Annotated in this window: 47 protein-coding genes (1 of these 47 cut by a window edge); 22 read left to right on the top strand and 25 right to left on the bottom strand. The window is 70.9% G+C overall.

The features are described from left to right. Positions 1–121: 121 nt before the first annotated feature. Positions 122–1,177: an FUSC family protein gene (locus AP234_RS07195; protein ID WP_235558007.1), complete on the top strand. Its 1,056-nt coding sequence runs from the start codon at positions 122–124 to the stop codon at positions 1,175–1,177. A gap of 173 nt (positions 1,178–1,350) precedes the next feature. On the opposite strand, the gene AP234_RS39130 is transcribed toward AP234_RS07195, so the two are convergent. Then, a complete protein-coding gene (locus tag AP234_RS39130) occupies positions 1,351–1,482 on the bottom strand; it encodes a hypothetical protein (protein ID WP_268778019.1) in 132 nt (43 codons plus the stop codon). A 1,424-nt stretch (positions 1,483–2,906) separates the two neighbouring features. Beyond that, the gene (locus AP234_RS07190) at positions 2,907–4,304 is read right to left on the bottom strand and encodes a WD40 repeat domain-containing protein (RefSeq protein ID WP_152990275.1); all 1,398 of its coding nucleotides are present in this window, start codon (positions 4,302–4,304) and stop codon (positions 2,907–2,909) included. Here AP234_RS07190 and AP234_RS07185 point away from each other — a divergent pair. Together AP234_RS07185 and AP234_RS07180 are read left to right on the top strand one after the other, a co-directional pair. Beyond that, positions 4,303–4,725 carry a YciI family protein gene (locus tag AP234_RS07185; protein WP_235558021.1) on the top strand — a complete coding sequence of 141 codons (423 nt, stop codon included), beginning with the start codon at positions 4,303–4,305 and terminating at the stop codon, positions 4,723–4,725. The genes AP234_RS07190 and AP234_RS07185 overlap by 2 nt on opposite strands. 11 nt (positions 4,726–4,736) lie before the next feature. Next, positions 4,737–5,585 (top strand): sigma factor, encoded by an 849-nt coding sequence (locus AP234_RS07180; RefSeq protein ID WP_055478718.1) that lies wholly within the window; start codon positions 4,737–4,739, stop codon positions 5,583–5,585. 221 nt (positions 5,586–5,806) lie between these two features. Here the strand turns inward: AP234_RS07180 and AP234_RS07175 are convergent, their stop codons facing one another. Together AP234_RS07175 and AP234_RS07170 are read right to left on the bottom strand one after the other, a co-directional pair. Continuing rightward, positions 5,807–6,046, bottom strand: a complete 240-nt coding sequence (locus AP234_RS07175; protein WP_055478717.1) for a hypothetical protein — start codon at positions 6,044–6,046, stop codon at positions 5,807–5,809. 690 nt (positions 6,047–6,736) lie between these two features. Further along, positions 6,737–7,723 (bottom strand): zinc-binding dehydrogenase, encoded by a 987-nt coding sequence (locus AP234_RS07170; protein WP_200926255.1) that lies wholly within the window; start codon positions 7,721–7,723, stop codon positions 6,737–6,739. Between the two features lie 232 nt (positions 7,724–7,955). Here AP234_RS07170 and AP234_RS07165 point away from each other — a divergent pair, with 232 nt between their 5' ends. After that, positions 7,956–8,177: a hypothetical protein gene (locus AP234_RS07165; protein ID WP_055478715.1), complete on the top strand. Its 222-nt coding sequence runs from the start codon at positions 7,956–7,958 to the stop codon at positions 8,175–8,177. Positions 8,178–8,247: 70 nt separating this feature from the next. Beyond that, positions 8,248–9,258: a lactonase family protein gene (locus tag AP234_RS07160; RefSeq protein ID WP_083501847.1), complete on the top strand. Its 1,011-nt coding sequence runs from the start codon at positions 8,248–8,250 to the stop codon at positions 9,256–9,258. Between the two features lie 164 nt (positions 9,259–9,422). Here the strand turns inward: AP234_RS07160 and AP234_RS07155 are convergent, their stop codons facing one another. Both AP234_RS07155 and AP234_RS07150 read right to left on the bottom strand, forming a co-directional pair. Then, the gene (locus AP234_RS07155) at positions 9,423–10,241 is read right to left on the bottom strand and encodes a DUF4253 domain-containing protein (protein WP_055478713.1); all 819 of its coding nucleotides are present in this window, start codon (positions 10,239–10,241) and stop codon (positions 9,423–9,425) included. 60 nt (positions 10,242–10,301) lie between these two features. Further along, positions 10,302–11,273, bottom strand: a complete 972-nt coding sequence (locus tag AP234_RS07150) for a LuxR C-terminal-related transcriptional regulator (protein ID WP_055478712.1) — start codon at positions 11,271–11,273, stop codon at positions 10,302–10,304. 120 nt (positions 11,274–11,393) lie between these two features. Here AP234_RS07150 and AP234_RS07145 point away from each other — a divergent pair, with 120 nt between their 5' ends. The 3 genes from AP234_RS07145 to AP234_RS07135 are packed head-to-tail and all read left to right on the top strand — an operon-like array spanning position 11,394 to position 14,738. Next, positions 11,394–12,986: a peptide ABC transporter substrate-binding protein gene (locus tag AP234_RS07145; protein ID WP_055478711.1), complete on the top strand. Its 1,593-nt coding sequence runs from the start codon at positions 11,394–11,396 to the stop codon at positions 12,984–12,986. Then, positions 12,983–13,912: an ABC transporter permease gene (locus AP234_RS07140; RefSeq protein WP_055478710.1), complete on the top strand. Its 930-nt coding sequence runs from the start codon at positions 12,983–12,985 to the stop codon at positions 13,910–13,912. Before AP234_RS07145 ends, AP234_RS07140 begins: the two co-directional genes overlap by 4 nt. Continuing rightward, a complete protein-coding gene (locus AP234_RS07135; RefSeq protein ID WP_235558006.1) occupies positions 13,899–14,738 on the top strand; it encodes an ABC transporter permease in 840 nt (279 codons plus the stop codon). Before AP234_RS07140 ends, AP234_RS07135 begins: the two co-directional genes overlap by 14 nt. Positions 14,739–14,804: 66 nt before the next feature. Here AP234_RS07135 and AP234_RS07130 read toward each other — a convergent pair whose 3' ends face one another. From AP234_RS07130 to AP234_RS07120, 3 genes are all read right to left on the bottom strand, one after another. Beyond that, positions 14,805–16,676, bottom strand: coding sequence for a prolyl oligopeptidase family serine peptidase (locus AP234_RS07130; RefSeq protein ID WP_235558005.1), 1,872 nt, complete (start codon positions 16,674–16,676; stop codon positions 14,805–14,807). After that, positions 16,673–17,812, bottom strand: coding sequence for a C39 family peptidase (locus AP234_RS07125; protein WP_235558004.1), 1,140 nt, complete (start codon positions 17,810–17,812; stop codon positions 16,673–16,675). Before AP234_RS07125 ends, AP234_RS07130 begins: the two co-directional genes overlap by 4 nt. 70 nt (positions 17,813–17,882) lie before the next feature. Continuing rightward, entirely contained in the window at positions 17,883–19,124 is a 1,242-nt protein-coding gene (locus AP234_RS07120) for a DUF5925 domain-containing protein (protein ID WP_235558003.1), read from the bottom strand. Positions 19,125–19,641: 517 nt separating this feature from the next. On the opposite strand from AP234_RS07120, the gene AP234_RS38420 reads away from it, so the two are divergent. From AP234_RS38420 to AP234_RS07095, 5 genes are all read left to right on the top strand, one after another. Then, positions 19,642–21,504 carry a peptidoglycan-binding protein gene (locus AP234_RS38420; protein WP_235558002.1) on the top strand — a complete coding sequence of 621 codons (1,863 nt, stop codon included), beginning with the start codon at positions 19,642–19,644 and terminating at the stop codon, positions 21,502–21,504. Between the two features lie 227 nt (positions 21,505–21,731). Continuing rightward, complete coding sequence (locus AP234_RS07110) at positions 21,732–23,507, top strand: methylmalonyl-CoA mutase family protein (RefSeq protein ID WP_055478706.1); 1,776 nt, start codon at positions 21,732–21,734, stop codon at positions 23,505–23,507. Continuing rightward, a complete protein-coding gene (gene scpA, locus AP234_RS07105; RefSeq protein ID WP_055478705.1) occupies positions 23,504–25,666 on the top strand; it encodes a methylmalonyl-CoA mutase in 2,163 nt (720 codons plus the stop codon). Before AP234_RS07110 ends, scpA begins: the two co-directional genes overlap by 4 nt. Further along, positions 25,663–26,613, top strand: a complete 951-nt coding sequence (gene meaB, locus AP234_RS07100; protein ID WP_055478704.1) for a methylmalonyl Co-A mutase-associated GTPase MeaB — start codon at positions 25,663–25,665, stop codon at positions 26,611–26,613. The genes scpA and meaB overlap by 4 nt, the downstream gene beginning before the upstream one ends. 200 nt (positions 26,614–26,813) lie before the next feature. Further along, positions 26,814–28,772, top strand: coding sequence for a CehA/McbA family metallohydrolase (locus AP234_RS07095; protein WP_055478703.1), 1,959 nt, complete (start codon positions 26,814–26,816; stop codon positions 28,770–28,772). A gap of 166 nt (positions 28,773–28,938) precedes the next feature. Here AP234_RS07095 and AP234_RS07090 read toward each other — a convergent pair whose 3' ends face one another. The 4 genes from AP234_RS07090 to AP234_RS37085 all read right to left on the bottom strand — a co-directional run bounded on the left by AP234_RS07090 (position 28,939) and on the right by AP234_RS37085 (position 31,592). Then, entirely contained in the window at positions 28,939–29,175 is a 237-nt protein-coding gene (locus AP234_RS07090; RefSeq protein ID WP_200926254.1) for a hypothetical protein, read from the bottom strand. A gap of 80 nt (positions 29,176–29,255) precedes the next feature. Then, complete coding sequence (locus AP234_RS07085; protein WP_235558001.1) at positions 29,256–29,471, bottom strand: hypothetical protein; 216 nt, start codon at positions 29,469–29,471, stop codon at positions 29,256–29,258. Positions 29,472–29,701: 230 nt separating this feature from the next. Next, positions 29,702–30,880 carry a helix-turn-helix domain-containing protein gene (locus AP234_RS07080; RefSeq protein ID WP_268778018.1) on the bottom strand — a complete coding sequence of 393 codons (1,179 nt, stop codon included), beginning with the start codon at positions 30,878–30,880 and terminating at the stop codon, positions 29,702–29,704. Then, positions 30,858–31,592 carry an HAD family hydrolase gene (locus AP234_RS37085; RefSeq protein ID WP_160330387.1) on the bottom strand — a complete coding sequence of 245 codons (735 nt, stop codon included), beginning with the start codon at positions 31,590–31,592 and terminating at the stop codon, positions 30,858–30,860. Before AP234_RS37085 ends, AP234_RS07080 begins: the two co-directional genes overlap by 23 nt. Positions 31,593–32,234: 642 nt before the next feature. Between AP234_RS37085 and AP234_RS07070 the strand changes: the two genes are divergently transcribed. Together AP234_RS07070 and AP234_RS07065 are read left to right on the top strand one after the other, a co-directional pair. Beyond that, positions 32,235–33,509 (top strand): AAA family ATPase, encoded by a 1,275-nt coding sequence (locus AP234_RS07070; protein ID WP_055478699.1) that lies wholly within the window; start codon positions 32,235–32,237, stop codon positions 33,507–33,509. 83 nt (positions 33,510–33,592) lie between these two features. Continuing rightward, positions 33,593–34,273: an RloB family protein gene (locus AP234_RS07065; protein WP_055478698.1), complete on the top strand. Its 681-nt coding sequence runs from the start codon at positions 33,593–33,595 to the stop codon at positions 34,271–34,273. A 6-nt stretch (positions 34,274–34,279) separates the two neighbouring features. Here AP234_RS07065 and efeB read toward each other — a convergent pair whose 3' ends face one another. The 3 genes from efeB to efeU are packed head-to-tail and all read right to left on the bottom strand — an operon-like array spanning position 34,280 to position 37,584. Further along, the gene (gene efeB / locus AP234_RS07060; protein WP_055478697.1) at positions 34,280–35,593 is read right to left on the bottom strand and encodes an iron uptake transporter deferrochelatase/peroxidase subunit; all 1,314 of its coding nucleotides are present in this window, start codon (positions 35,591–35,593) and stop codon (positions 34,280–34,282) included. Next, complete coding sequence (efeO, locus tag AP234_RS07055; protein ID WP_055478696.1) at positions 35,590–36,720, bottom strand: iron uptake system protein EfeO; 1,131 nt, start codon at positions 36,718–36,720, stop codon at positions 35,590–35,592. Before efeO ends, efeB begins: the two co-directional genes overlap by 4 nt. Before the next feature lie 21 nt (positions 36,721–36,741). Beyond that, positions 36,742–37,584: an iron uptake transporter permease EfeU gene (efeU, locus tag AP234_RS07050; RefSeq protein ID WP_055478695.1), complete on the bottom strand. Its 843-nt coding sequence runs from the start codon at positions 37,582–37,584 to the stop codon at positions 36,742–36,744. A 386-nt stretch (positions 37,585–37,970) separates the two neighbouring features. On the opposite strand from efeU, the gene AP234_RS07045 reads away from it, so the two are divergent. Then, positions 37,971–39,560, top strand: coding sequence for an ATP-binding cassette domain-containing protein (locus AP234_RS07045; RefSeq protein WP_055478694.1), 1,590 nt, complete (start codon positions 37,971–37,973; stop codon positions 39,558–39,560). A gap of 1 nt (position 39,561) precedes the next feature. On the opposite strand, the gene AP234_RS07040 is transcribed toward AP234_RS07045, so the two are convergent. The 3 genes from AP234_RS07040 to AP234_RS07030 are packed head-to-tail and all read right to left on the bottom strand — an operon-like array spanning position 39,562 to position 41,842. Further along, positions 39,562–39,822 carry a zf-TFIIB domain-containing protein gene (locus tag AP234_RS07040; protein ID WP_055478693.1) on the bottom strand — a complete coding sequence of 87 codons (261 nt, stop codon included), beginning with the start codon at positions 39,820–39,822 and terminating at the stop codon, positions 39,562–39,564. A gap of 29 nt (positions 39,823–39,851) precedes the next feature. Continuing rightward, a complete protein-coding gene (locus AP234_RS07035; protein ID WP_063842795.1) occupies positions 39,852–40,775 on the bottom strand; it encodes a phosphotransferase family protein in 924 nt (307 codons plus the stop codon). A 23-nt stretch (positions 40,776–40,798) separates the two neighbouring features. Then, positions 40,799–41,842 carry an LLM class flavin-dependent oxidoreductase gene (locus AP234_RS07030; protein WP_055478692.1) on the bottom strand — a complete coding sequence of 348 codons (1,044 nt, stop codon included), beginning with the start codon at positions 41,840–41,842 and terminating at the stop codon, positions 40,799–40,801. A gap of 93 nt (positions 41,843–41,935) precedes the next feature. On the opposite strand from AP234_RS07030, the gene AP234_RS07025 reads away from it, so the two are divergent. Next, positions 41,936–42,715 carry an HAD-IIA family hydrolase gene (locus AP234_RS07025; RefSeq protein WP_055478691.1) on the top strand — a complete coding sequence of 260 codons (780 nt, stop codon included), beginning with the start codon at positions 41,936–41,938 and terminating at the stop codon, positions 42,713–42,715. Between the two features lie 25 nt (positions 42,716–42,740). Here AP234_RS07025 and arfB read toward each other — a convergent pair whose 3' ends face one another. Continuing rightward, positions 42,741–43,163 carry an alternative ribosome rescue aminoacyl-tRNA hydrolase ArfB gene (gene arfB / locus AP234_RS07020; protein ID WP_055478690.1) on the bottom strand — a complete coding sequence of 141 codons (423 nt, stop codon included), beginning with the start codon at positions 43,161–43,163 and terminating at the stop codon, positions 42,741–42,743. A gap of 177 nt (positions 43,164–43,340) precedes the next feature. Here arfB and AP234_RS07015 point away from each other — a divergent pair, with 177 nt between their 5' ends. The 3 genes from AP234_RS07015 to AP234_RS07005 all read left to right on the top strand — a co-directional run bounded on the left by AP234_RS07015 (position 43,341) and on the right by AP234_RS07005 (position 46,742). Further along, positions 43,341–44,177 carry a hypothetical protein gene (locus AP234_RS07015; protein ID WP_235558020.1) on the top strand — a complete coding sequence of 279 codons (837 nt, stop codon included), beginning with the start codon at positions 43,341–43,343 and terminating at the stop codon, positions 44,175–44,177. A 28-nt stretch (positions 44,178–44,205) separates the two neighbouring features. After that, positions 44,206–44,814 carry an HAD family hydrolase gene (locus AP234_RS07010; protein WP_055478688.1) on the top strand — a complete coding sequence of 203 codons (609 nt, stop codon included), beginning with the start codon at positions 44,206–44,208 and terminating at the stop codon, positions 44,812–44,814. Positions 44,815–45,068: 254 nt separating this feature from the next. Beyond that, on the top strand, positions 45,069–46,742 hold the full coding sequence (locus AP234_RS07005; protein WP_235558000.1) for an alkaline phosphatase D family protein: 1,674 nt from the start codon (positions 45,069–45,071) through the stop codon (positions 46,740–46,742). A 52-nt stretch (positions 46,743–46,794) separates the two neighbouring features. Here the strand turns inward: AP234_RS07005 and AP234_RS07000 are convergent, their stop codons facing one another. Next, on the bottom strand, positions 46,795–48,249 hold the full coding sequence (locus AP234_RS07000; RefSeq protein ID WP_055478871.1) for an FG-GAP-like repeat-containing protein: 1,455 nt from the start codon (positions 48,247–48,249) through the stop codon (positions 46,795–46,797). Between the two features lie 217 nt (positions 48,250–48,466). Here AP234_RS07000 and lon point away from each other — a divergent pair, with 217 nt between their 5' ends. Together lon and AP234_RS06990 are read left to right on the top strand one after the other, a co-directional pair. Further along, entirely contained in the window at positions 48,467–50,827 is a 2,361-nt protein-coding gene (gene lon / locus AP234_RS06995; RefSeq protein WP_055478687.1) for an endopeptidase La, read from the top strand. A gap of 258 nt (positions 50,828–51,085) precedes the next feature. Further along, a complete protein-coding gene (locus AP234_RS06990; protein ID WP_055478686.1) occupies positions 51,086–52,366 on the top strand; it encodes a trypsin-like peptidase domain-containing protein in 1,281 nt (426 codons plus the stop codon). Positions 52,367–52,455: 89 nt separating this feature from the next. Here AP234_RS06990 and cydC read toward each other — a convergent pair whose 3' ends face one another. The 4 genes in view from cydC to AP234_RS06970 are tightly spaced (at most 57 nt apart) and all read right to left on the bottom strand, a layout consistent with a single transcriptional unit that may run on beyond the window. Beyond that, on the bottom strand, positions 52,456–54,132 hold the full coding sequence (gene cydC, locus AP234_RS06985) for a thiol reductant ABC exporter subunit CydC (protein ID WP_055478685.1): 1,677 nt from the start codon (positions 54,130–54,132) through the stop codon (positions 52,456–52,458). Next, the gene (cydD, locus tag AP234_RS06980; RefSeq protein WP_083501846.1) at positions 54,129–55,901 is read right to left on the bottom strand and encodes a thiol reductant ABC exporter subunit CydD; all 1,773 of its coding nucleotides are present in this window, start codon (positions 55,899–55,901) and stop codon (positions 54,129–54,131) included. The genes cydC and cydD overlap by 4 nt, the downstream gene beginning before the upstream one ends. Positions 55,902–55,958: 57 nt before the next feature. Continuing rightward, positions 55,959–56,723: a cytochrome d ubiquinol oxidase subunit II gene (locus tag AP234_RS06975; protein ID WP_055478684.1), complete on the bottom strand. Its 765-nt coding sequence runs from the start codon at positions 56,721–56,723 to the stop codon at positions 55,959–55,961. 12 nt (positions 56,724–56,735) lie between these two features. After that, positions 56,736–57,671, bottom strand: partial view of a cytochrome ubiquinol oxidase subunit I gene (locus tag AP234_RS06970; protein WP_055478683.1) — the 3' portion only. Its footprint extends 252 nt past the window's final position; the window shows 936 of its 1,188 coding nt (coding positions 253–1,188); the start codon falls outside the window, past its right edge — the gene reads right to left on this strand; its stop codon occupies positions 56,736–56,738.

Below are 57,671 nucleotides of genomic sequence, written 5' to 3'. Positions count from 1 at the left end.
GACACCCGTCGGCCGCCCGGCTCGCCGAATGGTTCGAATCGGAATAAGTCGGGGCAAATGTGATCTCCCTGTCATAAAAATTGGCCATGGTGGAGGAGTGCGAGATTGGCTGAATGATCAAGTGAGGAATCGGCTGGGTACGTTCGGCCTGATCGTGCCCTCCATCGCGCAGTGCGCTGCGGGGGCAGCGCTGGCCTGGGTGGTCGCCGTACATCTGCTCGGCCACGCCCGCCCCCTTTTCGCGCCCATCGCGGTGATGATCTGCGTGGGTGTGGGGCTCGGGCAGCGGCTGCGCAGGCTGGTCGAGCTGGTGGTCGGCGTCAGTCTGGGCGTGGGCATCGGCGACCTGCTGGTGTCCTGGATCGGCTCGGGCCCCTGGCAGATGGCGCTCGTCATCGCGCTGGCGATGGGCGTCGCGGGGCTGTTGAACAGCGGCGAGCTGTTCATATCGCAGGTCGGATCGTCCGCGGTGCTGGTCACCATGGTGGTGCCGGGAGAGGACGCGGGCGGGCTGGACCGGATGATCGATGCGCTCACCGGCGGCGTCGTCGGCATCGCGGCGGTCGCGCTGCTGCCCGCCAGCCCGCTCACCATCGCGGGCAAGCACCTGTCCGGCGTGCTCGACGCCTTCTCCACTGTGCTGGAACAGGCGGCGGACGCGATTGAGAAAGGCGATATGGACCTGGCCGCCGAGGCCTTGGAACGCGGACGCAGAACCCAGACCTCGGTCGAGGAGCTCACGGCGGCGCTGGCGAACAGCAAGGAGATCATCAGGATCTCGCCGCTGCGCTGGCATCACCGGGCCCGACTGGCCAGGTACGAGACCGCCGCCGTACCGGTGGATCTCGCGCTGCGGAACGCACGGGTGCTGGTCCGTCGCACGCTCGCGGCGCTGGGGGAGTCCAGCCCGCCGCCGGCCGCGCTGGCCGAGTCGCTGCGCGAGGTTTCGGAGGCGGCGCTGCTGCTCCAGCTCGAACTGGCGGCCGGCCGCGAGCCGATGCTGGCCAGACAGGCGCTGCTAGCCGTCGCGGCCCGGGAGCGGCCCAAGAACCTGGGGTTCTCCGCGAACGTCACCATCGCGCAGCTGCGCTCCATCGCCGTCGATCTGCTCCAGGCCACCGGGATGGATCACGACACGGCCTCGGCCGCGCTGACCCCGCTGAACGAGCCGGCCTGAGCGCATACGCGGCTGGGGCCGGACAGTCCTTCCGGATCGCCATGTGCCGGGTGTTGGAAGTGAGGCCGGGACTACCGATGTAAGAGCCGTACCGATGTAAGAGCCGTACCGATGTAAGAGCCGTACGGATGTGAATCGGACGCCCCGGCTCCGCGCTGTTCCGTGTTGGGCGCTTAACCGGAGTCCGCGATGCGAAGGGCGGCGTACGGATCGCCGGGCCACCTGTTCCATCTCTTCCCGCCCAGGGAGAACACCACGTCGTAGGCCGCGAGGATCTCGCACATGTTCGCGAAGTACTCGTACACGAACGATGGCGTCCCAGCCTGGGTAAACGTCTCTTTTCCTTGCGCTTCGGCGGCCGAATACGCCTTGGTCGGACGTTATGGACATTCGGGGTTATTGGTATTTTCTTCTCGTAATTTTCATTGAATTAGTTGGCGGGGAGAGTTGTCATTCACCTTCTAGGCGTGAGATTATTCAGATAGATTTTCGAATGGCCGGGCTTGCTGGAGTAGCCGGTGGGCCATTCGTTGGCCATTTCGTGGCACTGGACCGAGGGGGGCGCGTGGATATCGTGACGCCGGGACGGCCGAGGCGGATGGCGCTGCGCTTGGCAGAGCTGAGGCCGATCGATCCGCTGGAGCTGGACATGCTCATGGCACCCTCCGGTCGGGATCCGTCCACTGTTTTCTCTCCCGTTCCGTCCCTGCTGGGCGAGGAACGGTGGGCCCTGATGGGGGAGGACGCGCCGGCGGAGACGGATGCAGGGGTGACGCACGCGCGGGGAGAGGCCCAGGCTCGTGCGGAGAGCACCGCGGAGAGCAAGGCGGAGGCCAGCAGGGAGACCACCGCGAAGGCCACTGCGAAGGCCACTGCGAAGGTCGCTGGGGAGACCCGTGCGGAGGCCTGCTCCGCTGGAGGTCCGCGGGTGAGTCGGCCACGGCCACACCAGTCCGCGGGCGCCGCCGGCCCTGCCGGCCCTGCCGGCCCTGCCGGGCCTGCTGACCTTGCCGGGCCCGTCTGCGCCGCTGACCTTGCCCGTCCCGCCAAGCCCGCCGGCCCCGCCAAGCCCGCGGGCCCGGCTGGGTTCGCCGGCCCTGTCGGTCCGGCCTCTATACGCGGTGATCCCCCGACCGCCGATCCTCTGGTCGCCGATCCCTTGGCCGCCCGGGCTTACGGTTTCCCGTACGGCTCGGCGACGGTGTGCAGGGAGATCGCGGGTGTGCACCATCCGCCCAGCCGTGCGAACCCGGCGAGTCGAGCAGGCGGCAAGCGCCGTACGTGTCCGGCGAGTTCAGCGGGCCGGGAGTGCCGTGCGTCTCCGGTGCACCCCGCCGGCCGGCGAACCCAGGCGCGTCGAGCGAGCTCGACGGGTCCGTCCAGCAGGGCGAGCCCGCCAAGCCGTCTGCCCCTCGTGTCAGACGTCACTCCTGGTCGGCACAGGGGGGACTCCCGGGGCGGCACAGCGGCCGCTTTCGCCTGCGAGCGTGAGCAATGGCCGGCTGAGCCCGGGGAGGGCCGCAGACACCGGCGTCGCGACACTGGATCGCAACGCCGTTGCTCCCCAGGGCCCGTGCGGAGTTGGGATCGGCATGTCGCCGATTCGCCTACGCCGAGCCCACGAACGACCGCGTTCGCCCACCCCACTGCCATCAGGAGATTCATGACCGCTGTCGCAGACAGTCCGCCGCTGATCGCCGAACGTGGAGGGCCACGGCTCTGACGGCTCTCACGACGGCGCGGGCGGGTCGCTGAGACTCCATATCCGGGCGGTGCCGTCCGAGTCCGCGGTGATGGCGACGGGTCGGTCGTCGAGGCGGCCGATCGCCACATCGAGGGCCCCTACGGTCTTTCCGTGAGGGTCGGTGAGGGGGGTGCCGAGTTGCTTGTGCGTGGTCAGGTCCCATACGCGGACATCGCCGCATTCGGTGATGGCGATGGGCCGATCGTCGAGCTCGCCGATCACCACCGTGCCCATGCCTTCGTTTTCGTGCCGGAGGGGCTCGCCGAGTTCTTCGCGTGTGGTCAGGTCCACCACGTGGGCGATGCAGGAGAGGCCTCCCGTGAGCGCGATGGGCCGGTCGCCGATCAGGCCGGCCGCGACGGCGCCGGCGGTTTCGGCGTACGCGGTGAGGGGCCGGCCGAGCTGTTCACGTGTGGTCAGGTCCCACAAGAGGACGAGACCGTTGTCCTGACCGGTGACGGCGATGGGCCGGCCGTCGATCAGGTCGACCGCCACAGAGAGGACGCCGGTTTCGTGCTCGAGGGGCGGGCCGAGTTCTTCGCGGGTGGTCAGGTCCCATATGCGGGCTGTGCCGTCCATGCTTGCGGTCACGGCGACGGGTCGGCCGTCGATCAGGCCGGTGGCCACCTCCCAGATACGGTCCTTGTGGCCGGTGAGGGGTAGGCCGAGTTGCCGGTGGGTGGTCAGGTCCCATATACGGGCGGTGCCGTCCTCGCCTCCGGTGACGGCGACGGGCCGGCCGTCGATCAGGTCGACCGCCACCGAGAGGACGCCGGTTTCGTGCTCGAGGGGCGGACCGAGTTCTTCGCGGGTGGTCAGGTCCCATACGCGGGCGGTGCCGTCCTCGCCGCCGGTGACGGCGACGGGGCGATCGTTGAGCCGGCCGAGAGCCACGGTGACGACCCGGCCCTTGTGGCCGGTGAGGGGTCGGCCGATCTGCCGCCCGAAGGAGGAAGTCCTTGCCGGGGTCTCCGGAGGCCCCGCTTGGTTCTCGGAGGTCGATCGGGGCGGCCATGAGAAGACGAGTGCGGCGAGGAGCAGGACAGCCGCGCAGACGGTGGCGATGACGACGGTACGGCGTGGGATGCGCCTGGCGGCCTCGGGGGAGGAGACCTCTTCAGCCGTCCCGTCCATGCCGTCCGTCTCATCCGTGCCGTCCGCTGGTTCGTCTCTGCCGTTCGCGCTGCCCATGCTGTCCGTTTCGTCTAGTTCATCGAACGGGGATGCTATCCGGGTCGTCTTCCTGCCGTCGACGATGGGCGTACGAAATCTTCGACTTCGGGCCCCGGATCGTGTCCGATCGGCGGGCACGGCTTCGACGTCTCTGCTGAGCGGCGCCATCGGTGCGCCGGCCAATGGACGGGAGAACGCTGTGAAATACATGATCCTCACCTACGGCTCCCAGCGGGACTACGACGCGCTGGCAGGAAAGGACACGGGGGAGGGCGCGGGCGAGGAGACGGGCCGACCGGGTTCGTCCGCTGCGGATGTGGCCGCGATCGGTGAGTTCCTGATGAAGTTCACCGCCGACCTCGCCGCGTCCGGGGAACTGGTCGACGCCCAGGGCCTCAGCGCACCGGTGCTCGCGCGCCGAGTCCAACTGCGGGACGGCGCCCAGGTCGTCACCGATGGTCCCTTCGCCGAGACGGAGGAGGTCCTGGCGGGCTACTGGATCGTCGAGTGCGCGGGCATCGACCGCGCCACCGAGATCGCCGCACGCCTGAACCAGTGTCCGGGGCCGGTGCCCGCGACCGGCACTATCATCCGGGCCATCGAGGGATCCGCTGACGACTTCGAGGCCTGACCGACCGTTCGATGAGCGATGACATGATCGAGGATCTGCTGCGTCGTCTGATGCCGCAGGTCCTCGGCGCGCTCGTCCGCCGCTACGGGCACTTCGACTCCGCCGAGGACGCCGTACAGGAGGCACTGCTCGCCGCGGCGACCCGGTGGCGGACCGATGGCATCCCGGACCGGCCGCAGTCCTGGCTGATCCAGGTCGCATCGCGCAGGCTGACCGATCTGCTGCGGTCAGAGCAGGCGCGTCGGCGGCGCGAGGACGTCGTCGCGAGCCGGGTGCTGCCGCAGGACCGGTCGAGCCCGCCCGCAGCCGCCGCCGCCCACGGCTTGGACGACGCCGACGACACGCTGATCGCGCGCGCTCCGGCCCGTACGACCGAGCACGGAGAGCTGGTGCCGCTGCGTGAGCAGGACCGGACGCTGTGGAAGGCCGAGTCGATCCGGCGTGGCATGGCCTTGCTCGCCCGGGCGCTGCCACGCGGCCCGGTCGGCCCCTACCAGTTGCAGGCGGCCATCGCCGCGGTCCACGCTCAGGCGCCGAGCGAGGCCGCCACCGACTGGGGGCGGATCGTCGCGTTGTACCGGTTGCTCCTGCGGATGGCCCCCAGCCCGATCGCTCGCCTGAACCATGCCGTTGCCATGGCGATGGCCGAGGCGCCGGCAACGGGCCTGGCATTGCTCGACGCGCTGGACGATTCTCGTCTCGCCCGCGATCATCGGCTGCACCCGGCCAGGGCACATCTCCTGGAGATGTCCGGAGATGCCATGGCGGCTCGGGAGGCGTACGCCCAAGCTGCCCGATATGCCACCAACCTGCGGCACGTACGGTACCTGACCGCCCGGACACGACGGCTGGACACGTAGTTGTCCACAACCGAATCCACACCTGTGGGTTACCGATTGATTACTCAACGCAATGCAACCCGCGGGCCGCACGTGCGGGTGCGGCTACCGCGGCGGTGACGGCCACTGACGCTGGAAGCGCGTCTCCCGGCAGGGTGTGGGGATGGCCCTTCACCGGTCGATTGCCCCTCCCCGGTCGGGGAGGGGTGTCGGACACCGACCCCGGATGGCCGGTCGTCCTTCTAGTGGAACCAGCCGTCCCGTCCGAAGCAGGTGTTGCCGCAGTTGCCGGCGACGAAGATGTCCCAGACGATGTTGTCCCAGTCCGAGCTGTCGTTGCAGAAGTTGTTGCAGGCGCCGGACCAACCCCATTCCGCGGGGGCGGTGGTCGCGCTTGCCGCCGCGGCGCTCATGGTGAGAGCGCCACCGGCAAGCGCGGTGCTGAGTGCGAGCCTGGCGATGACCTTATTGAGCTTGGGCATTATGAGTCCCCCTCGAAAGGATCATGTGCCTGATTTACCGTGAATCTGGCTCGATGGCCGTTAAGTGGCCATCGCCCCGCGATGTCATAATTGCCTGATCGTAAGGGTGACAAACGCCGATCTGCGCTGTTTTGGCCCTCCTTATTTACATAAGGGCACTTATATGCCACCTATGACGGTTTTATCCCTTAATGTCTGATTTGAGGGTTCTCTCCCGAGAGGGGCATCTGCTTTCCCCGTGACCGCCGTTTCAGCAGTCTCATAGACGGCGCCGCCAGTGGACCCGATCTCCCTGCATCGTACGGAGGCCCGCGTGTTCCAGCACGTTCAGCCACTCGTTCTCATCGATTGAGAACGCGCCGGTCTGGTCGATCTCCTGGGAGCAACGATGTGGCCGAGCCGTGTTCACGCCCATCCCAAGAATGACTAACGTTGCTGCGATTCCGCCTTCGCCGTCGTGCGGAGGATCGAGCTGTGACAGTGGCCGGTTGACCACGTACGGAGAGAAGGCGAGGGCGTCGTGGCGAGGGGCATGGTGATCGGCGGCCGCTACGAGCCGGACCCGAACTCCCGCAGGAAGGGTGGGCTGGGCGAGGTCTGGTTCGGCCGTGACAAGCGGCTGGGCCGGCGAGCCGACTGAGGAGCAGGTCCGCGAGGTCCTCGACGGCCGGTGAACCGCGGTGAATCCGCTCAGGTGCGGCTCGGTTCGACGAGGACCTTGAGGCCGCCGCGGGAGACGGCCGCGGGGAAGGCGTCGGCCACGCGGGAGAGCGGGAAGCGCTCGGTCACCAGCGACGAGACGTCGACCTTCCCGCTCTCCACGAGGCGGATCGCCCGGGGATAGGTGAGGTTCATCCGGCGGACCAGCGCGATCGTGAGGCCCTTGCGCCGCGCCAGCGACGCGGGGAAGGCCGTGCGGTCCTCGTCGGGAATGCCCGCGAGCACGACCCGGCCGCCGGGCCGCGCCGCGGTGAGTGCGATCCGCACCGCGTCGTCGGTGCCCGCCACTTCGAAGGCCGTCCGCACGCCCATTCCCTCCAGCTCGGCCCAGAAGCCCGGCTCGGCGTCCTCGGGGGCGAGCGCGTGATCGGCTCCGCTGCGCAGGGCGGCGGCCCGCCGATGGGGGAGGGGATCGACGGCCACCACCGTGGAGGCTCCGGTGAGCCGGGCGAGCTGGACGACGAGCAGGCCGATCGGGCCGCAGCCGATGACGGCGACCGGTGCGCCGAGCCGTACGTGCCCGAGATCGACCGTGTGGACGGCCACGCCCAGGGGTTCGAGCATCGCGCCGTCGGCGTCGGACAGCGTGTCGGGCAGCGGGTGCAGCAGCTCCGACGGCCAGGTCATGCGCTCGCGCAGGCCGCCATCGAGCTTCCCGTGCCCGGCGAACCGTACGTCCGGGCACAGGTTGCCGTAGCCCGTCTCGCAGACGGCACACCCGCCGCAGGGGATCGCGGGATCCACCGCGACCCGCTGCCCGTGCCGGGGGCCGCCCTCGATGACACCGGCGATCTCATGCCCGACGACGAGCGGCCCGTCCAGCACGGCGTCGCCGATCCCGCCCTCGCCGTACCAGTGGAGGTCGGAGCCGCACAGCCCCACGGCGGTGACCCGGACCACGCTCTCCCCGGGCCCCGGAACGGGCGGCGGCTCCTCATGCAGGCGGATGTCGCCCACTCCGTGGAGTCTGGCCACACTTGCTCTCAAAGTACGCATCAAGGGCGATGATAGCCCTAACAAGGTCCAGAGGGCCGAGACGTCTGCCGTCCGGTGGCCGAGGGGCCGGGCGACACCTGTGATCAGGCCGGAAAACAACCTGATCGGATTTCACGAGGCGGTCAACCTACCGCCGTCTTCGAGCGTCAGACGTAGGCACCGTTCGACCCCAAACGCGAGAGGGCACGGCCCCATGCCTACTCCTGATATCCGGAGCGAAGGATTTCCCGGCCACGGCGACCGAGAACGGCAGGCGCGGCTCGCGCTCGACGCCGTACGCCGGAACGGCCCGGAGGCGGTGCGTGAGGAGACGCTCCGGATGAAGTGCGAACTGGTCCGCCTGTACGGCTGGGAGGGGTACCAGCTGGTGATGGCGAAGATGGAGAGCGACCTGGCGCGCCTGCGCGAGCAGTGACGTCCCCGGCGGGACGTCCTCCGCGGGATGGGTAGCATGCCGAGCGGCGGCCCCGACCCGAGGAGTGACGATGTCCCGACCCATGCCCCGGCCGACGCGATCGGGGAGACTGGTGATCGGCGGATACACCCCTGACACGGACGGATCCGGTCCCGGTCTCACCGTCGCCGGGGTGGACGCCGCCGGGCGACTCGCGACGCTCGCGCAGGCCACGGCCTCCGGGCCGTCGTTCGTCATCGCCCATCCCCGGCTGCCGCTGCTCTATGCCGTGCTGGAGCGCGACGAGGGCGGCGTGGCGGTGTTCGCGGACGAGCCTGACGGCCCGCGTCCGGTGGCCGAGCTGCCGAGCGGAGGATCGTCCCCCTGCCACCTCGCGCTCGATCCGGAGGCGGCCTGGCTTGTCGTGGCCAATTACGGCGACGGCACCGTCGCCGCGTTCCGGCTCGAGCCGGACGGCCTGCCCGGGCCCGAGCCGCTGCTGTTCCGCCACGAGGGCGGCGGCCCGGACCCCGACCGGCAGGAGGGGCCACACGCCCACCAGGCCGTCTTCGGCCCCGACGGCGTGCTGCACGTCACCGATCTCGGCGCCGACCTGGTGCGCCGCTTCCTGCCCGGCATGCGGCCGCACCCCGACGGCCCGGTACGGCTCGCCCCCGGCAGCGGCCCCCGCCACCTCGTCCACCACCAGGGCCACTGGTATGTGGCGGGGGAACTGGACGGCTGCGTCGCCGTCTACGACGAGGGCTGGCGGGAGGCCGGCCGGGTGCCCGCGAGCGGCAGCGGGGAGCGCAACCACCCGTCGCACATCGCGCTCTCCCCGGACGGCCGCCACCTCTACGTCGGCAACAGGGGACCCGACACCGTGTCGGCCTTCGAGATCGACGGCCCGCGCCTCACCCTGGCGGCAGAGACGCCCGCCGGGGGAAGCTGGCCCAGGCATTTCGCAATTGACGGCGACCGCCTCTATGTGGCGAACCAGCGGTCGGACACGGTGTCCGTGCTCGCGCTGAAGGACGGCATCCCGCAGCCGACCGGCGAGACCCTCCGCGTCGGCACCCCCTCCTGCGTGCTCCCCCTTTGACGGCCACGACACTCCCCGTGATCTTGCCGTTCGCGGAGTAGTGCAAGATCACGAAGGGTGCTTTGGCCGCTCAGCGGATATGTCTGCGAGAAACTGCAAGATCACGAACGTGAAATCCCAGCTCACGGCCCGACCTGCGAGAAACTGCAAGATCACGGCTGGGGTCAGTCCCACCAGAACGACCAGAAGTTCTGGCCGATGATCTGCTCGGCGTAGTCTTCCAGCGTTCCCGGCCCCTGGAAGACGGCGTCGGGACAGAACGTCCAGTGCTCGGCGGCCACGCGCAGCGCGTGTGCCGCCGTGACGGGCGGCGCGGCCACGCTCAGCTCCATCGTGTTGAAGCCCAGGGCGACCAGCCGTACCCCGAACCTTTCCTCCCAGCTGCGCAGGACGGCCGCCAGCGGCACGGTCCATTCGTTGTGGTGCAGCGCGCCCTGCCAGCCGATGGCGACCAGCGCGTCGGCGCTGCGCGCCGCCGCGGCGAGCCCGAGCGGGGTCATCCGCTCGGCGATGACGTCGGCGTACCAGTCGGCGACCATGCCGGGGTCGGCCACCGGCGTTCCCTGCTCGGCCAGGCCGGGGCACTCGGTCCCGAACGGCGTGAGCTCCGCCTCATAGTCCCCGGCGAGATCCGCCCAGGCCTCGGCCATGAACCCCTCGGCGGTGAAGTGGTCGATCTCGGCCGGCGAGTCCGGGGCGATCTGCCCGGCCGACCAGGGCTGCATGCCGTCCTCCAGCAGCACCGGCCACAGCCCCGACCTGTGGTGCTCGGCGCGCAGACGGCTCCACAGCCCGGCCGGCACGGGGTCGTCGCTGAGCCAGAACGAGGGCCGGTGATGGGTGCGCCACCGGTCGTAGTCGGGGTCCGGCCACACGAGGGTCCCGGGCGGAAGCTCGACGGACAGTTCCCACCTGTTCCCGCCGCCGTCGCCGAAGAGCAGGCCCAGGTCCGCCGAAAGCCGCCGCTGCTCGTGAACCGACATGCGCCAATAATGTCGGACCACGGCCCGTCTCCGCTTGTAGGGATCCTGTTGAGATCGGGCTCAGGGGAGAATCAGGCGGCACAGACCCTCGGCGATGACCTTCGTGGTGAGGCGCGTACGGCTGTCGCACCCGAGTTTGGCGAAGATGTGCTCCAGGTGGGTCGTCACCGTACGGACGCTGAGGACCAGCGCGGCCGCGATCTGCGGGTTGGAGTCGCCCTGGGCGACCCGGGTGAGCACCTCGATCTCCCGGGCCGTGAGGTCGTACGGCGGCTCGCAGGGACGTTCGGCGATGACGGCGCCCTGGATCGACCCGTGGAAGCCCACCCCGGCCCGATGCAGGCGCACCTCGCGCCACCGGCCGGCGCCGTCCTGCCACAGCCCGCGCCGGGACAGCTCGCGCGAGTCGATGAACTCCCTGGCCAGCTCGGCCATCGCCGGCTCCGCCGCCAGCACCTCGGAGAGCGGCCACCCGGCCACGTCGCGGCGCCGGCCGCCGCGCTCGAACGCCACCGCGTGGAAGCCCGGTGGCAGCCCGAGCGGGTCGATCACGCATCGGGTCAGGTCGGTGAGGTGCGCCAGGGCCGGGGAGACGGCGCTGACGACCGGGCCAGTCTCCGGCGGCAGGTCGGCGCGCGAGGTGATGTGCAGCAGGCCCGTGTAGCGGCCGCCCGACAGGAACAGCGGCGTGGTGATCCCGGCGCGCCAGCCGTACGGCTCCAGATGGCGGCGGAAGTAACGCTCGGTGCCGGGGGACCCCATCACCACGGGCACCCTGAGCGACATCGCCCGGCGGTAGGCGTCCAGCCGGGCGTACTCCTCGGCGGCGTCCTCGTCGACCCGGGCGTGCCCCGACGACACCAAAGACCGGTGACGGCCGGTCGCCGGGTCGAACGCGACGAACTCGTAGGCCTCCACCGGGATGACCTCGCGCAGCGCCGTCATCGCGCCGTGCGCCCCCTGCCGGGCCACCTGGAACCCGAGTTCCGCGACCGCGTGCAGGTGGCGCGCGCTGAGGCTGATCTCGTCCATGCGTCCTCCACGATCAGCGTGCCCTGACCCGGCCGTTAGGGGAATACGTAAAACATCCGATGCGACGGCGTGGAGCGTTACCTACCCTCACCGGCAACACGACGGAGAGGCGGAGGATCAGTGAGGGTCAGCAGAAGACGGGCCGCCGCCCTCGCCGCGGCGATGACCATGCTCATCGGAGGGTGCGGAGGTTCCCCGTCCGGTTCGGACGGCAAGGCTGAGGCGAACGAGTTCTCGGTCGCGCTGACCGAGCCCGACCACCTCACCCCGGGCAACACCTCCAGCAGCTACTCGATCACCGTGCTCGACGCGCTCTTCGACACACCCGTCCACCTCGGCGCCGACGGCACGCCGGTCATGGCCGCAGCGGAGTCGGTGTCCAGCACCGACCAGAAGGTCTGGACCATAAAGATCAAGCCGGATCGCCGGTTCGCCAACGGCGAGCCCGTCACGGCGCAGAGCTTCGCCGACTCCTGGAACGCCACCGCGTACGGCCCCAACGGCTGGACCAACAACTACTACTTCGCCAACGTCGAGGGCTACGACGCGCTGAACCCCGAGGAGGGGGAGCCGGCCGCCGACAAGCTGAGCGGCCTCGAGGTCGTCGACGACACCACGCTGCGGGTCACGCTCACCGCGCCGTTCAGCCAGTTCCCGATCACGCTGGCCTACATCGCGTTCGCGCCGATGCCGAAGGCCGCCTTCGCCGACCTCGAGGCGTACGACCAGGCGCCCATCGGCAATGGACCGTTCGTCATGGACGGGGCCTGGGAGCACAACAAGCAGATCAGGGTCAAGCGGTCGCCCACCTACACCGGCGAGCGGGCGGCCAAGGCCGACGCCGTGACGTTCAAGATGTACGCCAGCCGCGACACCGCCTACACCGACCTGCGGGCCGGCCGGGTCGACCTGCTGCAGACGATCCCGCCGGCCAGCGCGGCCGAGGCCAAGCGGCTGCTCGGCGACCGGTTCGTCGCGATCGCCGGCGGCACGATGGACTACCTGGGCTTCCCGCTGTTCGACAAGCGGTTCGCCGGCGCCGACCTGCGCCGGGCCTTCTCCATGGCGATCGACCGGCAGGCGATCGTGGACGCGGTCTACGACGGCACGTTCCAGCCGATGGCGTCGCTGCTCGCGCCGGTGGTGCCCGGCTACCGCGCCGACGCCTGCGGTGCGGCGTGCGTCTACGACCCGGCCAAGGCCAAGCAGCTGTACGACCAGGCCGGCGGCTTCAGCGGCACGCTCAACCTCTACTTCTCCAACGCCGACCCCAGCTACGAGCAGTGGATGACGGCGGTGGCCAACCAGCTGAAGCAGAACCTCGGCATCGCCGACATCAAGTTCCGCAAGATCCCCGCCTCCGACTACCTCACCACGCTGCGGCAGCGCAAGGAGGACGGTCCGTACCGCCAGAACTGGGTCATGGACTACCCGAGCCCGCAGAACTACCTGGAATACCAGTGGGGCGAGGGTAACCGCATGGGCTGGGAGAACAAGGAGTTCGACGCCCTGCTCGAGCAGGCGAACTCCGCGCCGAGCCTGGAGGCGAGCCTGCCGCTCTACCAGAAGGCCGAGGACATCGCGCTCGCCGAGATGCCGATGATCCCGCTGTGGAACTGGCAGGACCAGTCCGGTTTCTCGGCCAGGCTGCAGGGCGTGGAGCTCACCCCCTACAGCGCCAATCTCCACACGATCACGGTCAAGCGGTCGTGAGATACGCCGCGCGGCGCCTGGCGCAGGCCGTCCCGGTCTTCTTCGCGACCACCTTCGTGATCTACGCGATGGTGTTCGTGCTGCCGGGAGACCCGATCCTGGCGCTCGCGGGCGACAAGCCGGTGCCCGATCAGGTGCTGGACGTCATGCGGGAGCGCTACCACCTGAACGACCCGCTGCTCGTCCAGTACGGCCGGTACATGCTCGGCGTGTTCCAGGGCGACCTGGGGGAGACGTTCACCGGTCAGCAGGTGAGCGAGCTCCTCCAGGACCGGTGGGCGGTCACCGCGCAGCTCGCGCTGACCGCGTGGGTCTTCGAGCTGGTCGTCGGCATCGGGCTCGGTGTCGTCGCCGGCCTCCGGCGGGGCGGGGCCGCCGACACGGCCGTGCTCGCCGGGACGACGTTCGTCATCGCCGTCCCGGTCTTCGTGGTCGGCTACACGGCCCAGATCGTCCTGGGCCTCAACCTGGGGCTGTTCCCGACCGCGGGGACCGACGAGGGCTGGCCGGCCAGCTACCTGCTGCCCGGGATGGTGCTGGGATCGTTCGGGCTCGCCTACGTGGCCAGGCTGACGCGTACCGCCCTGGTGGAGAACCTGCGCGCCGACTATGTCCGTACGGCCACCGCGAAGGGCATGCGCAGACGGCGGGTCGTCGGCGTGCACGCGCTGCGCAACTCGCTGATCCCCGTGGTGACCTTCCTCGGCATCGACTTCGGCAACCTCATGGCGGGGGCCGTCGTCACCGAGGGCATCTTCAACCTGCCGGGCATCGGCCAGCAGGTGTTCCAGTCGATCCAGCTCCAGGAGGGTCCCGTCGTCGTCGGCGTCGCCACCCTGCTCGTCATGATCTTCATAGCCGCCAACCTGGCCGTCGATCTCCTGTACGGCCTGCTCGACCCGAGGATCTCCCGTGCTCGCGCGTGACACCTGGCTGGAGCTGCGCGGCCGGGTGATCTTCTGGTTCTCCGCCGCCGTCCTCGTCGTGGCGGGCGCGATGGCGGCCTTCCCCGGCCTGTTCGCCCGTCTGGGCCCGAACGAGGGCTGCGACCTGCGCATGTCCAAACAGGGCCCGGCGCCCGGCGCCGTGTTCGGGTACGACCTGCAGGGCTGCGACTACTGGTCGCAGATCGTGCACGGGACCCGGGCATCGATCCTGATCGGCCTCGCGGTCACCGTGTTCGCGCTGCTGATCTCCATCGTGCTCGGCCTGATCGCCGGATACTACGGCGGCGTGGCCGACGCACTGATCTCCAGATTGACCGACGTGTTCTTCGGCATCCCGTTCGTCCTGGGCGCGACCGTCATCCTGGTGGCCTTCCCCGACCACGGCATCTGGGCGATGACGCTCGTGCTGGTCCTGCTGGGATGGACCACGATGACCCGTCTCATGCGCGGCCAGGTGCTCGCCGTACGGGAGATGGACTTCGTCGTCGCGGCCCGCGCGCTCGGCGCCGGAGACCGGCGCATCATGCTCCGCCACATCCTGCCCAACGCGATCGCGCCGGTCTTCGTGGTGGCCATGCTCAACGTCGGCAACGTCATCGCCGGGGAGGCCACGCTCGACTACCTGGGCGTCGGGCTGCAGTACCCCGACGTGTCGTGGGGCCTGCAGCTCAACGTCGCCCAGACGTTCTTCGCCGAGCACCCGCACCTGCTGGTCTTCCCCGCGCTGTTCCTCACCGCGACCGTGCTGAGCTTCCTCATGCTCGGTGACGTCGTACGCGACGCCCTCGACCCCCGCCTCCGCTAGCGCCGCCCCCGCCCATCACGGGAAAGGGGGGCGGCCCGGCCGCGCCGAGGAGAAGGGCCACCTCGGCTATCGGCCCTCCTGGAGGGTCAGCGGGGGCACCTCCGGCGTGGGGAAACCGAAGATCAGGCCGTAGAACGCCAGCTCGGCCTCGAGCGCCGCGACGATCGTCTCCTCACGCCGCCAGCCGTGCTGCTCCCCGGGGAACGTCAGGTACGCCCACCGGCCCCCGTGCTCGGCCAGCGCGGCGGCGAACCGCTCCGACTGCGACGGGTACACCACCGCGTCCTCCAGGCCGTGCATGAGCAGCGCGGGTCCGGAGGCGGCCGCGGCGTGCCTGATCGGCGAGCGGTCGAGGTAGCGCTGCCGGGTCTCCGGCAGCGGGCCGATCAGCCCCTCCAGATAGCGCGACTCGAAGTCGTGGGTCTCCCATCCCTCCGGATCGGAGATCCCGTAGAAGGAGACCGCGCCGCAGAACACGTCGCTGTGGGTGAGCGCGGCCAGCGAGGTCCAGCCGCCCGCGCTGCCGCCGCGGATCGCCACCTTCTCCGCCCGCCCGGTGCGCAGCAGCCAGCGGGCCACGGTCTCGCAGTCGCGGACGTCGACGACGCCCCAGTTGTGCCGCAGCCGCTCCCGGTAGGCCCTGCCGTACCCGGTCGAACCGCCGTAGTTCACCCTGACGACGCCGATGCCCCGGCTGGTGAAGTAGGCGACCTCCAGGTCGAGGACCGGCGCGACCGAGCCGGTCGGTCCGCCGTGCACGAAGAGCACGTACGGCGCGGGCCGCCCCGTCTCCTCCGCCGGCGGAGGGTAGAGGTGCGCGTGCACGCCGTCGACGGTCACCGGCTCGGGGACCGGAAGCAGCCCGGCCGGGGGCAGCGCCTTGGGCGCCGACAGCACCTCCCGCGTGCCGCCCCCCTCGTCCGGGCCGCCGAGGTCGATCCGCACCACCTCGTACGGCCGGTGCGGCGAGGCGGCCACGCCCACGACGTTCGCGCCGTCGGCGGACAGCGTGGGCGCCCAGAAGGTGTGGTCGCCGGCGATGTCCCTGATCGAGGCCCCCCGTGGACCGGGCGGCCGGTCGAGCACGCCCATGCGGCGCTCGTCGGCCGTGCCGTACATGGCGACGATCCGGCCGTCGGAGACCGCGAAGAACGTGCTGCCGATCTTCCACGGGGCGTCGCCGAACTCCAGCGCGAGCGGCGTCAGGTTACGCGTCGTGCCGTCGAGGCCGACCAGGTGGATGTTCCACCAGCCGGTGGGGTCGGTGACGGCGTACAGGCTGTCCGCGTCGCGCCATTCCGCCTGGACGGTCGCGGCGCCGCCGACGACCACCCGGTGCGGGCCGCCCTCGATCGGGGCGACGCACAGCTCGGTGGCGTCCCACGGCATGTCCGGGTGGTTCCACCCGATGTAGGCGATCTGCCGCCCGTCCGGCGAAATGCGCGGATTCATGAGGAAATGGTGTGACTTGATGACAGAACGGAGCGGGGAGCCGTCGAGCGGCACCGCCACGATGTCCCTTTCGACGACCCTCTCGGCATCCTGACCGCCGCCGGGACCGCCGCCGATCTCGCGTACGCACCACACCTCGTCGTCGCGTACGACCAGGTCGGCGTAGTGCGCTTCGTCGGGTGGGGTCAGCGGGACCGGATCGCCGCCGGGGGAGCACACGTACAGCCGGCCGTCGGTCCACTCGGTGAAGATGAGACGTCCCCGGTGGGCCCGCCACGACCGCCCGCCGTACTCCATGACCCGGTTGCGGGCGTTCCACCCGGCGGGGAGCACGTCCTCGATCCGGCCGTCCGCCGTGCGCCGCACGACGCAGCGGCGACCGCCCTCGTGCGGCCGTGGCTCATCCCACCAGGCTTCATTTCCAGAAATTTCCACCCATAGAGGACGGTCGTCCATGCGGGCGACGTCCACGGCCTTGATCGTCACCAGTTTCCTTCGGAGTCCGGGAGTGGGAAATCCGGGGGATGGACGATGTGCACGAGCCCCCCGCTGCCCGTGCCGCGGAGCCAGACCTCCTCGAAGGCGGCGCGTGGGTACACCCGCCGCACGCCGTCGTCCGTCGGCGCCGCCGGATCGTTGGCGATCACGTCGCCCTCCGGCGTGAACCCGATGACCACCATGATGTGGCCGCCGGTCGAGTAGCCGGCGCCCGGCAACTCGTGCTCCCTGAACGACTGCGAAGTGATCACCGGGACGCCTGCCGCGATGAGACGCGCCAGCTCGTCCAGCGAGCGCAGCCGGGTGACGAAGCCGGTCAGCCCGTACCGTCCCGCGTAGGCGACGCCGAACGGCCAGTTGCCGGTGCCCTGATAGCCGTGGTCGTACATGTCACGAGCCGCGTGGTCGACGGCGGGACACGGATCGCCCGGCGCGACCCACTTCAGGTCGTCCGGCGCGGGCCCGCGTCCCCAGTAGTCGAGCACCATCGTAAACGAGGCCGGGCTGCACCAGGTCTCCCCGCCGCCGTCCCACTGCGGATAGTGCCCGGTGTGGACCTTCTGCGACCGGCGCGGGACGTCCAGCTCGACGCCCGCCGCCGATGTCTCCCGCCGGGCGGCCCGGTCTCCCGCCTTCCCCGGCGGCAGGCGTGGTACGGCCGAGGCCATCACGTTGATCGCCCGCACCTGACCGCCCCGGCCGTACAACGTGGCGCGCACGCGGTAGGCGACGAAGGGCCGCCCCGCCGCCGCGACCAGCGTGTCCACCGCCACGTCTCCGTCGTCGTCGCCCTGCCCGGGCAGCGACGTGCGGTGGACGTCGGCGTCGCCCTCCGCCCAGCGGCCCATGCCGTACCACTTGGTCGGCGCGCCGCCGGCGGCCCTGGCCTGCAGCTCGATCTCCAGCCAGGCGCCGGGCGGCGCGGCCGCCGTCCACGACGGCACCAGCTCGGTCGCCGGGAAGCCGATCTCCCGCTCCGGCGAGGTCCACCGGACGTACGGCCAGGCCCGCCCGCCGCCGTCACCGAACGGGTCGAGGCAGGTCGCCACCCCGGTCTCCTGGTCCTCGAAGGACCACCGGTGGAGGACGACGCGGCGCAGATCGGCCGGCAACAGGGTGACCACCTGGCCGATTGTCGTTTCCGCCCTGACACCGCACATCGGATGGTTTACGTATCCGGCGGCGTCCGGCGGATCAGAGGTACTGCCCCGTCGACGTGGGCGGGTCGGGCTCGGCGACCCGGCGGCCGTCGCGCAGGGCGAACAGCTCGGCCAGCGTCGCACCGCCCGGGGGAGCGCCGGTCGCCGGCATGCCTGTCGCCGGTGTGCCGGCAGCGGTTTTCGGCGCGGACTCGCGCAGCCACTCGGCGGCCTGCGCGGCGTCGAGCCGGCCGATCTCGATCTGGGCGAGGCACCGGCCCGGCCGTACGACCGCGGGATGCAGCCGGCTGAGGTCCTCGTTGGTCGTGATCGCGACGAGTACGTCCCGGCCCTGGCCCAGCAGGCCGTCGGTGAGGTTGAGCAGCCGGGACAGGCCCTGTCCGGTGGACTGCTTGGCCTCGGCGCGGATGAGCTCGTCGCAGTCCTCCAAAACCAGCAGCCGCCAGCGCGCCTCGTCGTCCTCCTCGTCCGGGCCGTCCCAGCCGACCGCCACGTCCATGAGGTAGCCGGGCTCGCCGAACAGCCGCTCGGGGTCGAGCACGCAGTCGACCTGGCACCAGGCGGACCACTCCCTGGCGATCGTGCGCAGCAACGTGGTCTTGCCGGTGCCCGGCGGGCCGTGCAGCAGCAGCAATCTGCCGCCGATGTCGCCGGGCGTCGTCTTCATCAGGGTGTCCAGGCGGGGTGCGGCGGCCCGCGGGTAGTTGCGCCTGATCTCCGGCCAGGACGACGTGGTGATCGGCTTCACGGAGCGGCGCGGGCCGTGCGCCGACGCCCACCAGAAACCCATGCTCACGTGATCGGCGTCGGGGGGCGTCTCGGTCGCGTCCCGCACCGCCTCGGCGAGGACCGAAGCGGCCAGCTCCTCGCTGACCGCCGTCGCCGTGAGCGTGGCGGACCGGTTGACGTGCCGGACCACCCGCAACGTCCATCCGTCGCCCGCGACGAGGCGGGCCTCGTGGCCGTCGGTGTGCTGGGCCACGCGCAGCAGCAGCCCACCGGTCGCCGTCATCGGCGCGTCGGGCCGGACCCGCTCGAGACGGGTGGTGCGCGACCAGGGCTGGACGCCGGTCGCGAACGGCGACAGCGCCAGCGCGTCGATCACATCGGCCGGGCTGTCGGTGTCGTCGATCCACACCCGCATCGGCACCGGATCCGGCGCCGAGTCGAGCCGTTCTGAGGTGACCTGCTTCTGACCGGGCTGATTCCGGCCGGGCTGATTCTGGCCGGGCTGCCGGGGATCGGGGGGAAAGGGGACCTCCTTAAGGACGGACATGCCCCCATGATCTCGGCTGTACGCCCCGATGTCGACGCGTTTACGTACGGACACCCCACCCCACCCCCTCCTCCCCGCCGTGATCTTGTAGTTTCTCGCACGGATGCCCTCTGAGCTGCGCAGACCGAGTTTGTGATCTTGCAGAAACTCGCAGGGAAGCCCCTTGACGTGTGCTTATGCGTTAGCTGATCTTGCACTTGGCCGGATAGTGCAAGATCACGGGAGTCGTCTCCGCTGCTCATGGACGAGGTTTGCGAGAAACTGCAAGATCGCGAACGTGAAGTGCCAGGCTATGGTGCCGTGTGCGAGTAATTGCAAGATCACGGCGATGGTGGGGGCGACGGGCGGGGGAGGGCAAGTTGGAGTGCTGGTTGGAGTGGCGGCGGGATGAGGGCCTTATGGCCGGCAGGGAGGTATCCGCAATTGATTGGGCGGGCAAAAAACCCTAAAAGAGCATAACCGGCCAGGTGATCCCACTAGGCTCGGTTGTTCCAACGATCGGTTCCCGGAGAGCTTCGTGTCCATCGATCTCGTATCCCGTGCCGCGTGGGGCGCCCGTCGCCCCAAGGGCTCCTACTCCCCGCTGAAATCGACAAAGGGAGTGAAGGTTCACTACACGGGCGGTCGGGTGGACCCGTCGATCGTGGACGACCACGACAAGTGCGTGGCCCTGGTCAAGTCGATCCAGAATCACCACATGGACGGCAACGGCTGGATGGATATCGGCTACTGCGTGGATGAGGAGACCGAGATTCTCACGCAGCAGGGGTGGAAGTCCTACCGCGAGCTGCGAGTAGGCGATATAGCGCTCACTCTCAACCATGAGACGGGTATGTCTGAATGGCAACCAGTCCTGGAGGTATGTGTCTTCCCGGCCATGGAGCGAGAGATGATCAAGATGGCAGGGGATCGCCATTCATCTCTGACCACCCCTCACCATCGATGGCCAGTTGAACGGTATCGCAGGCGTACCGGAACGCAGCGTGTCAAAGGTGCCAACGGCAGATGGCTTGCGACCGGCAGGGCCGAGCGATCCCTAAAAGAACGCGAGCGTCTGTGGGTGACCACCGAGACGATGGGCTACTGGGACCGGATTCCGATCGCGGCGCCTTGTGCCGATCTCCCCACAGAGGCCAAATGGTCCGACGCTCTCGTGGAACTCCTTGCCTGGTTCTGGACGGAAGGACACGTGAAGCGGGGGCGTGCGGGAGAGCGCACGCTCTCCGTCGCGATCTACCAAGGCATGCAGAACGCCGCGAATGTCTCACGTATTCGCGCTGCACTCACCGAGGTGTTCGGTCCTGCATCCGAACAGTTTCCCCGTGTCGGCCGTGCCACCGACGGCGTACCGCGGTGGCGTGAGACCGTGAACCGGCACTTGGTGGAGTTCCACCTGTCGACGGATGCGGGAGAGCGACTGCTCGAATTAGCGCCTGACCGGGTCCCGCATTTTGACTTCCTGCTGTCCTTGACCAGTGCGCAACTTCGCCTGTTCATCGAAACCTCACTGGTCGCGGACAATGCAGGAATCGACAAGCTGGCCCAGAAGAATCGCGCCGCCGCCGAAGCGTTCATGTTCGCCGTCATCCTTTCCGGAAAGGCGGCATCGCTGCGACCTCGGCCGCCTGTAGGAAATTGCCCCAGCGAGATGTGGCTCGTTACCATCCGGCACCAGCAGTACTTTGCCCCTCGCTCTGCGGCCAACAGGGGATCGCGTTTCACGATAGGTTCGGAAACCTACCGTGGTGAAATTTGGTGTCCTCGCACGGCGAACCAGAGTTGGTTGGCCCGCCGAGACGGCACCATCTATTTCACGGGTAACACCATGGTCGCCTGTCCCCATAGAAAGGTATTCATGGGGCGCGGCCCGAAGCACCTGCCGGCCGCCAATGGCCCCGGCCTCAATTCCGGTCACTACGCGGTGCTCGGCCTGGTCGGCAACGCCGGGCTGACCCAGCCGACGGACGGCATCCTGAACGGCATCCTCGACGCGATCGACTACCTGCGCGAACACGGCGGCGCCGGCCGGGAGATCAAGGGCCACCGAGACGGCTACCCCACCGACTGCCCCGGCGACCCCCTCTACGCCTGGATCAGGAAGGGCGCCCCCCGGCCCGGGAAGGGCGACACGCCCTCGAAGCCGGCGCCCGCGCCCAAGTGGCCGGGACGGCTGCTCAAATATCCGCCCATCATGCGCGGCGCCGACGTGCGGACCTGGCAGGCGCAGATGAAGCGCCTCGGATACGACATCGAGGTCGACGGCGCCTACGGCCCGGACTCGAGGGCGGTGTGCGTACGCTTCCAGAAGGCCGCCCGCCTCGACACCGACGGCATCGTCGGGCCGCTGACCTGGAACGCCGCCTTCGCCGCCAAGCCGTAGGCCCGGGCCGTACGGAACGAGCCGTACGGAGCGGGTCGTACGGAGCGGGTCGTAGGGAACGGGCCGGGCGCGGCGTCGGCCTCGGCCATGGTGGCATCCGCCTGCTGGACGTGCCCGCTCGGCCGGTGGCGTGGTCGGCGGTCCGGAGTGTGAGACGCCCGGTTTCGGTCGGGCGAAATGCGCACCCCGAAGCATTGTTCTGGAGTCGCTCCGCCTAGCATCCTGGCATGACGGTGCCACCTCTGGAAATCGCCTCGGGGTTCCCGCCCGGCTCGCGGGAGCAGTGGCGCACGCTCGCGCTCGGGGTCCTGCGCAAGTCGGGAGCCCTCGGCGAGGACGCCACACCCGCCGACGTGGAGGAGGCGCTTTCCTCCACCACTCACGACGGCGTGACGATCGCGGCGCTGCACGACGCCGCCGACCTGCCGGCCGCCCCCCGGATCGTACGGCCGGGCGATCAGTGGGACGTCCGCCAGCGCCACGCCCACCCCGACCCCGCCGTGACCAACGAGGCAGTGCTGTCCGATCTTGAGGGCGGCGTCACCTCGGTCTGGCTCGATCTGCCGGCCGGTGGCGGCCCGGACGCGCTGTCGCGGGTGCTCGACGGCGTGCACCTCGACCTCGCCCCGGTCGTCCTCGACGCGGGCGCCCAGGTCAGCGGTGTCCGGTCGGTCCCGATCGCGGGCGCGTACCTCGACCTGCTGGCCGAGCGTGGTGTGACGGCTCCCGGCGGCAACCTCGGGCTCGGTCCTTCCGCCGTCTCCGAGGGGATCTCCGTGCTGCGGCGGTGCCTGGCCGAGCAGCCCGCCCTGCGCGGCGTCGTCGTCGACGCCCTGCCGTACCACGACGCGGGCGGCGGCGACGTCGAGGAGCTGGGCTGTTCGATCGCCGCCGGCGTGGCCGCGCTGCGGGCCATGACCGACGCCGGTCTTTCCATTGAACAAGCGATAGGTCTGCTGGAGTTCCGCTACGCGGCCTCGGCCGACCAGTTCCTCACCATCGCCAAGCTGCGGGCCGCGCGCCGGCTGTGGGCGCGGGTGACCGAGGTCGTGGGCGGCGCCGGCGACCAGCTCCAGCACGCGGTGACGTCGTCGGCGATGATGACGGCCCGCGACCCCTGGGTGAACATGCTGCGCACCACCCTGGCCTGCTTCGGCGCGGGCGTCGGCGGGGCCGACGCGGTGACCGTGCAGCCGTTCGACGCCTGCCTCGGGCTGCCCGACGCGTTCGCCCGCAGGATCGCGCGCAACACCCACGCGCTGCTGATGGAGGAGGCCGGCGTCGCCCGGGTGGCCGACCCGGCCGGCGGCTCCTGGTACGTGGAGCGGCTCACGGCCGACCTCGCCGAGCGCGCCTGGGCGTGGTTCCAGGAGATCGAGCGCGCCGGCGGCATGGCCGCCGCCCTCGACCGGCTCGTCCCCGAGCGGATCGCGGCCACCCGGGACAGGCGGGCGGAGGCACTCGCGCACCGCCGCGACCCCATCACCGGCGTCAGCGAGTTCCCCAACCTGGCCGAGAAGATCCCGGCACGTCAGTCCGGTCCCGGCCTCGCGGGCGAATCCGGCGGGCCGCTGCCGCGCATCCGCTACGCCGGGGAGTTCGAGGCGCTGCGCGATCTCGCCGACGCGCAGGCCGGGCGGCCCAGGGTCTTCCTCGCCACGATCGGGCCCGTCGCCGCGCACACCGCGCGCGCGACGTTCGCCGCCAACCTGTTCGCGGCCGGTGGCATCGAGACCGTGACCTCCGGGACGGCCACGGACCCGGCCGAGATCGCCGAGGCGTTCCGCGCGGCCGGCACACCGGTCGCCTGCCTGTGCTCCAGCGACCGGTTGTACGGCGAGCACGCCGCGGCCGTGGCGGCCGCGCTGCGTGACGCCGGGGCCCGCCGGATCTGGCTGGCCGGCAAGGGCGAGCATGGAGATGTGGACGCCAACCTGTACGCCGGATGCGATGCGCTCGACGTGCTCCGTACGACGTTTGACGACCTTGGAGTAACCCGATGACTCGACAAAGTTCGGTGATTCCGGATTTTTCGGGAATTGAGCTGGGGGCGGGGACGGAAGCCGTACCCGCGCCCGCGTCGCCCGGCGCCGAGGTGTGGGAGACACCGGAGGGGATCGGGGTCAAGCCGCTGTACACGGCCGCCGACCTCGACGGGCTCGACTTCCTCCAGACCTATCCGGGCGTGGCGCCGTACCTGCGCGGGCCGTACCCCACGATGTACGTCACCCAGCCGTGGACCATCCGCCAGTACGCCGGATTCTCCACCGCGGAGGAGTCCAACGCGTTCTATCGGCGCAACCTCGCGGCCGGGCAGAAGGGCCTGTCGGTCGCGTTCGACCTCGCCACCCACCGGGGGTACGACTCCGATCACCCCCGGGTGGCCGGCGACGTCGGCATGGCGGGCGTGGCGATCGACTCGATCTACGACATGCGGCAGCTGTTCGAGGGCATCCCCCTCGACAAGATGAGCGTGTCGATGACCATGAACGGCGCGGTGCTGCCGATCCTGGCGCTGTACATCGTGGCGGCGGAGGAGCAGGGGGTCGGCCCCGACAAGCTGGCCGGGACCATCCAGAACGACATCCTCAAGGAGTTCATGGTCCGCAACACCTACATCTACCCGCCGGGCCCGTCGATGCGGATCATCTCCGACATCTTCGCCTACACCTCGGCGAACATGCCGCGCTTCAACTCCATCTCCATCTCCGGCTACCACATCCAGGAGGCCGGGGCGACCTGCGACCTCGAGCTCGCGTACACGCTCGCCGACGGCATCGAGTACCTGCGGGCCGGCGTCGGGGCGGGGCTGGACATCGACGCGTTCGCGCCGCGGCTGTCGTTCTTCTGGTGCATCGGCATGAACTTCTTCATGGAGGTCGCCAAGCTGCGGGCCGCCCGCCTGCTGTGGGCGAACATCGTGAAGGACTTCGGGGCCGCCAACCCCAGGTCGCTGTCGCTGCGCACGCACAGCCAGACCTCCGGGTGGTCGCTGACCGCGCACGACGTGTTCAACAACGTGGTGCGCACCTGCGTCGAGGCGATGGCCGCCACCCAGGGGCACACCCAGTCGCTGCACACCAACGCGCTGGACGAGGCATTGGCGCTGCCGACCGACTTCTCGGCCAGGATCGCACGCAACACCCAGCTCGTCCTCCAGCAGGAGTCCGGCACCTGCCGCACGATCGACCCCTGGGGCGGGTCGTACTACGTCGAGCGGCTCACCCACGACCTCGCCCTGCGGGCGTGGGGGCACATCCAGGAGGTCGAGGCCGCCGGCGGCATGGCCAAGGCGATCGACGCCGGGCTGCCGAAGATGCGCATCGAGGAGGCCGCCGCCCGCACCCAGGCGCGCATCGACTCCGGGCGTCAGCCCGTCATCGGGGTGAACAAGTATCGCCCCGAGGCCGACGAGGAGATCGAGGTCCTCAAGGTCGACAACACCGAGGTACGCCGCCAGCAGCTCGACAAGCTGCGCCGCCTGCGCGAGGAGCGCGACCCGGCGGCGGTGGCGCGGGCCCTGGAGGCGCTGACCGAGGGCGCCGCCGGCAACGGCAACCTGCTGGAGCTCGCCGTCACCGCCGCCCGCGCCAAGGCGACGGTCGGGGAGATCTCCGAGGCCATGGAGAAGGTCTTCGGACGCCACGCCGCGCAGATCCGTACGATCTCCGGTGTGTACCGGGAGGAGGTCGGCGGCGCGGTGGACGACGTCAGGGCCGCGTGTGCGGACTTCGAGAAGGCCGAGGGCCGCAGGCCGCGCATCCTGGTCGCCAAGATGGGGCAGGACGGCCACGACCGCGGCCAGAAGGTGATCGCCAGCGCCTTCGCCGACCTCGGCTTCGACGTCGACGTCGGCCCGCTGTTCCAGACGCCCGAGGAGGTCGCCCGGCAGGCCGTCGAGGCCGACGTGCACATCGTCGGCGTCTCCTCGCTGGCGGCCGGCCACCTGACCCTCGTGCCGGCCCTGCGCGAGGCGCTGGTCGAGCTGGGCGCGGACGACATCATGATCGTGGTGGGCGGGGTGATCCCGCCCGGCGACGTCGACGAGCTGCGCGCCGCCGGGGCCGCCGCCGTCTTCCCGCCGGGCACGGTCATCGCCGACGCCGCGCTCGGGCTGCTCAAGGATCTGTCCACGCGCCTGGCCCACCCCGGCGCGGCATGACGTCGATGGAGGACTACCTCGCGGGCGTGCTGGCCGGGGACCGGCGGTGGACCGCACGGGCGATCACGCTCGTCGAGTCCACCCGGCCCGATCACCGGGAGCTCGCCCAGCGGCTGCTCGTCGAGCTCACCCCGCACGCCGGCAAGGCGCGCAGGGTGGGCATCTCCGGGGTGCCGGGGGCGGGCAAGTCGACGATCATCGAGTCGCTCGGCACCTACCTGACCGAGCGCGACCACCGGGTGGCCGTGCTCGCCGTCGACCCGTCCTCGCGGCGCAGCGGCGGCAGCATCCTGGGCGACAAGACCCGGATGGCCAGGCTCGCCGCCGACCCCAGGGCGTTCATCCGGCCGTCGCCGACGGCCGGGACGCTCGGCGGCGTCGCCCGGGCCACCCGGGAGGCGATGGTCATCGTGGAGGCCGCGGGCTACGACGTGGTGCTCGTCGAGACCGTCGGCGTCGGCCAGTCGGAGACCGCCGTCGCCGACATGGTCGACACGTTCCTGCTGCTCACGCTCGCGCGTACCGGCGACCAGCTCCAGGGCATCAAGAAGGGCGTGCTGGAGCTGGCCGACGTGATCGCGGTCAACAAGGCCGACGGCGAGCACGAGATGGCCGCCCGCCGGGCCGCCCGCGAGCTGGCCGGGGCGCTGCGCCTGCTGCGGTCGCACACCCCCGTGCTGACCTGCAGCGGGCTCACCGGCGCCGGTCTCGCCGAGCTGTGGGCACAGGTCGTACGCCACCAGGAGGAGACCGACCTGTCCGCCAGACGGCGCCGCCAGCAGGTCGAGTGGACCTGGTCGCTGGCCAGGGACCGCCTGCTCTCCCGGTTGACGGAGCGTGCGGCTCCGATAGCGGCCGAGGTCGAGGCCCAGGTGCTCGACGGCGGCCTCACCCCCTCGCTCGCCGCCGACCGCCTCCTGGCCGCCTTCTTCGAGGAGAACGTCTAGCAGAGAGCGCTTCGGTGGTGAACTTGCCCCCACTGGGAGATTGGCTTTCTACCCCGGTGGGGGTTTTCGCTACCCGTGGGGCGCACAATGCATGATTGCACTTTTCTCCGCGGCCAATCGTGTGACGATGTGCGCGCTATCGAGGGGAGGGGGCTCGGCGCGAGCGTTCGGCCGAGGTCCCTGACTTACGGGAGGTGCGAATGCGTCACGATCCGATGCTGCCGCCGCCGGTGGCGCGGGCGCTGGGGGAGTACCGGGCACTGCTGGCCGAACACGGGATCACCTGGGGCGAACCCCCGCTGACCTACGTGACGGTCATGAGCCATCTGCGATTCCCCGACGAGACGGCCCGGATGCGGATGGACACGGCGGATCTCGACGCGGCGTTCCGCGACGCGATCGGCGGAAAGGTCCCCAGGGGCCTGAGCGTGCTACGGCTGACCCCGGACGGGCGCCGGCTGGAGGCGGGCACGCCGCTCGTACGGCTGTCGCCCACGCCGCTTCCGGTCGTCCTGCTGGTCGACTCCGTCCTGGAGAGCCCGGTCACCGTCGTCGCCGACGGCGTGCCGTACGAGATCGGGGCGGGCGGAGCGCGATTGCTGGACATCACGACCGACACGGCCCTGACCGTGGACGGCCGGGCCGTCGACCTGTCTCCGCTGAGCCGGCCGGCCGTGCCCGCTCGGATCCGCCTGCGCGCCGGCTTCCCCTGCCGCTGGACGGTGATGACGGAGGGCGGCCAGGGCTGGTATCCGGACTGCGCGCCGCCGCGCCGCGACAACTCGGACACGCCGTTCTTCCACGGCGACGACATCACGCTGGACGTGCCCGCCGAGCCCGTCACCATCCGCGTGACGCGGGGCATGGAGTACGGCACGGCCGAGACCGTCGTCGTGCCCGAGCCGTGGCGCGAGACGCTCGTCGAGCTCACCCCGGAGCGGCTCTACGACGCGGCCGCCCGCGGCTGGTACGGCGCCGACCTGCACGTCCACATGAACTGGGCCGGCGACCTGGTGGCCGAGCCGGTCCAGGCGGCGGCCGCCCAGCACGGCGAGGACCTGCACGTGCTCAACCTCGTCGCGGGCAACGTGTCAGGTGCGAGGGTCTACGACAGCGAGGCCCTTGAGCACTGGGCGGGCCGTGACCTGCCCTGGTCGGACGCCACGCACATCGCCCGCATGGGGGTGGAGTATCGGAACGATCTGCTCGGACACGTGCACGCGTTCGCCGTGGCCGGTCCACCCGCGATCTACCACACGGGTTTCGGTAAGGACGCCGACTGGCCGCCTAGCGGTGTCGCCTGCGGTGAGCTGCGGGAACCGCACGCCGTGCTCGGCTACGCCCATCCCTTCCACGGCCCGGTGTCGTCGCCGGAGGACATCATCGGGGAAGGCAGGCGAAATTGTTCGTCGCGTGCCCTGGTGGTCGACGCCGCGCTCGGCCTGGTGGACGGCATGGAGCTGCTGCACTTCTCGGACCTCGACGACCCGCCGGGCACGGTCGAGGTCTATCGGCGGCTGCTCGGCGCGGGCGTCCGCCTCGCCGCGCTGGCCGGGACCGACACCATGCTCTCCTTCACCCGGCAGGACACCGTCTCCAGCCCGCCCGGCTGGGAGCGGGTCTACGCCCGGCTCGACGGGCCCCTGTCGGCGGAGAGCTTCGCCCGTGCCGTACGGCGGGGCCGTACCTTCGCCACCACCGGGCCGTGGCTGGAGCTGGCGGTGGAAGGGCGTGAGCCGGGCGACACGCTGGAGCCCCTGCCGGGCGACCGGGTGACGGTGACGGCCCGCACGGTCGGGCCGGAGGTCGAGCGCGTGGAGATCCGTACGGCCGACGGCCCGATCGCCGAAGGCCCCGGCGGCGAGCTGACCACATCCCTGGTCGTCGGCGAGCCCACATATGTCGTTGCCGTCGCTTCTGGCGGCCGTCACCCTCGCTCGCCGTACCGGGCAGCGTTCGCGCACACGAGCCCGGTCTATCTCGACGTTGCGGGCCGGCACGTCGCCCGGCCAGAGGACGTCCAGTGGTGCCTGCACTGGCTGGACCTGCTCGAAGCCCTCATCCGGGACCACGCCCGCCTGCGGACCCGCTCCCAGCTCCGCGACCACCTCGACCTCATCGAGAAGGCCCGCGCCGTCTACGAGTCCCGACTGGACTGAAAGGGAGGGCTTATCCCCGCGTGCGCGGGGAGCACTGGAGCCCACGGGACAGAATGTATGCGGGCATGGGACCATCCGCCGCACCCTTTCTGTCTGGGGGCTCTACTTCTCGATCTACTCCTCGTACGTGCGCGGATGAGGGCAAATAGACATGTGACCGCGCAGCTCAGCGGGCAATTCCCAGCAGCAGGTCTCGCCACATCACCTGTGCCCGGGAGGTGATCAGCCGCTCGGTCTCGCGTACCTCGGGCTTGGCTCCGCGGGTGCGGTCGGTCCGGCGGATGAACATCAGCCCGCCTGCGGTGCACAGCTCGTACGACACGGGCACGCAGTCGTCACACGTGTGCTGGACGACCCGCGCGTACGTCGTCCGCCGCGTGTCCGGTAGCCATCGCAGCCGCACGCAATCGGGCTGCTCTGGCGGAAGATGCAGACCAAGACAGGACGGGGGAAGCTTGCCCGGATCGTCCGACCGAGAGACGCTCACGCCGTTGCCGCCGAGTCGGCCGCGCTCACCTGCTCGGTCACGTTCTCCTGCTCCGGGGTCGTCTGCTCGGCAAGGCTTTCCTGTGCGGAGATGGCCAGGCCCAGCTCGCGAAGATCATCGGCGTCGACTGTACGGCAGGCCCCCGCCGCCTCGGCGGCCACGGGGAACGGCCGCTCCCGCGACGCCCACAACCGCCCCTCATCGCTCCGCATGATCCTCCACCCGGCGAACGCCGCGCCGGGGAAAGTCGCTCTATCGTTCTTCATAGTCAGGGCTCACCTCCTGATGAGGGTCCGTCTGGTCGTGGCCGCGACAGGCGGACCCGCTTTCACGCAGGCGGTGGTTATCTCGATCCTGACCTGCGTGACGGGCTTGGACGTCCCTCATGCTGGTGGGTGGAGCGGTCGTGAAGTGACACAGCAAGTGTCACTGATCGTATTATTTAAGTTACTCCGAGCCAATCGGCGAAGCCGGCGAGTGCTCCACTGCTGGCGCGGTTGAGCCGCAGCAAGGTCTCGATGTCCTCACGGACCCACCGGTGCTCCCGCGTGTGCTGGGGCGCGATAAGGCGAGCGGCCCGCAGCGACTCGAAGGCCGCATCCCTCATACCGGCCCACAACTGCGCCCGCGCGAGCTCGATGAAGAAGCCGCTGCGGCGTTCGGCGGGTATCCCGGCGGGGGGTGTCCATGTTTTCGCGAGATCGAGAGCGGGCCCGAGGTGCGGGTCTCCGAGGCTGACGGCGACTGACACCTCGTGGATGCGCACGGAGTCCGGCCCGAAGGCCGTCCCGTAGTAGATGCCCTCGCGAACCGCGTCGCCGAGTCGCCTGGCCTCGCCGAGGTGGCTCAGTGTGGCCTCGGTCTGGCCCCCGCGTGCCGCGACGACGGCCGCTCGCATGTGCAGTGCCCCCAGTACGCCCAAGTGTTGGGGATCCTTGCCCTCCCGGGCCGGCAGGCGAGCGATCTCGGATTCAAGCGCTCGCAACCCCGCACGATAGGTGTTCGTGGCGAAGAAGATCTCCGTGCGCACGTAACCTGTCGAGGCTGCAAGGAGAGGGTCTTCGGTGAGCGCGGAGGCGTCGCACATCAAGTCGATGAGCCGGGCTGACAGGTCCAGATACCCGTACTTGAAGGCGACCGCGTCGGCTGCGCGATAGGCGGCTACCAGCAGCGGTGCGAGGTTAGAGGCCGTCTGTAGCCCGCGAATGAGCTCCGTGAGCAGGTCGGGAAGCACGTGTGACAGCCGGACGTACTGGGCTTCCAAGCGCCACCGCACCGCTTCATCTACGGCAGCCTGCAGTTGCGGCAGGGGGCGTACCGGGCCGTCGTTGGGAAAGTCGCAGGTGGTGATGACTTTCCGGAGCAGTGGGATCGAGTCATGGACCCTGCCGTCACGGCGATCGGTGCCGTTCAACAGCCGAGATGGATCAACATTCAGAGCTGCTGCGATGGCGTCGAGCATATCGTCGCTCGGTTTGCGGACCCCTTGCTCCAGCTTCCGGATCATGCTGAGTGAAACGCTGGCGGCGTGGGCGAGGTCGGCCTGCGTCATGTGACGCGCGCTGCGCAGCGCGGCGATGCGCCCTCCCGGGCCGCCGTCAGGTTTCCTTGGGGTAGACACGGGGGCTTCGTCCGGTCCTGGAGAGGAGAGCGGGTAGTTCGGCCAAGCTGCTAATCCGCCAGTCGGCGGGCACGGAAGGGTCGTCGCCCCATAAGCGCCCCCAGGGGCCCCGCCGGATAAGGCAGGTCAGCAAACCCGCTGCCCTCGCCGGGACGACGTCGTTGGCAGGATGATCGCCGACGTATACCGTCTCCTCCGGAGGCACCCCGGCCAACTCGACAACACGATCGAAGAACGCCGAGTCCGGTTTCGCCACCCCCCACTCCTCTGACGTGGTGATGGCATCGACGGGAAGATGCAGCCCGCGCAGCAGCTCGCCCGCCTTGGTCGTCTGGTTTCCAGCGACGCAGACGCGCAGTCCCAGATCCCGAAGCGCCTGCAGCCCGTGTCGTACGTCGGGATACAGATCGGTCTCATCCAAGAATTCGCCCTGCCCGGATTCGTCACGTTCCCGGCGGGCCGCATGTACATCAATGCCGGGCCGGATGAGCCGGATGGCCTCCGCGTTGTCCAGCCCGAGGGCTGTCACCGCGCCGACGAGAGCCGACAGCGTGTGGCGGGGCACGCCCAGCCAGTCCGCCCACGATCCCCAGTACCGATCGTCGCGGACGAGCGTCTCGCCAATGTCGAACACCACAGCCCTGACCACGCCAGTAGCGTAAGTCAGCCCACCGTCAAAACGGTCCGACACCGGGGGAGTCTCCTCGGCCATCGGGTTCCGCCAACGCGCCGAACCTTCCCCGCGTGCGCGGGGAGCACATGGCCGGCACGTTCGCCGGCACCGACTCGTGGGGACCACCCCCGCGTGCGCGGGGAGCACCCGAGGAGGATCGCGGCGGCGCATACCCCCTTGGGACCATCCCCGCGTGCGCGGGGAGCACCCGAGGAGGATCGCGGCGGCGCATACCCCCTTGGGACCATCCCCGCGTGCGCGGGGAGCACACTTCTCGCCATACCCCAAAAATGAACGCGAAGGGACCATCCCCGCGTGCACGGGGAGCACAGTAAACCGGGACGCTGTTCGGGCGTCTCATAGGGACCATCCCCGCGCACGCGGGGATGGTCCCGGTGTGCGCGGCCCGGGTCGGGTTGGTGAACAGTGCTCCCCGCGCACGCGGGGATGGTCCCACCGACACAAAGCGCGGCACCAGCACCACCTACTGTGCTCCCCGCGTACGCGGGGATGGTCCCCGCCCTGGTCTCCCCGCGGACGCGGGGATGCGTGCGCGGGGAACGCTGGCACATGCGACAAAGTGGCGTCCCAGATGTGGGCACCATAGGCTGTCTAGCGCAGGATTACTGCGCCAATAGCCTAATGACAGGCTGGCAAGAGCCGATCCATGGGAGGTCGCGCGTGCTGATCCGCGTTCGGATGGCCAACCACCGGTCCTTTCGGGACGAACACGAACTGTCTTTGATCGCCACCGAGTTCGACGAGGGGACAGCGCGTGAGACCGGTCTGCGGCACCGGGGGCGCGATGTCACGGTGCAGCCCGTGCTGGGGGTGTTCGGAGCCAACGCGTCGGGGAAGACCAATCTGCTCGATGGCTTCCGGCTCATGCGTGACGCGGTACGGGACTCGTTCGCTGACTGGGGCAAAACACCGGAGACGGTCCCTCGAGAGCCGTTCAAGCTCGATCCGGCATGCAGGGAAGAGACAAGCCTGTTCGAAGTGGACCTCGTACTGGGGCGGACTCCTGTCCGCTACACCTACGGCTTCGAGCTGTCAGACGAGCGAATTGAGGCTGAGTGGCTCCATGCGTACCCGCATGGTCGCCGCAATGTCTGGTTCGACCGGGAGGCGGACCGGCCGGCATCTCAGGGAGGCGAGTTCGTCTTCAAGGGGGAGGGATACAAGGGGGAGCGTGAGGCTTTGGTCAAGCTGACTCGCCCCAATGCCTTGTTCCTGTCCGTCGGCGCCACCCTCAACGATCCCCAGTTGTCGCTGATACATCGATGGTTCGTCAACGACCTGTGGCCGATGACATCGGGAAGGAACTCCCGTGCCCAGCTGGGGATGACCGAGAACCTCCTGGTCCATCCAGTTCGGGCACAGGACTATCACCGGCGGATAGTACGGCTGTTGCGATCAGCTGACTTGGGTGTCACCCGTCTCGATATGGATCCGGAGACCGGCAAGATCAGGTTGTGGCACCGCACACCGGATGGTGGGGAGATGCCGCTCGACTTCCGTACGGAAGAGTCCCTGGGCACGCATGCCTGGTTCACTTTCCTGGGGCCGATGCTCACCGTACTGGAGCAGGGTTCGGTTCTCCTGGTGGATGAATTGGACTCCAGCCTGCATCCAACCCTCGCCGCCGAGGTCGTCCGGGTCTTCCAAGATCCCACGTCTAATCCGCGGGGTGCGCAGCTCATTTTCACCACGCACGACGCGACCCTGTTGGGTAGCGCGGTGCTCGATCGCCCGCTGAGCCGTGATCAGGTGTGGATCACGGCCAAGAAACGTTCCGGGGAAACGGAGTTGTACCCGCTGACGGAGGCGAAGCCGCGGAAGGAGGAGAACCTCGAGCGCGGCTACCTGCGCGGTCGGTATGGTGGGGTCCCCCGAGTCACCGCGGGGGAGATCGCCCAAGAGCTGTCCTGGCAGGAGGCGAAGACGACGGCGTGAGCAGGCGGAGAAGACGGGGCGGCCTGGATGACGAGCGCCCGCTGGTACGGAGATCCGGCGCGCTCTCCCGCGAGGTGAGAGTGATGTATGTGGCCTGTGAGGGCGAATCCACCGAGCCGGACTATCTCCGTTACCTGAACGAGCAGTTCGGCGATGGTGATGACGGGAGACGGCCTTTCCGGATCCAGCCGGTGTACCGCAAGAACGGGATGACCCCGGCCAAGGTTGTCGAAGCCGTACGAGAAGCCGCTGCCGAAGATGAGGCGTGGGCGCTCTTCGACCGTGACAGCCATCACGAAATCCCGCAGGCGGTGAAGGCAGCAGCCGCATCAGGGATCGAGTTCGCCTTCTCGCATCCGTCGTTCGACCTGTGGCTGCTGCTGCACTTTCAGATGCTCACCGGGGCACAGAGCGGCAGCAGCAAGATTGTGGTGGAGAAGTTACGGCAGGCCACGGACGCCTTCAAGGACTACGACAAGAGGGGTGACAAGAGCGTTAAGGGGGCGCGACGCGACGCCCTGAAAGGGCGGGAGGGCAGTGCGGTGGCGCATGCCCGGGGCCTGGTGGCCTCCTGCGCCGCCGGTCGCTGCACCCCGGCCCATGCCAAGACGGAGCCGGTCGGACGTGATGCCGGACCATGGTCCACTCAGGAGTGGGCGGCCCGATCCGGGCACGCCCTGGACTGTCCGATCTCCCAGCGTGATCCGTCGACCGACGTCTGGCGCTTGCTGGTCGCTCTCGGTATTCACCTGGGCGGGAACTGAGCGGGGTCAGGCGAGAAGCGTGCGGCCCCAGTGGTCGCCGGCGTCGGCGAGCCCCGGCGGGCAGGCGAAGACACCGCTGGAGACGTGCTTGATGTACTCGTTCAGCGAGTCCTTGGCGGCCAGCGCCCGCTGGATCGGGACGAACTGCTTGCGCGGATCGCGCTGGTAGGCCATGAAGAACAGCCCGGCGTCGAGCCTGCCCAGGCCGTCGGAGCCGTCGACGTAGTTGTAGCCGCGGCGCAGGATGCGGGCGCCGCCGTGCACGGAGGGGTGGGCGAGCCGTACGTGCGAGTCGTCGGGGATGACGGGCCTGCCGTCGGGGCCGGTCCTGGCGAAGTCCGGCTCGTCGAACTCGGCCTTCCCGGTGAGCGGCGCGCCGACGCCCTTGTCGCGGCCGAAGATGGCCTCCTGCTCCGCCAGCGGGGCGCGGTCCCAGGTCTCGATGTGCATGCGGATCTTACGGGTGACCAGGTAGGCGCCGCCGTCCATCCAGGCCGGGCCGTCTCCGGGGGCGGCCCACAGGTGCTCGCGGAGCATCTCGGTGTCCTCGAGCTTGAGGTTGGCGGTGCCGTCCTTGAAGCCCATCAGGTTGCGCGGCGTCGCCTGGGCGCGAGAGGTCGAGGACGTACGGCCGAAGCCGAGCTGGGAGTAGCGGACCGACACCTTGCCGAACCCGATCCGGACCAGGTTCCTGATCGCGTGCACGGCCACCTGGGGGTCATGGGCGCAGGCCTGGAGGCAGATGTCGCCGCCCGAGATCTCCGGTATCAGCGCGTCGCCGCGGAAGGAGGGCAGGTCGGCCAGTGCGGGTGGCCTGCGGTCGGCGAGGCCGAAGCGCTTGTCGAACAGCGACGGGCCGAAGCCGATGGTGAGCGTGAGACCGGAGGCGGGCAGGCCGAGGGCCTCGCCGGTGTCGTCGGGCGGGGCCTGCGGGTCGCCGCCGAGGGCGCCGAACGTGCCGGCGTCCTTGCCCTGGGTCATCCGGGCGGCGGCCGCCGTCCACTCCTGGAGCAGCTCGACGAGCTCGGCCTTCTTGGTGGTGGTCACGTCGAGCGCGACGAAGTGCAGCCGGTCCTGGGCGGGGGTGACGATGCCCGCCTGGTGGGGGCCGTAGAACGGGACGGCCTCGGAGACCGGCGACTCGCCGCTCGCCACGGTGGTCGAGTCGCCGCCCAGCGAGCCTGCGGCCAAAGCTCCGGCGCCGACGGCACCGGCCGCGGCCACGCCCGCAGCCCCCAGGCCGAACAGCCTGCGGCGGCTTATCTCGCCGGACTGCCCGCCGCGCTCCTCGCCCGGCGCCTCGCCGGTCCGTCCGCTCACTTGGCCACCACCGCGGCCACCTTGCTGATCGGCTCGGCCAGGGCGTTGATGGCGTCGGACAGCAGGCGCAGGTCGTCCTTGGACAGCTCGGTGTGCAGCCGCCAGCCGTCGCCGGACCGGTGCCGCTCCAGGGCCTGCTCCGCCGCAGCGAACTTCGCGTCGAGCGTCTTCACCAGGTCGGGCGCCCGCTCCTCCAGCACCGGCCGCAGCGCCTGGACGGCGGCCTTGCTGCCCTGCAGGTTGGCGTCGAAGTCCCACAGGTCGGTGTGGGAGTAGCGGTCCTCCTCACCGGTGATCTTCCCGGTGGCGACCTCGTCGAGCAGCTCCTTGGCGCCGTTGGCGAGCTGCACGGGCGACAGCTCGGTCGCGTTGGCCTTCTCGACGATGGTGGTGACGTCGGTCATCAGCTTGTCGGCGAGCGGTCCGTCCCCGCTGATGTCCTTGTCGACCCACAGGTCCTTCTCGATGCGGTGGAATCCGGTCCACTCCTCGCCCTCGGCCACGTCGTTCTCCCGGGCGTCGATGGCCGGGTCGAGGTCGCCGAAGATCTCCGCCACCGGCTCGATGCGCTCCCAGTACGTCCTCGCCACGGGGAAGAGCCGCTTGGCCTTGTCGATGTCGCCGGCCTTGACGGCCTCGGCGAACTCCTTCGTCTTGACGAGCAGCGTGTCCGACTGGCTCTTGACGTAGCGCTTGTAGCCGGCGACCGCCGCGGCGAGCTGCGCGTCCTGCGTCAGCGGCCTGTGCTCGCCGGTGACCTTGAGCGGGTTGCGGATGCCCTTGCCGATCATGCCGGGCTTGCAGGCGGTCTCGTACAACCCGGGCGGGAGCTCGACGACCATGTCGCGGGTCAGGCCGGGGACGATGTTCTCGACCTCGCCCATCACCCGGTCGCCCGCCGCGTAGACGTAGAACTCGGTGACCTTGCTGCCGTTGTTGGTCACGGTGAACGTCGAGGTGCCGGCGGGCAGCTCGGCCGTGCCGACCGCGCATGCGGTGTCGGTGGCCGCGACAGTGATCTTCTTGTCCGCGGCGTCGCCGTCCGCCCCTGAGGACGTCTCGGATGAGCAGGCGGCGAGGCCGGCGAGGGCGAGTGCGGCCGCGGCCGCGGCTATGGGGGTGCGCATGTGGACTCCGTGAATTCCGGATCAGACGGCCTGCTGGGCCTGTGTGGGCACGGGGGCAGCGGGCGTCCGGCCGGAGGACCTCAGGAAGAAGAAGAGGACCGGCACCGCGTAGACCACCCAGGCGATGGTCTCCAGCACGCTCGGCTGCGGGGTGATGTTGAACATGCCGCTGAGGAGCGTCGAGTACCAGGCTCCGGGGTCGAGCACGCCGCTGATGTCGAAGGCGTGGGTGGCGAGCCCGGGCAGCACGCCCGCCTCCTGCAGGTCGTGCACGCCGTACTTGAAGATGCCCGCGGCGACGAGGATCAGCAGCAGCCCGGTCCAGGTGAAGAACCTGGTGAGGTTGATCCGCAGGGCGCTGCGGTACAGTCCCCAGCCGATCGCGACGGCGGTCAGCAGCCCGAGGGTGATGCCGATCAGCGGGCTGGCGCTGGTGGTCGCGCCCTGCACCGCGGCGAACCACAGCAGCGCGGTCTCCAGCCCTTCCCGCGCGACGGCGAGGAAGGCGACCACGGCGACCGCGGTCGCGCCGAGCCGGAGGGCCTCGCCCAGCTTCTGGCGGAGCTCGCCGGACAGCCGCCGTGCGGCCGAACGCATCCAGAACACCATGAAGGTCACGAAGACCGTCGCGGCGAGGGAGGTGACGGCGTCGAACAGCTCCTGCCGCTGTGCGGAGAGGTGCGTGGCGGTGAAGGTGAGCAGTGCGCCGAACCCGATCGACAGCGCGAGTGCGGCGCCCACCCCGGCCCATACGAGCGGAAGCCGGTCACGACTGTCGCTCTTCACCAGGAAGGCCACCAGGATCGAGACGACGAGGGCCGCCTCCAGGCCTTCGCGCAGACCGATCAGGTAGCTCGCGAACACGGTGCCCCCTCTGAGAGCCGGTAAGCCTGACCTAACTTAGGCGAGCGTTACCTTACTCCTGATTCCGTACGCCGGTGCAGCGGGGGTAGCCATTTATCTCCCCCTCGTAATGCGGCCACAATCCGGCGCCGCGCCGGCGTGTCGGCCGCGATAAATGAGTGGCGTCCCCGGCCGTCGCCCATTTAACCTGGCTCGTGTCCTGCCGCCTGCTCCCGGAGGGTTCGTTGAAGCTCTGAGGTCATGACACCGCGCTCGACCACCGCCCTGCCGGTGGCCCGGCGCAGCGACCTCAGGACCCTTCCTCGCGGCGTCCCGATTCCCGGCCTGTGCCCGCGGTGTCTCCACGCGCATATCCGTCGTCACCGCCCACATCCGGGGAGCCGCCCATGTCTTCTGCGTCTTTTTCAATCGTCTGTACGGACTTGTCCTTTCATTGGCCCGATGGCACCGCCGTGTTCGAGGACCTCCGATTCGCATTCGGCACCGGCCGCACCGGGCTCATCGGGGCCAACGGGTCGGGAAAGTCGACGTTGCTCAGGATCATCGCCGGGGAGCTGACCCCCTCGGCCGGCGCCGTCGGCGTGACCGGCGGCGTCGGCTACCTGCCGCAGAACCTGCCGCTCGGCGCGAGCCGTACGGTCGCGGACCTGCTCGGGATCACCCCCGCCCGGCGGGCCCTGCACGCGATCGAGCGCGGGGATCTCAGCGAGGCGAACTTCGACGCGGTGATCTGGGACGTCGAGGAGCGCGCCCGCGCCGAGCTCGACCGGCTCGGCCTCGGCGAGGTGGACCTCGACCGGACGGTCGCCACGCTCTCCGGCGGAGAGACGATGCTGGTCGGGCTGGCCGCGCGGTTCCTCGCCGAACCGGAGATCCTCCTGCTCGACGAGCCGACGAACAACCTCGACCTGGACGCCAGACGGCGGCTGTACGACGCCGTCTCGTCCTGGACGAGGACGCTGGTCGTGGTCAGCCACGACCGGGCGCTGCTCGAACTGGTCGACCAGATCGCCGACCTGCCGGCCGCACGGACGTTCGGCGGCACGCTGAGCGAGTACGAGGAGGTGCTGGCCGTCGAGAGGGAGGCCGCCGAGCGCGCGGTCCGGGCCGCCGAGGGCGACGTGCGCCGCCAGCGGCGCGAGCTGGTCGAGGCGCAGACCAAGCTGTCGCGCAGGACGCGGTACGGCAACAAGATGTACGAGAACAAACGCGAGCCGAAGATCATCATGCAGGAGCGCAAGCGGCAGGCCCAGGTGTCGGCGGGCAAGCACCGCACCATGCACGAGGAGAAACTGTCGGAGGCGCGCGAGCGGCTGGCCGAGGCGGAGGATGCCGTCCGCGACGACTCGGAGATCAGGGTGGAGCTGCCCGCCACGACGGTCCCGGCCGGCCGCACGGTCCTCGTCCTCGACGGCGTCCGTACGGCCGCCGGCCCCGTCGGCGACCTGATCGTCGGGGGACCCGAGCGGATCGCGCTGCTCGGACGTAACGGGGCGGGCAAGACCACGCTGCTCCGCACGATCACGGGAGAGATCCCGCCGGTGGAGGGGACGGTCAGGGCCGGGGTTCCCGTGCGCTGTCTGCCGCAGCGGCTCGACGTGCTCGACGACTCGCTGAGCCTGGTCGACAACGTGCGGGCCGTCGCCCCGGCGGCGTCGGTGAACGCGATCAGGGCCGGGCTCGCCAGGTTCCTGTTCCGCGGCGACCGGGCCGAGCGGGCGGCGGGCACGCTGTCGGGCGGGGAGCGGTTCCGCGCAGTGCTGGCCGCGCTCCTGCTGGCCGAGCCCGCCCCGCAGCTTCTGCTGCTGGACGAGCCGACCAACAACCTCGATCTGGCCAGCGTCCGGGTGCTCGCGCAGGCGCTGTCGGCCTATCGCGGCGCGTTGATCGTGGCCGCCCACGATCTGCCGTTCCTGGAGTCCATCGGGATCACCAGGTGGCTGACGGTGGGGCCGGAGGGGCTGACGGACACATGACTCAGCTGGAGAACAGCATGCCCACCCAGCTGCGCTGGCGGCGGTGTCCGTAGTGCCCGTGGTGCGGCGCGCCCCAGGCCGGGCCGCCGGGGGCGGGCGGCGGGGGCGCGTAGTTCTGCTGCGCCCACTGGGACTCCAGCCGGGTCAGCGCCTCCAGCTCGCCGTGGTCAAGGAAGATCCCCCGGCAGTTGTCGCACTGCTCGATGTGGACACCGTTGCGCTCGTACGTCCGCATGTTGCCGCGGCACTTCGGGCACTCCATCAACTGCGTCTCCCTGAGTGGTCGATCCGTCACCTGCCGGCCGCCGCGATCCTCTCGCACGAGGACAGCATCGCCGCGGCCACGTCGTCGAGGGGTTCGCCCGCCCTCGCCGCCGTCGCCACTGCCGTCGCGGCCAGTTGGATCGTCAACGCCCGGGCCGGCACGTCGAGTTCCCGCCACGGATCGCGGGCGGACACGGCGGTGCCGCCCGCGGCGAGGTAGGCGGACAGGAGGCGCTCCCAGGTCGCCGGCTCCAGCAGTCCGGCGGCGAACCACGCGGCGGGGCGGGCCAGATCCCACGCCGGGTCGCCCACACCGAGGTCGTCGGGGTCGATGAGCAGCCAGCGGCCCCGATGCACGACGAGCTGGCCGAGATGCCAGTCGCCGTGCGTCAGCCGCGGCGACCGCCCCGGCCCTCGCGGCAGCGCGGCGTACGCCTCCCGGATCGGGGCGAGGACCCGGGCGGGAGCGTCCACCTCGGCGAGCCCGGCGACGGCCCTGGCCACCCTGGCGGGCCCGCCCGCCGGCGGTAGCCCGGCCGGCGGGGCGTGGGCGTGCAACCGGGCGAGCAGCCGCCCGCCCTTCTCCCACGGCGTTCCGCCGCCGTCGTGGGGCCCGGGGCCGGTTCCGTCCAGATCGTCGGGGGTCAGGGGCACGCCCGCCGGCCAGATCGTGACGAGCCGTCCCCCGTGCGGCGGATCGCCGTCCAGCCGGTGCAGCGCGAGCGGGGTGAGCATGATCTCGGGCAGCCGCCGTACGGCCGCCAGCCTGGCGCGCAGTCCCGCCTCGTCGGTCTCCGGCGGGTGGGCCTTGACGACGACGTCGCCGACCCGGACCACCAGCACCCGGGTCTCCTTCAGCACGGTCACGGGACCGGCTGTCCGCGCGCCCGGCGGCGCGAGCCGTACGAGCTCGTCGAGCAGGGGCGGGGCGGACGCGTGGGGACCGTTCACACGTCGAACTCTAAGATCCGGATCTACGGCATGCCGTACGCTTTGGCGATCAGCTCGTAGTTGCGCAGGCGGGCGGCGCCGCCGTGCACCTGGGTGGTGATCATGAGTTCGTCCGCGCCGGTGCGGCCGCGCAGCTCGTCCAGCTCGGCCCGCACCCGCTCGGCGTCGCCGTACACGACCGTGGACAGTCGTTCGCGGACGAACTCCAGCTCCGGCGGGCTGTAGGGGTAGGCCTCGGCTTCCTCGGGGGTGGGCATCCGGCCGGGCCGGCCCGAGCGCAGGCGCAGCCAGGACAGCGCGCCGGCCATCGCCTGCCGCAGCGCCTCCGCCTCGGTGTCGGCAGCGACGGCCGACACGCCGATCATCGCGTACGGCTCGGCGAGCACCTCCGAGGGCCGGAAACAGGAGCGGTACAGCTCGAGAGCGGGCTCGGTGTTGGCCGCGCTGAAATGATGGGCGAAGGCGAACGGCAGCCCGAGCAGCCCGGCCAGGCGTGCGCTGAACCCGCTGGAGCCGAGCAGCCAGATCGGTGGCCGGTCGGCCCCGCGCGGCACGGCCTGGATCTTCGCGTACGGGTGACCCGGCGGGAAGGAGCCGTCGAGGAAGCGGGTCAGCTCGTCGAGCTGCTGCGGGAAGTCGTCGGGGTTCACCTCGGCCGAGCGGCGCAGCGCGTTCGCCGTGGCCATGTCGGTGCCCGGGGCGCGGCCGAGGCCGAGGTCGATGCGGCCCGGATGCAGCGCGTGCAGGGTGCCGAACTGCTCGGCGATCACCAGCGGGGCGTGGTTGGGCAGCATCACCCCGCCGGAGCCGATCCGGATCGTGCGGGTGGCCGCGGCCAGGTGCGCGATGAGCACGGCGGGCGAGGAGCTCGCCACCCCGGGCATCCCGTGGTGCTCGGCCACCCAGATGCGGTGATAGCCCCACTCCTCGGCGCGCCGGGCCAGCTCGGTGGCGACGCCGAGCGCCTCGGCCGGGGAGCCTCCCTCGCCGACGGTCGCGAGTTCGAGGATCGACAGCGGCACCGTGGCCGTCCCGCGCGGCAGGCCGCGGATGTTGTCCATGCTCATGGTCGCGGCAACCCGGGGAATGCGGCGAAAATTCCATCGGATGTGTTCTGTCTGATTCGTCTGGTACACACCGGAGCTGCCATCCTTGGACCCATGAGCGAGCGCAGGCCGATCGAGTCGTGGCTGTCCGACATGGACGGCGTCCTGGTTCACGAGGGGCACCCGGTGCCGGGAGCGGACGAGTTCATCAAGCGGCTGCGCGAGTCGGGCAAACGGTTCCTCGTGCTGACCAACAACTCCATCTATACGCCGAGGGACCTGTCCGTACGGCTGCGCGCCGCGGGCCTGGAGGTGCCGCCGGACGCGATCTGGACCTCGGCCCTGGCCACCGCCCAGTTCCTGGCCGATCAGCGGCCGGAGGGCTCGGCCTACGTGATCGGCGAGGCGGGGCTCACCACCGCGCTGCACGAATGCGGTTATGTCCTGACGGATCTGGATCCTGACTATGTCGTGCTCGGCGAGACCAGGACCTACAGCTTCACCTCGATAACCCGGGCGATCCGGTTGATCGAGAACGGCGCGCGGTTCATCGCGACCAATCCCGACCCGATCGGACCCTCGCACGAGGGATCGCTGCCCGCGTGCGGCGCGGTAGCCGCGATGATCACGAAGGCGACCGGCGTGGAGCCGTACTTCGTGGGCAAGCCGAACCCGATGATGATGCGCAGCGCGCTCAACCGGATCGACGCGCACAGCGAGAGCACCGCGATGATCGGCGACCGGATGGACACCGATGTGGTCTGCGGGATGGAGGCGGGCCTCCACACGATCCTCGTGCTCACCGGGGTCACGCAGCAGGACCAGATCGACCGCTATCCGTTCCGGCCCTCCCAGGTCGTCGACTCCGTGGCCGACCTCGTCGACCTCGTCTGACCCCCGGGCATCTCCACCCCATCCGTCAGTCGAGGGTACGGCGGAGGCGTTTGAGGTCGGATCGCTGCTTCTTGGCGGCGAGACGCCGTTCGATCGAGCCCTTGGACGGCCTGGTCTCGCGGCGCTTCTTCGGCGGCGGTGCGATCGCCTCACGCAGCAGGTGGGCCAGCCGCGCCCGCGCGGCCTCACGGTTGCGCAGCTGCGAGCGGTGCTCGGAGGCCGTCACGGTGATCACACCGCCGACGAGGCGGGGCGCGAGCCGGTCGAGGGCGCGGGCCTTGAGCGCGGGCGTCAGCGCGGTCGTGGCCGCCACGTCGAAGCCGAGCTCGACCCGGCTGTCGGTGGTGTTGACGCCCTGGCCGCCGGGGCCGGACGACCGCGAGAAGCGCCAGGTGAGCTCGGCCTCCGGAATGACGACCGAGCCGCGGACGTACAACGGACCTGGCATGATCCCCCCTCTCCACCAAGACATCGGGTCGATCTGTTCGCGGCTCAATCAACTTATCCCCGTAAAGCCGCTGGCGCTCGCCATTTATCACCGCAAATCGGACTTGAGCTTGTCCCGGTCCACCCCCTGGTGCAGAGTGACGCGGGATTCGGCGCGAGGGAAGGCGGCGGCTTGAGCGTGATCGTCGGAGTCCACGGCATCGGGAAGTACCGCTACTACGAGGACGCCGGCGGCTCGCCGGGCGGCGCGGCCGAGGCCATGCGGGTCAAGTGGAACCGCTACCTGGGCAGGGGGCTCGGCCGGGAGAACGGCGAGTACTTCTCCGAGATCGCCTACTACGCCCATCACCTGCGCCCCGCCGACCCGGAGCGGCCGGGTCGGCGCACGACGGCAGGCCAGATGGAGACTCCGGCCAGGCTCGTGCTCGCCGACTGGGCGGCCCAGCTGGACGGGCGGCTGCGCGGCCTGGCCGGGGAGACGCTGACCGGTCTCGCGCACCGGCTGGCCGGGTGGCTGCTGGACTCCCTCGGCCCCCATGCGGTGCGCTTCGCCGAGGACTTCTGTCCCGAGGTCGCCGCCTATCTGGGGGGCGGCGCCCCGCGGAGCCGGGCCCGCGACGCGGTGGCAGACACGATCCGCCGACGCGCGCCCCGAGTGGTGATCGCCCATTCGCTCGGCAGCGTGGTGACGTACGAGGCGCTGTGGGCGCAGCCGGAGCTGACGGTCGACCTGCTGATCACGCTGGGCAGTCCGCTCGGCATGCGAGACGTCGTCTTCGAGCGGCTGCTGCCCGCCCCCGCCAACGGCCGGGGCGCCCGGCCGCCCGGCGTCGGCCGCTGGATCAACGTCGCCGACAAGGACGACATCGCGGCCATCCCGCCGGACCTGCGCGGCTGCTTCGAGGGCGTGGAACTCGACGTGACCTGCAACATCGACCCGCTCGACTTCCACACCGTGCGCAACTACCTCGGCTGCGGCGCGATCAACGACTTTCTCCAACCGTACATGTCCTGAAATTAACGCGGGCTATGATCGTACGATCATGAAGACTGTTCTTTTCGACTACGGCAATGTCATCTCGCTGCCCCAGGCCGAGGCGGACGTCGCCCGGCTGGCCGAGCCGCCGGACGGCCCGCCCGAAGGCGGCCTGCCCGGGTTCGTGCAGCGCTACTGGGCGGCCCGCCTCGACTTCGACCGCGCCGCCCTCGACCCCGGGGCGTACTGGTCGTTCGTGTACGGCAGGCCGGTGGCCGGGGCCGAACTCGAGCGGGCCGTCACGCTGGACGTGGCGAGCTGGTCACGTCCCAACGAGGACACCGCGGCGGTGATCGAGGAGCTGGCGGGCCGGGGAGTGCCGATGGCGCTGCTGTCCAACGCCCCGGTCTGCGTCGCCGACGGGATCGACCCGCTGCCGTTCATGGCGCCGATCGGCCCGCGCTTCTACAGCGGCCGCATGGGCATGGTGAAACCCGAGGCGGAGATCTATCTCACGGTGATCGACAAGCTGGGCGTGCCGGCCTCGGACGTGGTCTTCGTCGACGACCGCGTCGAGAACATCGCCGCCGCCCGGGCCGCGGGCATCCACGGCCTGCTCTTCCGGGATGTGCCGACGCTCCGCGAGGAGCTGAAGCCGCTCCTCGCATGGCCGTAGGCGTCGTCTCCGAGAGCCGCCAGGTCGGCTGTTCATCCGAACTGTTCATCGGCGGTTTCCCGGTGGGCAACCGGGGGACGGGCGGAAGGTCGGCCGGACCGGTTGCACTGTGCTCATGAAGGAAGCCGGACGCTCATGAAGAAGCCGGATGCTCATGAAGAAGACCGGACGCTCATGACGGAAGCCGGATGCTCATGACGGAAGCCGGATGCTCATGACGGAAGCCGGATGCTCATGACGGAAGCCGGACGCTCATGAAGAAGACCGGACGGTTCTTGACGAAGGCCGGGCACGCGCGGACGTCCGGGTCCATGGACCCGGACGGGTCCGGGCGGACGGCGCGGAACGCGTCACGACGGGCATTCCTGACGGTGCTCGCGGCGGGGGCCGGCGGCCTGATTCCCGGCTCGGCGCCGGCCGGCGCCTCCGCCCGGTCCCGCGTCTCCGACTCCTTCCCCGCGTCCTCGGGTACGGCCTACCGGAGGCTGCGCGGTGATCCGTTCGAGCTCGGGGTCGCCTCCGGCGATCCCACCACGGACGGCATCGTCCTCTGGACGCGGCTCGCCCTCGATCCCGTCGCTCCCGACGGCCTCGGCGGAATGCCCTCGCGCCCCGTGGAGGTCGAGTGGCAGCTCGCGGCCGACGAACGGTTCGCCGCGGTCCTCGCGTCCGGTACGGCGATCGCCCGCTCCGCGGCCGCGCACAGCGTCCACGTCGAGGTGGACGGTCTCGCGCCGGGGCGGGAGTACTTCTACCGGTTCCGGGCGGAGGGGCACGTCTCGCCGGCCGGCCGTACCCGCACGGCGCCCGTGGGGACGACGCCCCTGACGTTCGCGGTCGCGGCGTGCGCGCACTGGGAGCACGGCCACTTCACCGCCTACCGCCGGATGACGGAGCAGGAGCCCGACCTCGTCGTGCACCTGGGCGATTACATGTACGAGTACCCGCCGGACGGCTACACGGCGGTGAGCGGCTCCGTACGGTCCTTCGCCGGGAGCACCTGCCGGACGCTGGCGGACTACCGGTTGCGGCACGCGCAGTACAAGAGCGATCCCGACCTGCGGGCGGCCCATCGGGCGGCGCCCTGGCTGGTCGCGCTCGACGACCACGAGATCGAGAACAACTGGGCGGCCTCGGCGTCGAGCACCGGCGCCCCCGGTTTCCACGAGCGGCGGGCCCACGCGTTCCGGGCGTACTACGAGAACATGCCGCTGCGCCGGTCGAGCGTGCCGACAGGCGCCCGCATCCGGGTCAATCGCCGCCTCGCCTGGGGCGGCCTCGCCTCCTTCCATCTGCTCGACACCCGGCAGTTCCGGGACGACCAGGCGTGCCAGGACGGCGCCCGCGCGGGCTGCGACGAACGGCTCGACGACCGGCGCACGATCCTCGGGGACGAGCAGCGCCGATGGCTCCTGGACGGCCTCGCCCGCTCCGAGGCGCGGTGGAACCTGATCGGCCAGCAGGTGCTGATGGCACAGCGTGACCTCAGAGAGGGGCCGGGCAGGGAGCTGAACATGGACGGCTGGGACGGCTATCCGGCCGACCGGGCGAGGCTGCTCCGGGGCATCAGGGCCGGCGGCGCGGCGAATCCGGTGGTGCTCACCGGCGACGCGCACATGCATCACGCGGCCGTGCTCCGCGAGGACTTCGACGACCCGGACGCGCCGGCCGCGGCGGTCGAGCTCGTCGCCTCGTCGGTATCCAGCGACGGGGACGGCTACCGCGACGAGGCCCGGATCGCCGAGATGCTGCGGGAGAACCCGCACATCTCCTACATCGACCAGCGGCGCGGCTACATCCTGTGCCGGCTCACACCGGAGGAACTGCGGGCCGAGTTCCGCACCCTGGAGTACGTGTCCCGGCGCGGCGCTCCGGCGAGGACGTCGGCGCGGTTCAGCGTCCCCGCCGGACGCAGCGCACTGGAATAGTCGCCCTGGAATAGTCGCCCTGGACAGACGCCCTGGCACAAGCGCCTGCCCATCAGGCGAGCGCGTAGCCGAACAGGGCGTCCCGCCGGGCGCCGCTGAGCGTGCCCCGGACGTGGGGCAGGACACCGGTGTACGACCCTTTCCCCGCCTCCGTACCGATCCGCGTGACGGTTCCGGCCCCGGGGGCGGACACGAACAGGCGGCCGCGACGCACGAGTACGGCCATGCCGAAATCACCGCCGTGCCCGTCGGCGGCCTTTCCCGCCGGCACCGGCAGGGTGTGCCGCCGGGTCAGGCCACCCGACCGGGTGCCCGCGATCACCTGGACCGCGCCCGCGCCCGGCACGCCGACCACCAGCTCGTCGTCGCCGTCCCCGTTGAGGTCGCCCGCCGCCAGCGCGGCGCCGAACCTGTCGGAGTAGCGCGGCCTCCCGCCGAGGGCCCGCCGCGACCACAGCTCACTGCGCATGCCGGTCAGACCCCGGCCGGAGCCGTACAACACGTTGACGGCGCCGTCGCCGTAGTCCATGCCGCGCACGAGCGGGGTCAGGTCCTCGCCGGGCACGCCGATGGCCAGGTCGTCGCGCCCGTCCGCGTCGAAGTCGCCGGAGGCGAGGGCGGCGCCGAAGGCGTCCCACTTCTCTCCGCCGCCCTGCACACCGGGGCTCTCCTGGGTGAAGACCCCGGCGCGCCGTCGCCGCGGGTCGACCACGGTCACCACCCCCGACCCTGCGCGCGGCCCCCCGTCGCCGGGCGCGCCGACGGCGATCTCCGCCCGGCCGTCCCCGTCGAAGTCACCGGTCGCCAGCGCCGCACCGAACCGGTCGGTCTGGCCGGCGTCCTGGCCGACCCACCGGGTCGGCTGGGTGACCAGCACGCCCTCCCCGTCGGGGCGGCGACCGTTCATGCCGAAGACCCCGATTCCGCCCCCGCCGTCGAGTCCGGGCGCCCCGACGACCAGCTCGTCGTCGCCGTCCCCGTCGAGGTCGCCGGCGGCAAGCGCCGCACCCAACCGGTCGGTTCCGTACGACCTGCCGAGGCGGGTGACGTCCATCGTGCCCGCCGTCCTCAGCCCACGCGGCGTGCCGTACAGCAGGTGGACGACGCCGGCGCCGTCGGCGCCGGGGACGTGCGGGCCGTGGAACTCCTCGGACGCGCCGATCGCCAGGTCGTCGCAGCCGTCGCCGTCGAAGTCCCCTCGGGCGAGCGCCGACCCGAACGCGTCGCCGCGCTCGGGTGCGTCCCCGAGCCCGTACGCGCCCTGGCGCAGCACCCGGACCGGTTCCATCCGCCCGGGCCGCTCCCGGAACAGGGTGACGCTTCCCGCGCGCGCGTGCCCGTCCACGGTCGCGTACGGCGCGGCCACGGCGAGGAACGCGGGGCAGGACCGGACGGCGACGGCGGGAGACGCGACCGCGAGCGGGGGAACGGCCAGGGCGGCCGCGACCAGCAGGGATCCGCGGCGTACGAGGAGGACGGAGAGGCCGGATGGACGCGGGACGCTCATGGCCGGATCGTCCCCGCACATCGGGACCGGAGTCCCACCGGCACGTGAACATCCCGGATCGGCCGGCTGAAATCGGGACGGGATCGTCGCGCGCGGGATGCCCGGCCGGCTGGCCGATTACACGATTACGATCGCTCGCAGCGAACACACGCAGAAGAGGGAACACCATCGGACTCCTGTTAGTTGAGCCGACATAACTCAACCTACGGGAGTGCTCATGACCCAGATCCTTCCTGTCCTCCCACTGGACGACGCGGTCGTCCTGCCCGGCATGGTGGTTCCGCTCGACCTGTCGGCCGCCGAGGTCCGTGCGGCCGTCGACGCGGCGCGCGCCGGCGGCGAGAGCACGGTCCTCCTGGTGCCCCGCCTGGACGGCCGGTACGGCGCGGTCGGGGTGTCGGCGGTGATCGAGCAGGTCGGACGGCTGCCGGGTGGCGAGCCTGCCGCCGTGGTCCGCGCGGTGGACCGGATGCGCGTCGGCACCGGCACCACCGGGCCGGGCGCGGCGCTCTGGGTGGAGGCCGCGGTGCTGGAGGGGGTGACCCCCGGAGCGAAGGCGGAGGAGCTCGCCAGGGAGTACAAGGCGCTGACCACGACGATCCTGCAGAAGCGCGACGCCTGGCAGGTCGTCGACGCCGTGAACCAGATCGACGATCCGGCCGTTCTGTCCGACAGCGCGGGTTACGCGCCCTGGCTGTCCCTGCCGCAGAAGCAGCTCCTGCTGGAGACCGCCGACCCCACCGAGCGGCTGGACCTGCTCGTCGGCTGGGCCCGCGACCATCTGGCCGAGCTGGACGTCGCCGAGACCATCCGCAAGGACGTCCAGGAGGGCATGGAGAAGCAGCAGCGGGAGTTCCTGCTGCGCCAGCAGCTCGCCGCGGTGCGCAAGGAACTGGCCGAGCTGAACGGCGAGCCCTCCGACGAGGAGGAGGACTACCGGTCGCGCATCGAGGCGGCCGACCTGCCGGAGCAGGTCAGGGAGGCCGCGCTCAAGGAGGTCGGCAGGCTGGAGCGGATGCCCGACCAGTCTCCGGAGACCGGCTGGATCCGCACCTGGCTCGACACGGTCCTCGACATCCCCTGGAACACCAGGACCGATGACGAGTACGACATCGCCGGCGCCCGCGCGGTGCTCGACGCCGATCACACCGGCCTCGACGACGTGAAGGACCGCATCGTGGAGTACCTCGCGGTGCGCAAGCGCCGCGCCGACCGGGGTCTCGGCGTGGTCGGCGGACGGCGCAGCGGAGCGGTGCTCGTGCTGGCCGGTCCGCCGGGGGTCGGCAAGACCTCGCTCGGCGAGTCGATCGCCCGGGCCATGGGCCGCCGGTTCGTCCGGGTCGCGCTCGGCGGCGTCCGCGACGAGGCGGAGATCCGCGGCCACCGGCGCACCTACGTCGGCGCGCTGCCCGGACGCGTCGTGCGGGCGATCCGCGAGGCGGGCTCGATGAACCCGGTCGTGCTGCTCGACGAGATCGACAAGGTCGGGGCCGACTACCGGGGCGACCCGACGGCGGCACTGCTGGAGGTGCTCGACCCCGCGCAGAACCACACCTTCCGCGACCACTACCTGGAGGTCGAGCTCGACCTCAGCGACGTGCTGTTCCTCGCCACGGCCAACGTGCTGGAGCAGATCCCCGGGCCGCTGCTGGACCGCATGGAGATCGTCACGCTCGACGGCTACACCGAGGACGAGAAGGTCGCCATCGCCCGCGACCACCTGCTCCCGCGCCAGCTGGAGAAGGCCGGCCTCACCGCCGACGACGTGTCGGTCGAGGACGCCGCGCTGCGACGCCTGGCGGGGGAGTACACCCGGGAGGCGGGCGTCCGGTCGCTTGAGCGGTCGATCGCCCGGGTGCTCCGGAAGATCGCGGCGAGGGCCGCGCTCGGCGAGGCCGAGCCGCCGGTCGCGGTCGAGGCCGGCGACCTGGTCTCCTACCTGGGCCGGCCGCGGCACGTGCCCGAGTCGTCCCTGCCGGAGGCGCGGCAGCGTACGGCGGTGCCCGGCGTGGCCACCGGTCTCGCGGTGACCGGCGCCGGCGGTGACGTTCTCTACGTGGAGGCGTCCCTTGCCGACCCGGAGACCGGGGGAACCGGAGTGACGCTCACCGGCCAGCTCGGTGACGTGATGAAGGAGTCGGCCCGGATCGCGCTGTCCTACCTGCGGTCGCGCGGAGCCGAGCTGGAGCTGCCGGTCGGCACGCTGCGGGACAGATCCGTGCACGTCCACGTCCCGGCGGGCGCGGTGCCGAAGGACGGGCCGTCGGCCGGCGTCACGATGACCACCGCCCTCGCCTCGCTGCTGTCGGGCCGCCCGGTCCGCGGCGACGTGGCGATGACCGGCGAGATCTCCCTCACCGGCCGGGTCCTGCCGATCGGCGGGGTCAAGCAGAAGCTGCTGGCCGCGCACCGGGCCGGGATCACGACCGTGCTCATCCCGGCGCGCAACGAGCCCGATCTGGACGACGTGCCCGCCGAGGTGCTGGCCGATCTCACCGTCCACGCGGTCAGCGACGTCAGGGAGGTCCTGGAGATCGCGCTGACCCCGGCGTCGGCCGCCCAACCGGCTGCCGCGTGATCCACAGCGGCGCGGTCGCTTCCCGCGGCCGCGCCGCGGCATGCACCAGAGCCGTCGGGTGCGGCCGCTGCGGGGCCCTTGTCGCGCTCTCCGCGATGGCCGACCGTCGCGTCAAATGTCCAGATAAAGCGGATATATGGCTCCGCCTGGGTCGCATCGTAGATCGCTTAACGTGGCCTTATCGCTGGTTTGCGATGCTGAATGCGTACCGGCGGAGAGCCGGGAAGTCACCGGCGTATCCATCGAGGGGGATTGGCGATGAGCGAACCTAACGACGTTCCCAAAGAGAACACCCAGGAGCTTCCGAGTCACGGCTGGAGCCAGTTCGGCAGCGCTCCGCCGCGGCACGGCCAGTACGGCGGGGCGTTCGGGGGCGGCGGCCAGGGCTACGCCTCGTTCGACCCCGCGGGGCTCCCCGGGCCGCCGCCGCGGCCCAGGGGCGGCCTGACCGGCAGGCAGAAGGTGGGCGCCGGCCTGGCCCTGGTGGCCGTGGCACTGGGTGGTGGAGCCGCGGGGGCCCTGATCACCAACGCGGCGAACGGCGATCGGACCGTCGTGTCCAGCCCCATCGTGAACCCGGTGTCGAGCTCGTCGGGGAACACCATCGCCGAGGTGGCCAAGAACATCATGCCGTCGGTCGTGTCGATCCAGGTGCGGACCCAGATGGGCGGCGGCGAGGGCTCGGGGGTGATCCTGTCGGCCGACGGCCTCGTGCTGACCAACAACCACGTGGTGGCACAGGCGAACCAGTCCGCCACGATCACGGTGAAGTTCAGCGACGGCAGGACGGGCACGGCCGTCGTGAAGGGCACCGACCCCACCACCGACCTCGCGGTCATCCAGGTGCAGGACGTCACGGACCTGGTCCCGGCCTCGCTCGGCGACAGCGACAAGCTCCAGGTCGGCGACCCGGTTCTGGCGATCGGCAGCCCGCTCGGCCTGGAGGGCTCGGTGACCTCGGGCATCGTCAGCGCGCTCGACCGCACGCTGACCGAGAGCGGCGACGACCAGCAGCAGCCCTTCCCCTGGGGGCAGCAGCGGCAGAGCCGCGGCACGACGATCGGCGGCATGATCCAGACCGACGCGGCGATCAACCCGGGCAACTCGGGCGGCGCGCTGGTCAACGGGTCGGGCGAGGTCGTCGGCATCAACACGGCCATCGCGACCTCCGGCTCCAGCAACGGCAACATCGGCGTCGGCTTCGCCATCCCGATCAACATGGCCAAGCAGGTCTCCGACCAGCTGATCAAGACCGGCCGGGCCAGCCACGCGTTCCTCGGGGTGAGCGTCGCCGACGCGGTCGGCGGCACCCCCGGCGCCGTGGTCGCCTCGATCACGGTCGGCAGCCCCGCGGAGAAGGCCGGCCTCAAGGAGGGCGACCTGATCACGAAGATCAACGACAAGCGGGTGGACAGCGCCGAGACGCTGGTCGGCACGATCCGCAGCTCCAGGCCGGGCGACAAGGTGACCATCGAGTACACGCGCAACGGCAAGACGGCGTCGGCCTCCATCACCCTGGCCGAGCAGGCCGCGGGCTGACGCGGTCCTCCGGGGAACGGTACCCGGGGGACGACACAGGACCGGATCGCCGGTGGGCCTCAGAGGGGGAGGCCCGCCGGCGATCGTCGTCAGCGGCGGGTCAGCGCCTCGGACTCCCACAGGTCCCGGTAGTACCCGGGCACGGCGGCCAGCTCGGCGTGCGACCCCCGCTGGATCACCCGCCCGTCCTCGATGACGACGATCTCGTCCACCTGCTCCAGTCCGCGCAGCCGATGCGTGACCAGCAGCGTGGTGCGGCCCCGGGTGGCGTCGAGCAGGTCGGCCATGAGCAGGTCGGCCGTCTCCTCGTCCAGCGCCTCGGCCGGTTCGTCCAGCAGCAGCACCGGCGGGTCGAACAGCAGCGCCCGGGCGAGCGCGAGCCGCTGGAGCTGGCCGCCGGAAACGGTGCGCCCGTCCTCGCCGAGCACGGCGTCCCACCCGGTGCGCTCCGCCCACCCGTCCAGCCGGGCCCGTCGTACGGCCCGGGCGAGCTCGGCGTCCGACGCCTCCGGCCCGGCGAGCCGCATGTTGTCGCGCAGGCTGGCCTGGAAGACATAGGGGTCCTGGGTGAGCCCGGTCATCCGGGCGCGTACGTCGTCCGGAGCGAAGGCGCGGATGTCGACCCCGTTGACACGGATCTCGCCCGACTCGATGTCGACCGTCCGCATCAGTGCCGCCAGCAGCGTGCTCTTCCCGGCGCCGCTCGGCCCGATCACCGCGACGCGCCTGCCCGGCGTCAGCGTGAGGTCCACCCCCTTCAGGGCGGGTTCGCGATCGCCGTGCCGGACGACCAGGTTCTCTATCTCCACGGTCAGCGGCGGCTCGGGCGGGGGAGCGGGCGTCGCCGGCGCCGCCACGGCCGGGGGCGTCGCCGCGATCTCCCGCAGCCTGCGCAGTGCGGCCAGCACCCCGGCGAACCGCTCACCGGCCGCCGCCAGCGGCAGCACCGGCTCGAACGCGACCAGCGAGGTGAGGGCGAGCACGGCGGTGGCCACCCGGTCCACGGCCGCCGCCTGGGCGATCAGCACCACGGCGACCACGGTGAGTCCCTGCGCGAGCATGCCGACGGCGAGGGCGACCGCGTTGATCCGCGCCCGCCCGCGTTCCAGCCGGGCCAGCCGCGTGTCGGAGGCCATGGCCGCGTCGATGGCCTGGTCGCGGGCGCCGCAGGCGGTCAGGTCGGCCGCGCCGTGCACCAGGTCGGCCACCCTGGCGGCCAGTTCGGCCCGGGCCGGGGCGAGCCGGGCCGACCACCGCCGGGCGGCGGCGGCCGTGCCGGCGGGCAGGACCAGCCCGGCGGCGAGCAGCCCGGCGCAGAGCGCGAGCGCGGCGGCGGGCAGCAGGAAGGCGGCGACGGACACCGCCGCGACCCCGGTGAGCAGGGCGGCGACGGCCGGGAGCAGGCAGCGGACGAGCAGGTCCTGGACGGCCTCGGTGTCGTCGACCATCCGGCTGAGCAGGTCGGCCCCCCGCCGCGGCAGCGGCCCGGTGGGGATCAGCGCCCGGTAGAGCCGCTCACGGGTGCCCGCCTGCGCGCGCAGCGCCACGTCGTGCCCGGACAGGCGCTCGCCGTACCGGAAGATGCCTTTCGTCGTGGCGAACGCGCGTACGGCGACGATGGCGACCGACAGCGCGGCGAGCGGCGGCCGCTCGGCGGCCCGGGTGATCAGCCAGGCGGCCGCCGCGATCAGCGCGACGCCGGCGAGGTCGGCCGCCGCCCCGGCCAGCGCGGCGAGGACGAGCCGCCGGTAGAACCCGCGGATCATGAGATCGATTCACCCCTCACCAGGGAGCCGGAGCCGATGCGGACGACCCGATCGGCCAGGTCGATCATGGCCGGGCGATGGGCCACGATTATGGCCGTACGGCCCTCGCACAGCTTGCGGGTGGCCTCGATCACCGCGGCCTCGCTGCGCCCGTCCAGCCGGGCCGTCGGCTCGTCGAGCAGCACCACCTGCGCCCACGGCCGGCAGAACGCCCTGGCCAGCGCCACCCGCTGCCGCTGCCCGGCCGACAGGTTCGCCCCGCGTTCGCCGAGCACGGTGTCGTAGCCGTCCGGCAGGGCGGTCACGAACTCGTCCGCCTGGGCCGCCACGGCCGCCGCCCCGATCTCTGCGGACGTGGCCGTCGTGCCGAGCGCGATGTTGTCGGCCACCGAGGCCGCGAACAGGTGCGGGCGCTGCGGGACGAACGCCAGGCGTCGCCGCCACGTGTCGAGATCGAGATCGGCGAGGTCGGCGCCGTCGATCAGCACCCGGCCCTCCGTGGGCGTCACGAACCCGAGCAGCAGGTGCAGCAGCGTGCTCTTGCCCGCCCCGCTGGGGCCCACGACCGCGACCCGTTCCCCCGGTGAGACGGTGAGCCGTACACGGTCGAGCGCGGGGACGTCGCGTCCGGGATAGCGGACCGTGACGTCCTCCAGCCGGATCTCGGGCGGCGCCGCGCCGTCCGGGCCGGCCGCCGCGGCCGGGGGAACCCGGAGGACGGCGCGGCCGCCCGTCACGGCATGCGTCTCGGCCGTCTCCCGCGACTCCCGGCCGTCGATGACGGCGAAGGCCTCGTCGGCCGCTGCCACACCCTCCATCGAGGCGTGGAACCGCGTGCCCATCGCGCGCAGCGGGACGTACGCCTCCGGGGCCAGCAGCAGGACGAGCAGGGCGGTGGGCAGATCGAGCGAGCCCGACAGCAGCCGCAGGCCGACGGGCACCGCGACGAGGGCCAGGGAGAGCGAGGCCACGAGCTCCAGCACCAGCGACGACAGGAAGGCCACGCGCAGCGTCCGCATGGTGGCCGCCCGGTGGTCGTCGGCGACCCGGCGGATCACCGAGGCCTGGTAGCGTGCCCGCCCGAAGGCGCGCAGCGTCGGCAGGCCGCGCACCACGTCGAGGAAGTGGCCGCCCAGCCGGGACAGCGCCCGCCACTGCCGTTCGGTCACGGTCCTGGTGGTCCACCCGACGAGGGCGCCGAAGATCGGGATGAGCGGCAGCGTGAGCACGACGATCACGGCGGTCCCGAGATCGGCCACCAGCAGCCGGACGGCCACCGCGAGCGGCACCACCCCGGCCACCGCGACGGCGGGAAGATATCCGGTGAGATACGGGTCGAGCGCGTCGAGTCCCCGGCCGGCGAGCGTGACCAGTTCCCCGGATCGGATCCCCGAACCGGCCGTCGCACCGCCCCCGGCCGTTCCACCTGCGGCCGCACCGCCCCCGGCCCTGACGGCCCCCGCACCGCCCGGCTCGCCGAGCCGGGGCAGCAGCCGCCGGCGCAGCGCGGACTTCAGCGCGGTGGCCGCGCGCCCCGCGAAGATCCCCTGCGCCCAGCCGAGCAGTCCGCGCGCCGCGACCACGAGCGCCAGCAGGAGCAGGGCCGAGGCGACTCCGGCCGGCGGCACCGCGCCCGACAACACGCGCGCGAGGATTTCGGCCTGGGCGAGCACGAGCAGCCCGGCCGCCACGGCCGCGGCCAGGCAGCCGGCCAGATGGAGGCGGACGGCGCTCTCGGCGCGCGCCAGCCGCAGAAGATCCCTGTGCACACTGCCCCAATCAGAGGCCGCGCGACGATGCCCCGAAACCGCGCGGCCGCCACCCAATCAGAAGAACGTCGGCACGGCGCCCCTGGCGAAGGTGCGCCATATCCATAGTTGCGCGCCCACCATGATGGGAACGCACGGCAACACCATGACACTGAGCACAGTCAGTGTCGCGGCCGGGGCGGCGTGATCGAGGATCGGGGAGGCCAGGGCCGCCATGGCAACCGCGGCCGGCGCGGCGGCCACACAGGCGGACCCCAGCAGGGCCGGGCTCGACCGACGCCGCCCGCCGACGACGGGTTCGCCGGGAAGCCGCCAGGCGGCGAAGGTCCAGCCGTGGAAGGCGAAGACCGCGGCGACGACGATGCCGCCCGCGATGCCCGGCGGGTCGAACAGGGCGTCCTGCGGCAGCCCGCGCACGATGGCGATCAGGGCCATCCCCCAGGTGAGCGCCAGCCCGGCTGAGCCGAGGCACAGCGCCGCGTCCCACACCGACCGCCAGGAGGCGCCGCCCACCCGGCGGCGGAACCACAACCCGGCGTCACGCAGGATCCACGACAGCAGCAGCGCCACCACCAGGGGGTACAGCCCGCTGATCACCCTGCCCTCGAGGATCGGGAACGCGCCGAACAGCGTGCCCACCAGGGCCACCAGCCACACCTCGTTGGCGAGCACGAACGGTCCCATCGCCCCGACCAGCCGGTCCCGGTCGGCCGGTGTGCGGCCCAGCACCGGCAGCAGCATGCCGAGCCCGATGTCGAAGCCCTCCAGCGCGAAGTAACCGATCAGCAGGACGGCGAGCGTCCCGAACCACAAGATCTCCATTGGCTGGTTCCTCTACAGCGAGCGGGCGGGGGCGGGGGCGGGTTCCACCGGGAGGTCCGGCGCGCCGAGGGCGACCAGCCCGGGGCCGCGCCGTACGGCACGGGCGATCAGGGCGTAGTCGACCACGGCGAGCAGCCCGAGCACACCGGCGAAGGCGACCAGCGAGGCGGTGAGCCCGCCCGTGGTCATGCCCGGGGTCAGCGCGTCGGCCACGCGGAGCCTGCCGTACACGAGCCAGGGCTGGCGGCCGACCTCGCGGGCGATCCAGCCGGCGATCGCCGCCACGAACGGCAGCGGGACCATGAGCATGAGGACCGGGTGGAGCCAGCGCCAGCGGGCCAGCAGGTCGCGGAAGAGCAGTGGCAGCAGCGCGAAGAGCACGACGAACTGCCCGAGCTCGCCGATGAGGATCATCCCGCCGAGCGCGGCGCCCTGAACGGCGCCGTCGAACTTGTCCGGCTGGACGCTGCCGATCGGGCCGAACTGGGCGAACCCGAATCCGACGGTGAACGTCGCGCCGATGGACGCGGTCACGACCCCGATGCGCAGCGACCGGACGAAGAACTCGCGCTCGGCGGTCCGCCTGAACAGGTGGTAGGCGCTGGCGCCGAACATCACGAAGCCGCCGGTCATCAGGCCGGCGCTGATCACGTGGGGGAGCGCGAAGACGAGGGTCGGGTTGGTGAGCAGCGCACCGAAGTCGCGCAGCACCAGCCGGCCGCCCTCCTCCACCGCACCCGCCGGGTGCTGCAGGAACGAGTTGGCCACCATGACGAAGAACGCGGAGGCGTAGGCGGTCAGCGTCACCAGCCAGATGCAGGCCAGATGCGCCTTCTTCGGCAATCGGTGCCAGCCGAAGATCCACAGGCCGAGGAACGTGGACTCCAGGAAGAAGGCCAGCAGCGTCTCCATGGCCAGCGGCGCGCCGAACACGTCACCGGCGTAGTG

The organism is Sphaerimonospora mesophila (assembly GCF_001417795.1).
In the GTDB taxonomy this organism is placed as follows: Bacteria; Actinomycetota; Actinomycetes; order Streptosporangiales; family Streptosporangiaceae; genus Sphaerimonospora; species Sphaerimonospora mesophila.
The sequence above is the reverse complement of the archived record's forward strand: the minus strand, read 5'-3'. Positions and strand labels throughout refer to the sequence as shown.

What these genes read in the sequence shown, in the direction of transcription:
- AP234_RS07030 (WP_055478692.1), bottom strand. Translation starts at nt 41,842, where the DNA reads ATGAGCATGGACAACATCCGCGGCCTGCCGCGCGGGACGGCCACGGTG.
- cydC (WP_055478685.1), bottom strand. Translation starts at nt 54,132, where the DNA reads ATGATCCGCGGGTTCTACCGGCGGCTCGTCCTCGCCGCGCTGGCCGGG.
- AP234_RS07010 (WP_055478688.1), top strand. Translation starts at nt 44,206, where the DNA reads ATGAAGACTGTTCTTTTCGACTACGGCAATGTCATCTCGCTGCCCCAG.
- AP234_RS07190 (WP_152990275.1), bottom strand. Translation starts at nt 4,304, where the DNA reads ATGTATTTCACAGCGTTCTCCCGTCCATTGGCCGGCGCACCGATGGCG.
- meaB (WP_055478704.1), top strand. Translation starts at nt 25,663, where the DNA reads ATGACGTCGATGGAGGACTACCTCGCGGGCGTGCTGGCCGGGGACCGG.
- AP234_RS07095 (WP_055478703.1), top strand. Translation starts at nt 26,814, where the DNA reads ATGCGTCACGATCCGATGCTGCCGCCGCCGGTGGCGCGGGCGCTGGGG.
- AP234_RS07180 (WP_055478718.1), top strand. Translation starts at nt 4,737, where the DNA reads ATGAGCGATGACATGATCGAGGATCTGCTGCGTCGTCTGATGCCGCAG.
- AP234_RS07155 (WP_055478713.1), bottom strand. Translation starts at nt 10,241, where the DNA reads ATGTCGGTTCACGAGCAGCGGCGGCTTTCGGCGGACCTGGGCCTGCTC.
- AP234_RS07000 (WP_055478871.1), bottom strand. Translation starts at nt 48,249, where the DNA reads ATGAGCGTCCCGCGTCCATCCGGCCTCTCCGTCCTCCTCGTACGCCGC.
- AP234_RS37085 (WP_160330387.1), bottom strand. Translation starts at nt 31,592, where the DNA reads ATGGCCGAGGAGACTCCCCCGGTGTCGGACCGTTTTGACGGTGGGCTG.
- AP234_RS07025 (WP_055478691.1), top strand. Translation starts at nt 41,936, where the DNA reads ATGAGCGAGCGCAGGCCGATCGAGTCGTGGCTGTCCGACATGGACGGC.
- lon (WP_055478687.1), top strand. Translation starts at nt 48,467, where the DNA reads ATGACCCAGATCCTTCCTGTCCTCCCACTGGACGACGCGGTCGTCCTG.
- AP234_RS07165 (WP_055478715.1), top strand. Translation starts at nt 7,956, where the DNA reads ATGCCTACTCCTGATATCCGGAGCGAAGGATTTCCCGGCCACGGCGAC.
- scpA (WP_055478705.1), top strand. Translation starts at nt 23,504, where the DNA reads ATGACTCGACAAAGTTCGGTGATTCCGGATTTTTCGGGAATTGAGCTG.
- AP234_RS07005 (WP_235558000.1), top strand. Translation starts at nt 45,069, where the DNA reads ATGAAGAAGACCGGACGGTTCTTGACGAAGGCCGGGCACGCGCGGACG.
- AP234_RS06990 (WP_055478686.1), top strand. Translation starts at nt 51,086, where the DNA reads ATGAGCGAACCTAACGACGTTCCCAAAGAGAACACCCAGGAGCTTCCG.
- AP234_RS07065 (WP_055478698.1), top strand. Translation starts at nt 33,593, where the DNA reads ATGTATGTGGCCTGTGAGGGCGAATCCACCGAGCCGGACTATCTCCGT.
- AP234_RS07040 (WP_055478693.1), bottom strand. Translation starts at nt 39,822, where the DNA reads ATGGAGTGCCCGAAGTGCCGCGGCAACATGCGGACGTACGAGCGCAAC.
- arfB (WP_055478690.1), bottom strand. Translation starts at nt 43,163, where the DNA reads ATGCCAGGTCCGTTGTACGTCCGCGGCTCGGTCGTCATTCCGGAGGCC.
- AP234_RS07085 (WP_235558001.1), bottom strand. Translation starts at nt 29,471, where the DNA reads ATGCGGAGCGATGAGGGGCGGTTGTGGGCGTCGCGGGAGCGGCCGTTC.
- AP234_RS07110 (WP_055478706.1), top strand. Translation starts at nt 21,732, where the DNA reads ATGACGGTGCCACCTCTGGAAATCGCCTCGGGGTTCCCGCCCGGCTCG.
- AP234_RS07175 (WP_055478717.1), bottom strand. Translation starts at nt 6,046, where the DNA reads ATGCCCAAGCTCAATAAGGTCATCGCCAGGCTCGCACTCAGCACCGCG.
- AP234_RS07185 (WP_235558021.1), top strand. Translation starts at nt 4,303, where the DNA reads ATGATCCTCACCTACGGCTCCCAGCGGGACTACGACGCGCTGGCAGGA.
- efeO (WP_055478696.1), bottom strand. Translation starts at nt 36,720, where the DNA reads ATGCGCACCCCCATAGCCGCGGCCGCGGCCGCACTCGCCCTCGCCGGC.
- AP234_RS07120 (WP_235558003.1), bottom strand. Translation starts at nt 19,124, where the DNA reads ATGTCCGTCCTTAAGGAGGTCCCCTTTCCCCCCGATCCCCGGCAGCCC.
- AP234_RS07160 (WP_083501847.1), top strand. Translation starts at nt 8,248, where the DNA reads ATGTCCCGACCCATGCCCCGGCCGACGCGATCGGGGAGACTGGTGATC.
- AP234_RS07045 (WP_055478694.1), top strand. Translation starts at nt 37,971, where the DNA reads ATGTCTTCTGCGTCTTTTTCAATCGTCTGTACGGACTTGTCCTTTCAT.
- AP234_RS07150 (WP_055478712.1), bottom strand. Translation starts at nt 11,273, where the DNA reads ATGGACGAGATCAGCCTCAGCGCGCGCCACCTGCACGCGGTCGCGGAA.
- AP234_RS06975 (WP_055478684.1), bottom strand. Translation starts at nt 56,723, where the DNA reads ATGGAGATCTTGTGGTTCGGGACGCTCGCCGTCCTGCTGATCGGTTAC.